The sequence below is a fragment of the Streptomyces huiliensis genome, assembly GCF_020037025.1.
In the GTDB taxonomy this organism is placed as follows: Bacteria; Actinomycetota; Actinomycetes; order Streptomycetales; family Streptomycetaceae; genus Streptomyces; species Streptomyces huiliensis.
The window spans coordinates 56,532-114,202 of record NZ_JAIQLH010000002.1 but is presented as its reverse complement, the minus strand read 5'-3'; the positions used below and the strand labels follow the sequence as shown (position 1 = coordinate 114,202).

Here is a 57,671-nt window from a genome sequence, read left to right as displayed (position 1 = left end):
CGGTGCGGGAGGTGTTGTCCGTGAGAGCCGAGCCGTCCGGAACCGAGACGTCGGACAGCGGGGCGGGGACCTCGTCGTCCTTGCTGATCGAGGTGGGCCCGGCGCCCTCGCCGGAGGCCCAGGACGACGGCTGCGGGCCCATGGCGAACTCCAGCGTGGCGCCCCCGGCCACCACCGAGTGCGGCAGGGCCGTCGAGTTCCAGGGCTTGCCGTCGACGGTCAGCCCCTGCACGTAGACGTTCCGCGCGCTGTTGCGCGGGGCCTTGACCACCAGGTCGCGGCCGTTCTCCAGGTGCACGGTCGCCTTGGTGAACAGCGGCGACCCGATCGCGTACTCGCCCTGCCCCATCACCAGCGGGTAGAAGCCGAGCGCGCTGAAGACGTACCAGGCGGACATCTCGCCGTTGTCCTCGTCCCCCGGGTAGCCCTGCCCGATCTCGCTGCCCAGGTAGAGGCGGGAGAGCACCTCGCGCACCTTCGCCTGCGTCTTCCACGGCTGCCCGGCCGCGTCGTAGAGGTAGGCGATGTGGTGGGAGGGCTGGTTGCTGTGCCCGTACATGCCCATGCGGACGTCCCGGGCCTCGGTCATCTCGTGGATGACCCCGCCGTACGAGCCGGCGAACTCCGGCGCGCCCGTCTCCGGGGTGGCGAAGTAGGCGTCGAGCTTCTTCGCCAGCCCGGACCGGCCGCCGTACAGCGCGGCGAGGCCGCGGGTGTCCTGGGGGGCGGTGAAGGCGAAGTTCCACCCGTTGGTCTCGGTGTAGTCGTGGCCCCAGACCCGCGGGTCGTACGCCTCGGGCGACAGCCGCCAGGAACCGTCCTCGCCCCGGCCCTGGAAGAAGCCGACGCGCCGGTCGAAGAGCTTGACGTAGTTGCGCGCGCGGTTGAGGAAGTACTCCGACTCCTCGCGGTAGCGCTCCTTGTGCGTCTTCGCGTAGAGCGCCTGGCCCATCCTGGCCAGCCCGAAGTCGTTGAGGTAGCCGTCCAGGGCCCACGACATGCCCTCGCGCGTCTTCGTGCTCGTCCAGCCGAGGAAGATGGACGTGTCCATGCCCTTGCGGCCGGTGCCGGGGTCGGTCGGCGCCACCGTCGCGTTCTTCAGCGCCGCCTCGTACGCGGCCTCGGCGTCGAAGCGGACGCCCTTCGCGTGGGCGTCGGCGAAGGCGATGTCCGAGCTGGTGCCCGTCATCAGGTCGGCGTAGCCGGGGGAGGACCAGCGCGAGACCCAGCCGCCGTCCTTGAACTGCTGCACGAAGCCGTCCACCATCCGCCCGGCCTGCCCGGGGGACAGCAGGGAGTACGCGGGCCAGGTGGTGCGGTAGGTGTCCCAGAAGCCGTTGTTGACGTAGACCTCGCCGTCGACGATCCGGGCGCCGGTACGGGTCGGGGTGGACGCGCCGGTGGACGGGGAGAACGGGCTGGCGTAGCGGTGCTTGGGGCGGGCGGCGGAACCGGTGTTCTCGAAGCCGGAGTTGGGGTACAGGAAGAGGCGGTAGAGGCCCGAGTAGAGCGTGGTGAGCTGGTCGGCGGTCGCGCCCTCCACCTCCACCCGGCCCAGCAGGGCGTCCCAGGCGTCCCGGGCCCGGTCGTGGACGCGGGCGTACGGCGTCCCGGCCGGGATCTCCTGCTCCAGGTTGGCCTTCGCCTGGTCGGTGCCGATGAGCGAGGTCGCGATCCGCAGGGTGACCGTGCGGTCGGCGCCCGGCCGGAACCGCAGGTAGCCGGTGACGTCGCTGCCGTCTCCCGCGCCGCCGCGCGCGAGCTTCCCGCCGCCGGTCACCGGGGCGTCGAAGACGCCGTACACGTAGAGGCGTCCGGCCCCCGTCGACAGCCCGCTCCTGACGTCCGACCAGCCGGTGAACGTCCCGTGCGTGGTGTCCAGCGTCAGTCCGCCGGCGTTGGTGACGTTGTCAAGGATGACGTTGGCCTTGTCGGCCGATCCACTCGGAAAGGTGAATCTCATCATCGCGGCGTGGTCCGTGGGCACGATGTCGGCCCGCAGCCCGTTGTCGAACGTGACGCCGTAGTGGTGCGGCGTGGCGGTCTCGCGCGCGTGGTGGAAGGGGAGGGCGCGGGCGGTGCGCGAGGCGTCGGGGGTGCCGGCCGCGACCGAGGGCATCACCTGGAAGGTCTGCCGGTCGCCCATCCAGGGGCTGGGTTCGTGGCTCGCCGAGAACGCCTGGAGGGTGGGCAGGTTGTCGGCGTTGTTGGCCGCCGCGTACCGGTAGAGCCAGCTGGTGGAGCCCGCGTCGGTGACGGGCGTCCAGAAGGTGAAGCCGTGCGGGACGGCGGTGGCGGGGAAGGTGTTGCCGCGGGAGAAGGAGGAGCTGGAGAGGGTGCCGCGGGTGGTGAGGGCGCGGTCCGCGGGGTGGGCAGGGGTCTTCTCCTCGGGCGCGGGCGCGAGGGAGACGTCGTCGATCCAGCCCCGGAAGGGCGCGGGGCCGGCCGGGGCGTCGTAGGCGACCAGGACGCGCGCCACGGTCTTGCCGGCGGCGACGCGGCCGATCGCCGCCTCCTTGTTGTTCCACTGGTTGACGTAGAGCGTCTTGGAGTCCGCCTGGCCGCGCGGCGTCAGCGGCGCGCCGTGCTGGTCCCGGGCGTCCAGTTGGCTGAGGTAGGTGCCGTCGGTGAAGGCGAGGTCGAGGGAGACGTGGGTGGCGGGGTAGCGGGGGTCGCGCTCGGCCAGGGCCGGGAAGATCTTGTACGCCAGCCGGGTGCGCGCGGTGACGCGCACGTTCACGGCGAACACCTTGTTGTACGCGTAGGCGCGGCCCTTGGCGCGGTGGGTGCCGCCGTAGCGCAGGGCGTGCTTCCCGGTGAAGCCGGCGCGGGGCTTGGCCGTCGGGGAGCCGGCCGGGCCGGTGTCGGCGTACGTGCGCATGGCCGGTGGCGGCGGAGTGCCGGGGTCCGCCGTGGCGAACTGCACCTCGGCGAGCTGGGTGAGCTCGTCCCCGGCGTTGCCCGTGACCTCCAGCCGGAAGTGGCGGTAGGCGGTTCCGGTGGTGACGGTGAACTGCCGTGTCTGGAGCCGCTTTTCGAAGTCCTCGCCCCGGCGGCTGTCGAGGGTAGTCCAGCTCTTGCCGTCCGCCGAGCCGCGCAGGGTCCAGTCCCGCGGGTCGCGGCCGGGGGCGTCGTTGGCGGAGGTGAGGGCGTAGCGGGCGAGGGCGACCGGCTCGGAGAGGTCGAACTCCAGCCAGGCGGTCCGCTGCCGGACCAGCCACTTGCTGGTCGGCTCGCCGTCGACCAGGTTCTCCTTGATCTCGCCGCCCTCGGCGTTCTCGCCGCTGGCCCGGACGGCGGTCACCTTGTCGGTGGCGTTGCCGGGGATGCCCTGGCCGTCGCCGCCGTCGACCCCCGACGACCTGGCCCGGCCGTCCGGGCCGGTGTCGGCCGTGTTGCGCCAGTCGGGGCGGGGGTCGCCCGGTTCGAAGGAGGACGCGAAGCTTTCCCCGACGGTGTCGTCGGCCGCGGGAGCCGCGGCCCTCCCGGCGGGCGCCGCGACGGCGCCGGACGGGGCGATCTGAGGGGCCGTCACCAGTATGGCGGCCACGAGGAGGGCCGCGGGACGGGCGAGCGCCCGTCGGCGACGTCTGAGTCTCTGTCTCATCCCTTGCCTCTCCCGAGGGTGGACAACGTTGTCACCCGGATCGCGCTCTGTTAAGTAGGGCGTGAGGCTCTGGTGGTGTCAAGGGTCCCGGAGCTGGTGTCGCCCGGTGTCGGAGAGGTCTCAACTCGGGAAAGACTGACGGCCGAAGACGCTTCCGATCTTGCCCAGTTGGTGAGAAGTGGACTATACCTGTCGGCGTCCGGGGCGACCCCGCGTCGCCGTGGCGGAACCGGGGAACCGGGGAACCGGGGCCCATCGAGGGAGCGAGCCGACGGCTCCGCCCGGGCACCTCCCCGGCGCACACCCAGCACGCTCAGCACGCCAAGCACGTTCAACACACCCAGCACGTTCAGCACACGCAGCACGTTCAGCACACGCAGCACGTTCAGCACACGCAGCACGTTCAGCGCACACAGCACGTTCAGCACACCCGGCATGTCCGGCGCACCCGGCCATGTCCAGCACGCTCAGCACATCCAGCACGCCCAGCTTCGACCGATCCGCGGTGTCGTGCCCTTCGTCGAGCCGACTGCACAGGGGAGACCGCCACACCGCCTGAGTCCTGGAGAAGGCGAGGACTTGAGCATGGGATCCACCTCGGAATTCAGCCGGCGCGACCTCATCAAGCGCGCCGCGGCGCTCGGCCTGGTGGCCGTACCGGCGATGAGCACCCTCAGCGCCTGCGCGGCCGGCGGCGACGACGATGACGCCAAGCCCGACAAGCCGGCCGGCGGCGGCGGTGGCGCGGGCGAGATGAAGCCGCTGAAGGTGAACGCCTCGGCCCCGCTCGACGTCGTCATCTTCGACGGCGGCTTCGGCCAGCAGTACGCCAAGGACGCGGAGGCCGAGTACAAGAAGGCGTACCCGCAGGCCGAGATCAAGCACACCGGCACCCAGGACATCGCGCCGCAGATCCAGCCCCGCTTCAACGGCGGCACCCCGCCCGACCTCATCGACAACTCCGGCGCCAAGCAGATGGACCTGGGCACCCTCGTCGGCCTCAAGCAGCTCACCGACCTCAACGCCCTCCTCGACGCCCCCTCCCTCGACGACCCCAAGAAGAAGGTCCGGGACACCCTCCGCCCGGGCGTCGTCGAGATGGGCCAGTTCGACGGGGACGAGGTGTGGGTCTTCTACTACGCCTACACCGTCTACGGCGTCTGGTACTCGAAGACCAACCTGGAGAAGCTCGACGCCCAGTACCCGGAGACCTGGGACGAGATGCTCAAGCTCTGCGAGAAGGCGAAGAAGAAGGGCATCGCCGGCTGGACATACGCGGGCCAGCACCCGTACTACATCCCGTTCAGCCTCTACCCGTTCATCGCCAAGATCGGCGGCACCGAGGTGCTGGACCGCATCGACAACCTGGAGCCGGACGCCTGGAAGCACCCGGCCGTCAAGGCCGCGTTCGAGGCGTACTACGAGCTCTACAAGAAGGGGTACGTCCTCCAGGGCACCCCCGGCCTCGACCACATCCAGTCGCAGACGGCGTGGAACGAGGGCAAGGCGCTGTTCATCCCGAACGGCTCCTGGGTGGAGAACGAGTCCAAGAAGATGACGCCGAGCGACTTCAAGATGGCCGTCGGCGCCCCGTCCAGCCTGGACAAGAGCGACAAGATGCCGTTCGGCACCCTCTGGGCCTCCGGCGGCGAGCCGTTCATCGTGCCGAAGAACGCCAAGAACGCCCAGGGCGGCATGGAGTTGCTGCGGATCATGCTGGGGAAGAAGTCCACGCAGAACTTCATCAAGGCGGTCTCCTCCCTCACCTCCCTCAACGGCGGCACCGAGGGCCTCACCCTGCCGCCCGGCCTGGCCTCGTCCCAGGAGGCGCTGAGCAAGGCCGGCCGGAACGTCGTCAACCCCCGGCTCCAGGACTGGTACGTCTCGCTCCAGAAGGAGAAGATCGGCAAGGCCGCGCTCGGCGAGATGATGGCCGGCCGGCTCACCCCCGACGAGGCCATTAAGAAGATCCAGAAGTTCACGGACGAGACCCGCAAGGACGACTCCGTCAAGAAGTACAAGCACAAGTAGCCCGTCCCGCACCGTCCCGCGCCAAGGCGGCACCCGTCACGGAAGATCAAAGAAGATCACGGAAGATCGGGGTCCGAGGTCATGCAGCACGGTAAGTACCGTTTCATCGCCGGGTTCCTGCTCGTCCCCCTGGCGATCTACGGGATCTTCGTCGTCTCGCCGTTCGTCCAGGCCATCTACTACTCCTTCACTAACTGGACCGGCCTGAGCTCGAAGTTCAAGATGACGGGGCTGAAGAACTACCAACGCCTCTGGGACGACGAGCTGTTCTGGAAGGCCCTGGGACACAACCTCCTGCTGCTGCTCCTGCTGCCCTTGGTGACGCTGGGACTCGGCCTGTTCTTCGCCTTCATGCTCAACGTCGGCGGCCGCCGCCGGAAGAACGCGGCGGTGGCCGGCGTCCGCGGCTCCGGCTTCTACAAGATCGTGTACTTCTTCCCGCAGGTGCTGTCCATCGCCATCGTCGCCCTGCTGTTCAAGTTCGCCTACAACCCCAACAGCGGGGCGATCAACTCCTTCCTCGACGCGATCGGTCTGGACTCCGTCCGCCCCGACTGGCTCGGCGATCCGGACCTGGCGCTGTGGTGCGTGATGGCGGTGATGGTCTGGAGCAACGTCGGCTTCTACGTGGTGCTGTTCTCCGCCGGGATGAGCGCCATCCCCAAGGACTTCTACGAGGCCGCGCTGCTGGACGGCGCCAACCGGGTCCAGACCTTCTTCCGGATCACCCTGCCGCTGCTCTGGGACACCGTCCAGACCGGCTGGGTCTACATGGGGATCATGGCCCTGGACGGCTTCGCGGTCGTCCAGATCATGATGGACGGACCCGGCCCGGACTACTCCACCGAACTGCTCACCTACTACCTCTACAGCAAGGCGTTCACCGATGGGCAGGCCGGCTACGCGACCGCCCTGGGCGTCGCGCTGCTGATCGTCACCATGGTCTTCGCCGGCATCGTGATGAAGCTCGGCCGGCGCGAACGGCTGGAGTACTGATGCGCGCGTTCGCCTCCTTCCGTTCCTTCCGTTCCTTCCGTCGGCCCGTGGCCCCGACCGTCCGTCCGCACAACCACCCGGGGGTGGCACCGTGACCGTGCAAGCCGAGCCGTCGGACCGCCCGGACGCCCCCGCGCCGGCCGCCCCGCCGGAGGGACGGGCGCGGGGCGCGGGCGGCGAGCGCGAGGGCGGCGTGCTGAACGTCTTCTCGCACGGCGTCCTCGTCATCTGGGGCCTGATGGTCACCCTGCCGCTGCTCTGGGCGGTGATGAGCGCCTTCAAGAGCGACAAGGAGATCTTCTCCTCGCCCTGGGCGCTGCCGAAGAGCCCGGACTTCGGGGCCTGGGGCCGTGCGTGGTCCCAGGCGCACATGAGCCAGTACTTCTTCAACTCGCTCGTCGTGGTGGCCGGTTCGCTGTTCGGCACCATGCTGCTGGGCGCCATGGCGGCCTACGTCCTGGCCCGCTTCGACTTTCCCGGCAACCGCTTCGTCTACTACCTGTTCGTGGGCGGGATGAGCTTCCCGGTGATCCTGGCGCTGGTGCCGCTGTTCTTCGTGATGAAGAACATGCAGCTGCTCAACACGTACCAGGGGCTGATCCTCGTCTACATCGCCTACTCGCTGCCCTTCACCGTCTTCTTCCTGACCGGTTTCTTCCGGACGCTGCCCAGTTCCGTCGCGGAGGCGGCGATGATCGACGGCGCGTCGCACACCCGGACCTTCTTCCAGGTGATGCTGCCGATGGCCAAGCCCGGCCTGATCAGCGTGGGCATCTTCAACTTCCTCGGCCAGTGGAACCAGTACCTGCTGCCGGCGGTGCTCAACGTCGGCGACGACGACAGGAAGCTGCTGCCGCAGGGCCTGGTCGCGCTGGCGGCCAGCCAGCGGTACAAGGGGGACTGGTCGGGCCTCTTCGCGGGCCTGGTGATCGCGATGCTGCCCGTCCTCGCCGCCTACATCGTCTTCCAGCGGCAGGTGCAGTCCGGCCTGACGGCCGGGGCGCTCAAGTAGCCGCCGGGCCCCCGCCCGTCGGCATCCGGACCCGGCCGTTCCACCCGGCGATACGATCACGGGCGTGACCCAGCTCGACAGAACCACGCTCCGCATCGGCGACGACGAGCGCGAGGAAGCCCTCGACGCTCTGACCACGCACAGCCGTCAGGGCCGGCTGACCATCGACGAGTACGGCGAGCGCGCCGAGGCCCTCAACGAGGCCCGTACGCAGGCCGACATCCTGGCCCTCTTCAAGGACCTGCCCGAGCCGCGCCCGACCCTCGTCGACGCGGCCTCGGGCACCTCCCTCTCCCCGGCCCCCGCCCGGTCCGCCGCCCCGGACACCACCGGCCGTCCTGGCCGCCTCGCCGGCCCGTTCCTCGGCATGCCCGTCGCCGCCGTCGCCGCCGCGGGCGTCAGCTACGCCACCGGCAGCTGGTTCTTCATGTTCCTCGCCCCGCCGCTCGCCCTCGCGGCGGACCGGCTCTCCCGCCGGCGGAAGGGGCGCGAGCGGCGTTGAACGCGGGGGGCGCCGTGGACGAGCCCGCCAGACCGGCCGCCCCGGCCGCTCCCGAACGGTGATCCGTACCATGGGAGGGCCCCGCCCGGCGCCGTAGCGGTGTCCGGAGCCTTGACGTGCTCCCGGGTGTGCGGCTGAGCTTAGAGTTCAGATGTTGTACGGATGCCGGGCTCCACTGTCGCAGCCCGGTGGCCGGGGCGGCGGTCGTGCCGTACCGACGAGGCGGGAGTGGATGGTCGTGGAGACTCCGGGGTCGCAGTCGTCGCTGCACCGGGCCAACCTGGAGCGGGTCGTGCGCGCGGTGCGCAGGTCGGGGGCGCTCACCCAGGCGGAGATCGCCCGGTCCACGGGGCTGTCGGCGGCCACCGTCTCCAACATCGTCCGCGAGCTGAAGGACAACGGCACCGTCGAGGTGACCCCCACCTCCTCCGGCGGCCGGCGGGCCCGCAGTGTCTCCCTCTCGGGTGACGCGGGGATCGTCGTCGGCGTCGACTTCGGCCACACCCACCTGCGCGTCGCCGTCGGCAACCTGGCCCACCGGGTGCTCGCCGAAGAGGCCGAGCCGCTGGACGTGGACGCCTCCGCCGCCCAGGGTCTGGAGCGGGCGGAGTACCTGGTCAAGACGCTGATCGCGGCCACTGGCATCGACCCCGGGAAGATCGTCGGGGTGGGCCTGGGCGTCCCCGGGCCGATCGACGAGTCCGGCGTACTGGGCTCGACCGCGATCCTGCCCGGCTGGGCCGGCACCAACCCGCGCGACGAGCTCGCCGCCCGCCTCGACGTCCCGGTCCACGTCGACAACGACGCCAACCTCGGCGCGCTCGGCGAGCTGGTCTGGGGCGCCGGGCGCGGGGCCGCCGACCTCGCGTACATCAAGGTCGCCAGCGGCGTCGGCGCCGGCCTGGTGATCAACGGACAGATCTACCGGGGCCCCGGCGGCACCGCGGGCGAGATCGGCCACATCACCCTGGACGAGTCCGGGCCCGTCTGCCGCTGCGGCAACCGCGGCTGCCTGGAGACCTTCACCGCCCACCGCTACGTCCTGCCGCTGCTGCACTCCGCCCACGGCCCGGACCTCACCGCGCCACGCATGGTCCGGCTCGCCCGCGACGGCGACGCCGGCTGCCGCCGGGTGATCGCGGACGTCGGCCGGCACATCGGCAGCGGCGTGGCCAGCCTGTGCAACCTGCTCAACCCCAGCCGGGTGGTGCTCGGCGGGGACCTCGCGGAGGCCGGGGAGCTCGTCCTCGCGCCCATCCGGGAGTCGGTCGGACGGTACGCGATCCCCAGCGCCGCACGGCAGTTGGAGGTCGTACCGGGCGCCCTGGGCGGCCGTGCGGAGGTGCTCGGCGCGCTCGCCCTCGTCCTCAGTGAGATGGGCGACTCCTCGCTGCTGGACGGCGTGCCGGCGGCGGACGCGCCCGGGCGCGCCTGATCCCTTTCCGCGCCCCGTCTTTTGATGCCGGGGCAACACGCCTCTTGAGTTCACGCACATAACGCATGGCATCGTTGCCATCTCGTTAAGGATTAACTTCTTGACGCCCCTTTGCGGTCCGAGTTGACTTCCGCTCACCTCGGCCGCAACGGCGCGGCCATGTCAGGGAGGTATCCGTACGTGAACACGCATCTGCGCCGCGCCGCGGTGGCCGCCGTCGCTTTGTCGACGGCCGTCACCCTCGCCGCCTGCGGCAAGGCCAAACAGGCCGGCGACAACGGGGACAAGAAGGAGAAGAAGGGGTCGCTCACCATCGGGCTGCTCCTTCCGGAGAACCAGACCGCGCGTTACGAGCGTTTCGACAAGCCGCTGCTCGAAAAGAAGATCAAGGAATTGGCGGGCACCAGCGCCACCGTCCTCTACGAGAACGCCAAGCAGGACGCGTCCGTCCAGCAGCAGCAGGTCGACACCATGATCACCAAGCGGGTCGACGCGCTGATCGTCGACGCCGTGGACGCCAAGTCGATAGCGAGCTCGGTGAAGAAGGCGCATGACAAGGGGATTCCCGTCGTCGCCTACGACCGGCTCGCCGAGGGCCCGGTCGACGCCTACACCTCCGTCGACAACGAGCGGGTCGGAAAGATCCAGGGCGAGTCGCTGCTCAAGGAACTCGGCGACAACGCCGGCAAGGGCCAGATCGTGATGATGAACGGCTCGGTCACCGACCCCAACGCCAAGATGTACAAGGACGGCGCCCATTCCGTGCTCGACGGAAAGGTGAAGGTCGGCAAGGAGTACGACACCAAGGAGTGGAAGCCGGAGAACGCCAACGAGAACATGAAGGGCGCGATCTCCTCGCTCGGCAAGGAGAACATCGTCGGCGTCTACTCGGCGAACGACGGTATGGCGGGCGGCATCATCACCGCGCTCAAGGCCGCCGGCTTCGGCAAACTTCCCCCGGTCACCGGCCAGGACGCCGAGCTCTCCGCCGTCCAGCGGATCCTCGCCGACGAGCAGTTCATGAGCGTCTACAAGCCGTACGTACCCGAGACGGAGGCCGCGGCCACCATGGCCGTCGCGCTCGCGCAGGGCAAGAAGCTGGACGGCGTCGCCAAGACCACCGTCGACAGCGGCAGCGAGCAGAAGATCCCGTCGATCATCGTCGACCCCTTCGCCCTCACCAAGGCCGACCTCCCGAAGTACGTCGGCAAGGAGGGCTTCTTCACCCTCCAGGAGATCTGCACCAGCAAGTACAAGTCCGCCTGCGACGCCGCCGGCCTCAAGTAGGGCGCCCGCCCGAGGAGCTGATCCACATGTCCGCCGCACCCGTACTGGCGTTGCGCGGGATCTCCAAGCGGTTCGGTGCCGTCCAGGCGCTGACCGACGTGGAGCTGGAGATCCGTCCCGGTGAGGTGGTCGCCCTGGTGGGCGACAACGGCGCCGGCAAGTCCACCCTCGTCAAGACCATCGCGGGCGTCGCGCCCGCCGACGACGGCGTCATCGAGTGGGAGGGGCGGCCCGTCACCATCGACCGGCCGCACACCGCCCAGGAGCTCGGCATCGCCACCGTCTACCAGGACCTCGCCCTCTGCGACAACCTCGACGTCGTCGGCAACCTCTTCCTCGGCCGGGAGATCTCCCGCGCCGGAGTGCTGGACGAGGTCGAGATGGAGCGCCGGGCCCGCGAGCTGCTCGCCACCCTGTCCATCCGCATCCCCAGCGTCCGGATCCCCGTCGCCGCCCTCTCCGGCGGCCAGCGGCAGACCGTCGCCATCGCCCGCTCGCTGCTCGGCGAGCCCAAGGTCGTCATCCTCGACGAGCCCACCGCCGCGCTCGGCGTGGAGCAGACCGCGCAGGTCCTCGACCTGGTGGAACGGCTCCGCGAGCGAGGTCTCGGCGTGATCCTCATCAGCCACAACATGGCCGACGTCCAGGCCGTCGCCGACCGCGTGGCGGTGCTGCGCCTCGGCCGGAACAACGGGGTCTTCGCCGTGCGCACCACCTCCCAGGAAGAGATCGTCTCGGCCATCACCGGCGCCACTGACAACGCTGTCACCCGCCGTAAGGCCCGCATCGCGGAGGACCGGGCATGACCACCGACCTCTCCAAGACCCCCGAGGGCCCCCAGCCCGCCGCCCCGGCCGTCGCCACCCCCGTCGACCCGCGGCTGCTGGTCCGCCAGGAGGGCTTCGCCGGCTACTGGGGCGAATTCGTCCGCAAGCTGCGCAGCGGCGAGCTGGGCTCGCTCCCCGTCGTCGTCGGCCTGATCGTCATCTGCCTGGTGTTCCAGCTCCAGGACTCGGCCTTCCTCGGCGCCGAGAACCTCTCCAACCTCTTCATCACCGCGGCGGGCACCGGCCTGATCGCCGTCGGCATCGTCTTCGTCCTCATCCTGGGCGAGATCGACCTCTCCGTCGGCTCGGTCAGCGGCCTGGCGGCGGCGGTCTTCGCGGTGCTCAACGTCAACCACGGCATGCCCGAGTGGCTCGCGCTGATCCTGGCGCTCCTCACCGGCACGGTCGCCGGAGTGATCCACGGCTTCTTCTTCGCCCGGATCGGCGTGCCCGCGTTCGTCGTGACGCTGGCCGGGCTGCTGGGCTGGAACGGCCTGATGCTGGAGGTCCTGGGGTCCAACGGGACGATCAACCTCGACGACTCGGGGCTCGTCGCCAAGCTCACCAACCACTACTTCGAGGACATCTCCGCCGCCTACGGGCTGGCCACGGCCACTGTCCTGGCCTACTTCCTGGTCGCCTGGCGCGACGCCCACCGGCGGACCGCCGCCCAGGTGCCCAGCCGGCCGTTCGCCGAGATCGTGCTGCGCACGGCCGCCCTGGCGGTGCCCGCCTACGCGGTGGCCTGGGTGTTCAACCAGTACAAGGGCCTCCCGCTGGCCGTCGTGATCTTCGTCGGCGTCGTCGTCGCCCTCGACCTCGTGCTGCGCCGCACCCGCTACGGCCGCAAGGTCTTCGCCCTCGGCGGCGGCGTCGAGGCGGCCCGCCGGGCCGGCATCGACGTGGCGACGGTCCGGATCTCGGTCTTCGCGCTCTCCGGGACGATGGCGGCGCTGGGCGGGATGTTCCTGGCCTCCCAGATCAACGCGGCGAACCAGTCCTCGGGGGCGGGCAGCCTGCTGATGAACGCCATCGCGGCGGCGGTGATCGGCGGGACGAGTCTGTTCGGTGGCCGGGGCAAGACCTGGTCCGCGCTGCTCGGTGTGCTGGTCATCCAGTCGATCGCTTCGGGGATGGCGCTTCTGGGGATCGCCTCGGCGGTTCAGTACATGATCACTGGTGCGGTGCTGCTGGCCGCCGTGGTGATCGACTCGGTCTCGCGCCGGACGCAGCGGACGGCTGGGCGGGCGTAGCGCCTGCGGCGGGCGGTGCCCCGGTCCCACCCCTTCGCCGATTCCTGGGGGCGAGCCCCCAGACCCCCGAAGCGCGCTGCGCGCGCTGTCCTCAAGCGCCGGACGGGCTGAATCCAGCCCGTCCGGCGCTTGAGGACGAGCGGCGGAGCCGCGACAAGCGGGGTCTGGGGCGCAGCCCCAGGAAACGGTGAAAGGGCGGGACCGGGGCACCCCCACCCCCAGACCCCACCACCGAGCATCCGGGTGACATACATCCCCTCACCCGTTCACCGCCACGCCAAGCGGAAGATTAGACTCGACCGACCGGCAAAAGCTCGACAGCTTAAGGAGGCACGGGTGGCCCTGCTGACCCGCATCAGGGAACCGCGCGATCTTGACCGGCTGAGCCCCGAGCAGCTCGACCGGCTGGCCGCGGAGATCCGCACCTTCCTCGTCGACGCCGTCTCCAAGACCGGTGGCCACCTCGGCCCCAACCTCGGTGTGGTCGAGCTCACGATCGCCCTGCACCGCGTCTTCGACTCGCCCAAGGACAAGATCCTCTTCGACACCGGGCACCAGGCGTACGTGCACAAGCTGCTCACCGGCCGCCAGGACTTCTCCCGGCTGCGGGCCAAGGGCGGCCTCTCGGGCTACCCCTCGCGCGAGGAGTCCGAGCACGACGTCATCGAGAACAGCCACGCCTCCACAGTCCTCGGCTGGGCCGACGGCCTGGCCAAGGCCAACCAGGTGCTGGGCCGCCACGACCGGCACGTCGCCGCCGTCATCGGCGACGGCGCGCTCACCGGCGGCATGGCCTGGGAGGCGCTGAACAACATCGCCGTGGCCAAGGACCGCCCGCTCGTGATCGTCGTCAACGACAACGAGCGCTCCTACGCGCCCACCATCGGCGGCCTTGCCAACCACCTGGCCACCCTGCGCACCACCGACGGCTACGAGCGCTTCCTGGCCCGCGGCAAGGACCTGCTGGAGCGCACCCCGGTCGTCGGCAAGCCGCTGTACGAGACGCTGCACGGCGCCAAGAAGGGCCTCAAGGACTTCATCGCCCCCCAGGGCATGTTCGAGGACCTGGGCCTGAAGTACGTCGGCCCGATCGACGGCCACGACATCGAGGCCCTGGAGTCCGCCCTGCAGCGCGCCAAGCGCTTCAACGGCCCGGTGATCGTCCACTGCCTCACCGAGAAGGGCCGCGGCTACCAGCCCGCCGAGCAGCACGAGGCGGACCGCTTCCACGGCATCGGCGTCATCCACCCCGACACCGGCCTGCCGGTCGCCGCCTCCGGCGCGAGCTGGACCTCGGTCTTCGGCGACGAGATGGTCGCGCTGGGCCGCGAGCGCGAGGACATCGTCGCGATCACGGCCGCGATGATGCAGCCGGTCGGCCTGGGCAAGTTCGCCCAGGAGTTCCCGGACCGCGTCTACGACGTGGGCATCGCCGAGCAGCACGCCGCCACCTCCGCGGCCGGCCTGGCGACGGGCGGCCTGCACCCGGTCTTCGCGGTCTACGCGACGTTCCTCAACCGCGCCTTCGACCAGGTCCTGATGGACGTGGCCCTGCACAAGTGCGGCGTCACCTTCGTCCTCGACCGCGCCGGCGTCACCGGCGACGACGGCGCCTCGCACAACGGCATGTGGGACATGTCGATCCTCCAGGTCGTGCCCGGCCTGCGGATCGCCGCCCCGCGCGACGCCGACCAGGTCCGCGCCCAGCTCCGCGAGGCCGTCGAGGTCGACGACGCCCCGACCGTCGTGCGCTACTCCAAGGGCACGGTCGGACCGGCCGTCGAGGCCGTCGGCCGGGTCGGCGGCATGGACGTGCTGCGGAAGCCCGCCGAGGGCGCCGTCAGGCCGGACGTCCTGATCGTCTCCGTCGGCGCCCTCGCGCCCATGTGCCTGGAGATCGCCGACCTGCTCGACAAGCAGGGCATCTCCTCCACCGTCGTCGACCCGCGCTGGGTCAAGCCGGTCGACGAGGCGCTGCCGGGCCTGGCCCGGGAGCACCGCGTCGTCGTCACCGTCGAGGACAACGGCCGGGTGGGCGGCGTCGGTTCGGCCGTCGCGCAGGCGCTCCGGGACGCCGGCGTCGACCTGCCGCTGCGCGACTTCGGCATCCCGCCGCGCTTCCTCGACCACGCCTCCCGCAAGGAGGTCATGGCCGAGATCGGGCTGACCGCCCCGGACATCGCCCGCCAGGTCACCGGACTGGTCGCCAAGCTCGACGGGACCTCCGTGGAGACCGCTGACAGCACGCCGCTCCCCGGCGCGGACGGTCCGGGCGAGCCCGCCGAGGCCGTCCGCGACTGACCGCCCGACAGCACCCCAGGGCCGGTCGGACCCTCCTCCCGGAGTGGTCCGGCCGGCCCTCGCGCGTCCCCCCGGCTGCCCTCCATCGGGTGAATCCGGCGACGGAGAGGCTGTGGCCACCCGAGTCCAGACCCGGACATAACGGACACTCGCTCAGTTCAGGGACGACGCGGTACGGCCGCCTACGCGGTACGTCCGCGCGCCGCGACTGGTGGAGGTGGGCCGATGGCCACGGAGCGACCGACCCGGAACGACCGCGGCAGGAGCGGAGTGTTCCGGACGAAGACGGTGGAGCAGTCCATCCGGGACACCGAGGAACCGGAACACGTCCTCAAGAAGTCCCTCTCCGCCCTCGACCTCACCGTCTTCGGCGTGGGCGTCGTCATCGGCACCGGCATCTTCGTCCTCACCGGCAAGGTCGCCAAGGAGAGCGCCGGACCCTCCGTGGCCCTGTCCTTCGTGCTCGCCGGCATCGTCTGCGGCCTGGCCGCGCTGTGCTACGCCGAGTTCGCCTCCACCGTGCCGGTGGCCGGCTCCGCGTACACCTTCTCGTACGCCTCCCTAGGCGAGCTGCCCGCCTGGATCATCGGCTGGGACCTGATCCTGGAGCTGGCGCTGGGCTGCGCCGTGGTCTCCGTCGGCTGGTCCGGCTACATCCGCTCGCTGTTCGACACTGCGGGCTGGCACTTCCCCGCGGCCCTCTCCGGACCGCACCACGGCGACTTCGGGTTCGACCTGCTCGCCTGCGTCCTGGTGCTGGTGCTCACCGCGATCCTGGTCGTCGGGATGAAGCTGTCCTCGCGCGTCACCTCCGTCGTGGTGGGCGTGAAGGTGACGGTCGTCCTCATCGTCATCATCGCCGGCTCGTTCTTCGTCACCGGCGCCAACTACGACCCGTTCATCCCGCCCTCCCAGGGCAGCGCGGGCGGCAGCGGGCTGGCCGCCCCCCTCTCCCAGCTCCTCTTCGGCTTCACGCCGTCCCACTTCGGCGTCATGGGCATCTTCTCGGCCGCCGCCGTGGTCTTCTTCGCCTTCATCGGCTTCGACATCGTCGCCACCGCCGCCGAGGAGACCCACAACCCGCAGCGCGACGTGCCGCGCGGCATCCTCGGCTCGCTCGTCATCTGCACGGTGCTCTACGTGGCCGTCTCCGTCGTCGTCACCGGCATGCAGAAGTACAGCCGACTCTCCGTCGACGCGCCGCTCGCCGACGCCTTCAAGGACGCCGGGCACCCCTTCTGGGCCGGGCTGATCAGCTTCGGGGCGGCCGTCGGCCTCACCTCCGTCTGCATGATCCTGCTGCTCGGGCAGAGCCGGGTGTTCTTCGCGATGAGCCGCGACGGACTGCTGCCGCGCGTCTTCTCCACCGTGCACCCCCGCTACGGCACGCCCTACCGCTCGACGCTCCTCCTCGGGGCCGTCGTCGCGGTCGTCGCCGGGTTCACCTCCATCGACGTGCTGGCCGAGCTCGTCAACATCGGGACCCTCTTCGCCTTCATCGTCGTCGCCCTCGGCGTCGTCCTGCTCCGCCGGTCCCGCCCCGACCTGCCGCGCGCCTTCCGCACCCCGTTCGTGCCCGCCGTGCCGGTGCTGTCCGTGCTGGCCTCGCTCTGGCTGATGCTCAACCTCCCGGCGGAGACCTGGCTGCGGTTCGCCGTGTGGATGGCCGTGGGCGTCCTCGTCTACTTCGCGTACGGCAAGCGGCACAGCAGGGTGGCGGCGGAGGCCGCGGCACCGGCCTCGACGAAGGCGGCGGGGCCGGGCCCGGGCGGACGCTGACGGGGGCCCGCCCGGCCCAGCCGGGGTTTTCCCCGACCCGTCCCCGACCCGCCCCCGACCCGCTCCCCGACGCACCCCCGACTCCGCCCCGCCTCGTCCCTGATTCCTCCCTGACGGCTCCGTATGTCACCCGCCGCCGGAACGTACGGAGCCCTAGGTTGGCCGCATGTCCGCCGCGCAGCACGTCGCCGCCGTCCCGGCCCCCGTCGCCGTCCCCCGCCCCCGGGCGAGCGCCGAGCCGCCGTCCCCGGGTCCCCGGCGCGGGCTGCCCTTCTGGGCCGGGCTGCTGCCCGTCCTGACCGCCCTGGCCCTCGTCACCCGGCTGCCGTCCTTCCTCCGCCCGCTGTGGAACCCGGACGAGGGCTTCCTCGCCACCCAGGCCCGGATGCTCACCCACGGCGCCGTCCTCTACCGCACCGTCGTCGACCGCAAGCCGCCCCTGCTGCCCTGGCTGTACGAGGCGTGCTTCCGGGCCTTCGGCGACGGCTCGCTGCTGCCGCTCAAAGGGCTGGCCGTGGCGGCCCAGCTGGTGACGGCCGTACTGCTGGCCTCGCTCGCCCGCCGCCGCTGGGGCGAGCGCGCCGGGCGCACGGCCGGGGTGCTCTACCTGCTGGTCTCCATCGGCCTGGAGCCCGAGGACGCCCAGGCCGCCACCTTCGAGGTGTTCGCCGTCCCGTGGACGGCCGCCGCCATGTGGTGCGCCGACCGCGGCCGGTGGGGCCGGGCCGGCCTGGCGACGGCGGCGGCCCTGCTGACCAAGCAGACCGGGGGAGCGGTCCTCGCCCCCGTCCTGCTGATGCTCTGGACCACCCGCCCCGCCGCCCGCGGCGGCACGGCCGCCCTCGCGCTCGGCGTCACCCTGCCCGTCGCCGCCGTCGCCTGGGCGTGCGGCCCGGCCCGGCTGCTGTTCTGGTGCGTGACCGGCTCCGGCAGCTACGCGTCCGTCGAGGGCACGGTCGCCGCCTCCGCCGCCCGGGCCGTCGCCAACGCGGGGGTCCTGACCACCAGTTGCGCGGGCCTGCTCGCCCCCGTCTGCCTCCTCCTGCTGGCCCGCCGCCGGGTCGCGCCGCCCGAGCTGTGGCTGTGGCTGATCGCCTCCGCGGTGGCCGTCACCACCGGCTTCCACTTCTTCGGCCACTACTACCTCCAGCTGATCCCGCCCCTCACCCTGCTGGCCACCGCCGCCCTGCGCGCCCTCCCCGACGCGGCCCGGCGCGTCGCCGGCGCCCTCTGCGCCCTGTCCTGCGCCGCCTTCCTGACCGCCGGACTGCTCGCCACCCCGCCCGAGCTGCCGCACTCGCTGCGGGTCGCGGACGCGGTGCGGGCCAGGACCGCCCCCGCCGACCCGGTGCTGATCTGGGGCATGCACCCCGAGCAGTACTGGTTCGCCGGACGCCCGCCCGCCGGCCGCTTCCTGACGGCCGGACTGCTCACCAACTACAGCGGCGGCCGGGACGCCTCGGCCGTCGGGGAGGCGTACGGGGTGCCGGGCGGCTGGCCCGTCCTCCGCCGCGAACTGCGGGCCCGCCCCCCGGCGCTGGTCGTGGACGACTCCCGGGGCCGGCCGTACGCCGTGGCCCGGGTGCCCACGCTGCGGGCCTTCCTGCGGGGCGGGTACGCGCGCGTGGGGAGCGTGGAGGGGGCGGTGCTGTACGCGCGGCGGTGAGGTCGTGCGGTGAGGCCCGCCGCGCTGCCGCGGCGGACCGTCACAAGACGTCAGGGCCGTACCGTCCGCGGCCCCACCGTCTCCGCGCCGAGCTCCGCGACCCGCGCCCGCAGCTCCCGGTCGGCGGTCGCCACCACGCACCGCCGCCCCCGGGCCCGCTCCCCGGCCACCACCTCGACGATCCGGTCGTCCCCACTGCCGCCCGCCGCGTCCACCCGCACCCCCGGCACCGGCTCCGTCCCGCGCGCCGCGCCCTCCACCACCAGGACGACGTCCAGCGGGCCGGGCAGCGGCGGCAGCACGTCCGGCAGGCCGCCGGCCGCGTACGGGGCCAGGGCGTCGCGCAGCCGCTCGGTGGCCCCGCGGCGGTCCCGCCACCAGCCGTCGGGCACGCTGCCCACGACGTTGGCGGCGTCGACGACGAGCAGGGGCCCGGGCTCGGTCGTTCCGGCGTTCTCGCCGGCGTTCACATCGGCCATACCGACCAGGCTCGCACGCCGACCGCGAACCGGAATGCGCTCACCTGCGCAATGTTATTGTCGGGGGTCGGAAAACGCCGGTGAAACGGCTCCGCGCGACGCGGAATTGGGGCAGAGAGAGGCTGGCAGCGAGTCATGGCACGGACGGCCACCCCCACGACCGGCTGGCTGCTGCGGGGACAGGACGGCCGGCTCACGGCCTACGCGCCCGCCGCCAACGGCCTGCTGCGCTGGACCGAGACCCGCCCCGGCGGCCCGGACTGGACGGGCCCCGAGCAGCTCACCGTCCCCGGCCTGGAGCCCCACCTCTCGCTCTGCCGCACCCCGCAGGGGTACGTCTACCTCTTCGGCGTCCGCAGCCGGCGGACGGACGACGGCCACACCGACACGGACGTCGTCTACGCGACCCAGTTCCAGCCCGGCCGGGCCCTGACGCCCTGGCGCTCGCTCGGCACCCCCTACGGCCAGGACCGCGAGCGCGCCGCCCGGATCGGGGCCCCCGTCGTGGTCGTAGACAAGAACGGCCCGCAGGTCTTCCTCCGGAACGCGGGCGGCGGCGTCTGCGGCCGCCGCCAGGACGCCAAGGGCGTCTGGGGCGCCTGGACGGACATGAAGGGCAGCAACGTCCTCGACTCCCTCGCCGCGACCGTGACCGAGGACGGGCGCGCCGAACTCCTCGCCCCCTGCGACGGCAGCGTCCAGAGCTGGCGGCAGGAGCAGCCCGGCGGCCCCCTGAAGCGGGTGCGCAACATCCCGGCCGCGCCGCTGCCCGGCTCCGCCTCCTGCCTCGACGCCGGCGACGGCCGCGTCAGCCACTTCTGGCGCGACACCGCCGACTCCGCCCTGCGCGTCCACACCCGCGCCGTCGGCGACCCCGAGGACGACGTCGTCCCCGCCCTCCTCGGCCCCTCCGACGACGAGGGCACCGGCCCCGTCGCCGCCGTCCGCACCACCATCGACGGCCACGACTGCACGGTCCTCGCGCAGCGGACCGCTTCCGGCTTGCCGGCTGTTGCCGCTTACCCCACGGGGGACGAGGCGGCGGGGGCGTTCTGGTCGAAGACCGGGGAGGCGTGCGTGGGCGCGCCCGCGATGGCGCTCGACGCCCTGGGGCGGGTGGTGCTGGCGGCTTTCGCGCCTGACGGCGGGTTGTGCGTGACGCGGCAGAAGGACGAGGCGGGGCTGGCGTTGGGGCGCTGGGTGCGCGTGTAGCGCCTGCGGCGGGCGGTGCCCCGGTCCCGCCCTTCACCGCTTCCGCGGGGTCATCCCCCGCGCCCCGAAGCGCACCGCGCTTCAGGGGACCCTAACCCAGCGCGGCGACCACATCCGCAGCCGTCACCAGCCGCAAGGAATCCGCCTCCAGACCCCGCGGGTGCAGGGCGAACACCTCCGCACCAGGCGCCACTTCCACATCCCCGTGGTAGAGGAACGCCAGCCCGGGCGCAGGTTCGTCGACGAGCGCGTCCACATCGGCGGACCCGATCCGCCGAGCGAAGTCCGCGGCGTCCTCCCCGGCCCGCCGCCGGTGACTACGCCGCGACCCGTCCTCGCGCCGTACCACGACGACACGGGCCCGAGCCGCCGCGTGCAGACGCGCGAGCTCCCCGAGCCCCACCCGGGCGCCGGAGTCGAAGAGCCCGGTGAGCCCCCGTCCGAGCAGCGCCAGATCGTCGGCGTGCCGGTGCACCGCGTGATGCGTACCGGTGACGCCCTTGGCGATGTCCAGCCAGCGCATCGTGCGGTCCGCCACGTCCACCACCAGCGGTACGCAGGCGCGGGACCGTCCCGTGAGGTCGAAGCGCTGCTCGACCTGGCGCGGGTCGAACACCTGCCCCTTGCCGCCGGGCTCGTCGCGGACCATGAGCCCGGCGAATCCCTCGGCGAGGTCCTCGAAGGGCACGCTGTTGTAGGAGAAGACGACGGCGACGACGTACCGCACGCCGGTCTCGGCCAGCTCGTCCAGGTCCAGGTCGACGAACTCGCTCGCACCGTCCGGGGGCGGCGCGCTGGTGAGGTCGCCGGAGTGGACGGCGGCGGAGCCGCGGAACCGCAGGTTGGTGTAGTCGCAGGTACCGATGTGCCGCCAGGAGGCGTCGTACATCGCGGTGGACAGGTCCAGGTCGGTCCTGCCGGAGGCCGCGCTCTCGGTCCAGTGCAGGAAGAGGCGCAGCGTCCGTCCGTCGGGCACGGGGAGTTCGCTGCCGCGGGGGAGCGTCACCAGGGCGCGGGAGGCCGTGCGTTCGGTGAAGGGGGCGGTCACGCCGTCGAGCGTGGCGTCGACGACCGCGGCCTCGACCGGCGGCAGGGTGCCGGCGCGGCGCAGCACTTCGCCGGTCAGGACGTCCACGGTGCGGGCGACCACGTCGGCGGGCAGCGCGGGACGCTCGTCGGGGACGATGTGCGCCTTCGCGGTGCCGCCCTTGGGGAAGAACACCCGGTCCCGGCCCTCGGCCGCCCGGACACGGAGTGCGCCGAGCGCCGACAGCAGCACGGCGGGGGAGACCCGGGCCGCCGCCGGGCCGAGGGCGGACAGCACGACGTCCGGGTCGGACGCCAGCCGCAGCAGATAGTCGAGCCGGCGTACCAGCTCTCCCGGCCGCCGGGTGAGCAGCGCCAGGGCGGCGGGGGCGTCCCCGGCGGCGAGCGCGCTCTCCACACGGGACGCCCAGAGAGGCAGGGCCACCACGTTCCCGAGCCCGCCTGCCGCCGTGGCGCGGAGCAGCCGGGACAGGCGGTCGTCGGAGAGCCGGAAGCCGCGCAGGGCCGCGAAGGCGAGGGCCGCCCGCGGGTGGCGCGCCGCCTGCTCGAAGGGGTGCAGCCGCTCCGCGGCGTGCTTCCACGCCGTCTTGTGGCGTCGCATGTCCTCGGCCACCAGCACCGGGTCGAGGCCGTCGAGGACGGAGAGCAACGCACGGCGCAGCGGGCGCGGGACGGGACCGAAGCGCGGGACGTCGACCAGGCCCGCGTCGCCCCCGGAGCGGACGACGAGCAGCCGGAGGACATCCGTCGCGGTGGTGAGGAGGGCGGTGGCCGCGGGCAGCACGACTGGGAGGGCGGCGGGGTCGGCGAGGAGCCAGGCCAGGAGGCGGGCCTTGGTCTCCCGGCCCGGGACGTCCCCCGGGAGCCAGTCGAGCGTGGCGCGGTCCCGGGTGGCCAGGAGGACGTCCAGATCGTCGGCGTCCTGGGGGGAGAGGGCGCCGGTGCGGGCGAGCAGACGGTTGAGTTCCTCGCGGGCGGCCGCGTCGCGGGCGTCGGGGTCGCCGCCGTGGGCCAGGACGCGCAGCCGCTCGGGGAGGGCGCGCTCGGCGCCGCCCGCCGGGCGCGGGGTCTTGGGGAGCAGGAAGGGCTCGTCGGCCGCGACGCGGCGGCGGCAGACGGGGCAGGCGGCGAACTCGGCGCCGTCGAAGCACGCCCGGCACACGAGGTGCGCGCACGGGGCGACGGCGTGCACGGTGCCCTCGGTGCCGCACAGCACGCACGGCCGGTGCGGCGACTGGCACAGCAGGGTGAGGACGCGGTCGACCCAGAAGACGAGCCCGTCGTCGGGCGTCGTGTCCGGGAACCCGTGGAACAGCGGGGTGTGGGCGACGTTCGCGCCCAAAGCGTGGTCGACGTCCCGCAGCAGGGCACGGCCCTCGGCGGCCAGGGTCGGGGCGTCCAGCAGCGACAGGGCCTGCCGGAGCCCGGCGGAGAGCAGGTGGCCGCGGTCCAGCAGGTCGGCTTCCAGCAGGGCGACCGCGTCCCCCGGCGCCGGCCGGGTGCCCGACGCGGCGGGCAGGTGGACGACGCCGCGCCGGGACAGCAGCACGGCGGCAAGGCTCCGGCCGTCGCCGGTGGTTCCGGACGTGGTGGACGCCGTCATCGTGCTCCTCCCCCACCGGCGAGCGCGCCGGAAATGACACGGCACCGCCCGGCCGGTGCCGGGGGTGCCGGAAAACAAAGAAGTCGGTGGCGGGGCGGGAAGCGAACGCACTGGCGTCAGAGAAGAGAGAAGGAAGCACGTTCCGGAGCCGCCCCGCGGGAAGAAGGGTAACAAGGGCGGAGATCCACGGCCACGGAATTACCGCCCGTGCGGGAGCCGGGCACGACAAGGGGTACGGCAAGGTACGGCAAGGGGCCGCGCGGACGCTGTCCGCACGGCCCCAGGCGTTGTCGCTCCGGGCCGTTGTTACGCCGGCACGCTCGCGACGCCCGGCTCCAGGAACCGCTTGCCGTTGACGCGCTCGGAGACGCCCTCACGGTCCAGGTACGGCGTGACGCCGCCCAGGTGGAAGGGCCAGCCGGCCCCGGTGATGAGGCACAGGTCGATGTCCTGAGCCTCCGCCACGACCCCCTCGGCCAGCATGAGGCCGATCTCCTGCGCCACACCCTCCAGGACGCGGGCGCGCACCTGCTCCTCCGTCAGGACGGTGTCGCCCTGCTTGAGGAGGGCGACGACCTCGGGGTCCAGCTCCGGCTTGCCGGAGTCGTGGACGTAGAAGCCGCGCTTGCCCGCCTTGACCAGGGCGGCCAGGTTGGGGGAGACCTTGAAGCGGTCGGGGAACGCGCCGGCCAGCGTCTCGGAGACGTGCAGACCGATCGCCGGACCGACCAGCTCCAGCAGCACCAGCGGCGACATCGGCAGCCCGAGCGGCTCGACGGCCTTCTCGGCGACGGCGACCGGGGTGCCCTCGTCGATGGCGTTCTGGATCTCGCCCATGAAGCGGACCAGGATGCGGTTGACGACGAACGCCGGGGCGTCCTTCACCAGCACCGCGGTCTTCTTCAGCTTCTTGGCCACGCCGAACGCGGTGGCCAGCGCCGCGTCGTCGGTCCGCTCGCCGCGCACGATCTCCAGCAGCGGCAGGATCGCGACCGGGTTGAAGAAGTGGAAGCCGACGACCCGCTCGGGGTGCTTCAGCTTCGACGCCATCTCGCTGACGGACAGCGAGGAGGTGTTGGTGGCGAGGATGGTGTGCTCCGGCACGACCGCCTCGACCTCGGCGAACACCTGCTGCTTGACGCCCATCTCCTCGAAGACGGCCTCGATGACGAAGTCCGCGTCGCCGAAGGCGGCGGCCTTGTCGAGGGAGCCCGTCACCGCGGCCTTGAGGCGGTTGGCCTTGTCCTGGTTGACGCGGCCCTTGAGCAGCAGCATGTCGATCTGGTCGTGGACGTACTTCACGCCCTTGTCGACGCGCTCCTGGTCGATGTCGGTCATGACGACCGGCACCTCCAGGCGGCGGGCGAACAGCAGCGCCAGCTGGGAGGCCATCAGGCCGGCGCCGACGACGCCCACCTTGGTGACCGGGCGGGCCAGCGACTTGTCCGGCGCGCCGGCCGGGCGCTTGCCACGCTTCTGCACCAGGTTGAAGGCGTAGATGCCGCTGCGCAGCTCCTCGCCCATGATGAGGTCGGCCAGCGCCTCGCTCTCGGCGTCGAAGCCCTGGCGCAGGTCGCCGTTCTTCGCCGCGGAGATGATCTCCAGCGCGCGGTAGGCGGCGGGGGCGGCGCCGTGCACCTTGGAGTCGGCGAAGGCCCGGCCGCGCTCGACGGCCGCGTCCCACGCCTCGCCGCGGTCCACCTCGGGGCGGGAGACCTGGAGCTCGCCCTTGAGGACGGCGGCGGTCCAGGCCAGCGACTGCTCCAGGAAGTCCGCGCCCTCGAAGATCGCGTCGGCGATGCCGAGCTCGAAGACCTGCTTGCCCTTGAGCTGCCGGTTCTGGTTGAGGGAGTTCTCGACGATCACGGAGACCGCGCGGTCCGCGCCGATGAGGTTCGGCAGCAGCACGCAGCCGCCCCAGCCGGGCAGCAGGCCGAGGAAGACCTCGGGCAGCGAGAAGGCCGGGATCGCCTTGGACACCGTCCGGTACGAGCAGTGCAGCCCGACCTCGACGCCGCCGCCCATCGCCGCGCCGTTGTAGTACGCGAAGGTGGGCACGGCCAGCGACGACAGCCGCTTGAAGACGTCGTGGCCGCCCTTGCCGATGGCCAGCGCGTCCTCGCGGGTCTTCAGCAGCTCGACGCCCTTGAGGTCGGCGCCGACGGCGAAGATGAACGGCTTGCCGGTGACGCCGACGCCGACGATCTTCCCGGCCTTGGCCTCCGCCTCGACCTGGTCGATCGCCGCGTCGAGGTTGGCCAGCGACTGCGGGCCGAAGGTGGTCGGCTTGGTGTGGTCCAGGCCGTTGTCCAGCGTGATCAGCGCGAACGTGCCGGCACCCAGCGGGAGGTCGAAGTGGCGCACGTGCGCCTGCGTGACGACCTCGCCGGGGAACAGCTCGGCCGCACCCTTCAACAGTTCGGTGGTGGTGCTCACTTGTCCCCCTCGAAGTGCGGGTTCTCCCAGATGACCGTGCCGCCCATGCCGAGGCCGACACACATCGAGGTGAGGCCGTAGCGGACGTGCGGCTGCTCCTCGAACTGCCGGGCCAGCTGGGTCATCAGGCGGACGCCGGACGAGGCCAGCGGGTGGCCGAACGCGATGGCGCCGCCGTACTGGTTGACGCGCGGGTCGTCGTCCGCGATGCCGTAGTGGTCCAGGAGCGCGAGCACCTGCACGGCGTACGCCTCGTTGAGCTCGAACAGGCCGATGTCGTCGATCGACAGGCCGGCCTTGGCGAGGGCCTTCTCGGTCGCCGGGATCGGGCCGTAGCCCATGACCTCGGGCTCGACGCCGACGAAGGCGTACGAGACGAGGCGCATCCGGACCGGCAGGCCCAGCTCGCGCGCCACGTCCTCGGCGGCGATCAGCGAGGCCGTGGCGCCGTCGTTGAGGCCCGAGGCGTTGCCCGGGGTGACCCGGCCGTGCGGGCGGAACGGCGTCTTGAGGTTGGCCAGGCCCTCCATCGTGGTGCCCGGGCGCATCGGCTCGTCGGCCGTGACCAGGCCCCAGCCCAGCTCCCCGCCCTCGGGCGTGGTGCGGCGCACGGAGATCGGCACGAGGTCGGCCTGGATCTTGCCGTCGGCGTACGCCTTGGCGGCCTTCTCCTGGCTGCGGACCGCGTAGGCGTCCGCGCGCTCCTTGGTGAGGTGCGGGTAGCGGTCGTGCAGGTTCTCCGCCGTCATCCCCATGACCAGGGCGGACTCGTCGACCAGCTTCTCCGAGAGGAAGCGCGGGTTGGGGTCGACGCCCTCGCCCATCGGGTGGCGGCCCATGTGCTCGACACCGCCGGCGAGGGCGATGTCGTACGCGCCGAAGGACACGCCGCCGGCGACGGTCGTCACGGCGGTCATGGCACCGGCGCACATCCGGTCGATGGACATGCCGGGCACGGTCTGCGGCAGACCCGCGAGCATCCCGGCCGTACGCCCCAGGGTCAGGCCCTGGTCGCCGATCTGCGTGGTCGCGGCGATGGCGACCTCGTCGATCTTGGCGGGGTCCAGGTTCGGGTTCCGGCGCAGCAGCTCACGGATGCACTTGATGACGAGGTCGTCGGCGCGGGTCTCGTGGTAGATGCCCTTCGGGCCCGCCTTGCCGAACGGGGTGCGGACGCCGTCGACGAAAACGACGTCCCTAGCGGTACGAGGCACGTTGGCTCTCCTCCAGGTGCGGATCGCTGCGCGCGGGCATGCCGATACGGCTCCGCCGCGGTGCGGGCTGACAACCTCATGCTACTTACGGGTAACCAAGCTGCACAGCCCCTCCGGCGGGAGCGGCGAAGGTCACATCTGGTGGGTTGTGCCCCGGTCCCGCCCCTTCGCCGATTCCTGGGGGCAAGCCCCCAGACCCCCGTGATCGCGGCTTCGCCGCTCGTCCTCAAACGCCGGACGGGCTGAATCCAGCCCGTCCGGCGTTTGAGGACAACCGCGCGGAGCGCGGTTTCGGGGGTGCGGGGGCTGGCCCCCGCAAGAAACGGTGAAAGTGGGGGTACCCCCTCTGGGGGAGGGGCCGGGGCACCCCCCTCAGGCAGAAGCCTCCCGCAGGGCCCGCACCAGGACCGGCGTCACCTGCTCGACCTGCCAGGGCCGCGCACCGTGCGCAGCCAGGGCAGCGGCGACCGAGTCCGCGTCGATGGAAGACGGCGGCTCCCAGCAAACCCGCCGCACCGTATCCGGCGTCATCAGATTCTCCTGAGGCATCGTCAGCCGTTCCGCCAGCTCCGACACCGCCGCCCGCGCCGCGGACAGCCGCGCCGCCGCCACGGGGTCCTTGTCCGCCCAGGCGCGCGGCGGAGGCGGCCCGGTCAGCGGCTGCCCGGGCTGCGGGAGTTCGGACTCGGGCACGGCCCGTGCCCGGTCCACCGCCGCCTGCCACTGCTCCAGCTGACGCCGACTCATGCGCGGCCCGAAGCCGGGCAGCGCGGCCAGCGCGTTCGCGTTGGGCGGCATGTTCAGCGCGGCCTCGATGATGGCCCCGTCACCGAGCACCTTGCCCGGCGAGACGTCGCGCTTCTGCGCGACCTGGTCGCGCGCGGTCCACAGCTCGCGGACGACGGCCATCTGCCGGCGCCGGCGCACCTTGTGCATGCCGGACGTGCGCCGCCAGGGGTCCTTGCGCGGCGGCGCGGGCGGCGCGGCGGCGATGGCGTCGAACTCCTGGTGGGCCCACTCCAGCTTGCCCTGCCGGTCGAGCTCCTTCTCCAGCGCGTTGCGCAGGTCGACGAGGAGCTCCACGTCGAGCGCGGCGTAGCGCAGCCAGGGCTCGGGCAGCGGGCGGGTGGACCAGTCGACGGCCGAGTGGCCCTTCTCCAGGGCGTAGCCGAGGACGTTCTCGACCATGGCGCCGAGCCCCACCCGCGCGATCCCGGCGAGCCGTCCGGCCAGCTCGGTGTCGAAGAGCCGGGCCGGGGCCATCCCTATCTCGCGGAGACAGGGGAGGTCCTGGGTGGCGGCGTGCAGCACCCACTCGGCGTCCCCGATGGCCTCGCCGAGCGAGGAGAGGTCGGGGCAGCCGACGGGGTCGATCAGGGCCGAGCCGGCCCCTTCGCGGCGGAGCTGGACGAGGTAGGCCCGCTGTCCGTACCGGTAGCCGGACGCGCGCTCGGCGTCGACGGCGACGGGCCCGCGGCCCCCGGCGAAGGCGGCGACGACGGCGGCCAGGGCATCGCGGTCGGCGACGACCGGCGGGATGCCCTCACGTGGTTCCAGCAGGGGGATCGGCGCCGAATCGACGTCGTCCGGGGGGCCGCCCCCGGTGGTTCGCAGTGGTGGGTCTGCTGCGGTCTCTTGGGCGTCGGTCACCGGTCAAGGGTATCCGGGGATGACGGAAGCCCGCCGACGGAACGTTCCGTCGGCGGGCGTGGGCGGCGGGTGCGGTCAGTGGATGATGCCGGTGCGCAGGGCGACGGCGACCATTCCGGCCCGGTCGCCGGTGCCCAGCTTGCGGGCGATGCGGGCGAGGTGGCTCTTGACGGTGAGTGCCGAGAGGCCCATGGAGACGCCGATGGCCTTGTTCGACTGGCCCTCCGCAACCAGCCGCAGGACCTCGACCTCACGGCCGGACAGCTCGCGGTAGCCGCCGGGGTGGCCGGGCGCGCCGGGTGGCCGGCGCTGCATCCGCGCGGCCGCCGCGCCGATCGGGGAGAGCCCGGGACGGCCGGGCACTCCGAGGTTGGTACGGGTTCCGGTGACGACATAGCCTTTGACGCCGCCCGCGAGGGCGTTGCGCACGGCGCCGATGTCGTCGGCGGCGGAGAGGGCGAGCCCGTTGGGCCAGCCCGCGGCGCGGGTCTCGGACAGCAGGGTCAGGCCGGAGCCGTCGGGGAGGTGGACGTCGGCGACGCAGATGTCGCGCGGGTTGCCGATGCGGGGCCGGGCCTCCGCGATGGACGATGCCTCGATCACGTCCCGCACCCCCAGCGCCCACAGGTGGCGGGTGACGGTGGAGCGGACGCGGGGGTCGGCGACGACGACCATGGCGGTCGGTTTCGTCGGGCGGTAGGCGAGGCTCGCAGGTTGCTCAAGGAGAACGGACACCAGGCCTCCAGAGGGAGTGGCGGGGACGGGTGCCGACTTTTGGGTAAGCCGGGGCGATCCGTACGGGAAGGGTCACAAGTCCCTTCGGCAGACAAACCGCCCGGCTTTAGGGAATGATCACGAATTGATGAGTAACAATTCGGGCAATTCCGGCCTGGCGGTGATCATTCCGGTGGTCACCCCGATGGCGGCATCGGCGCACGCCCGGCTCACTCCCGGCGCGGCGCCCACGCCGCGTCGGGACATCCCCTGAACCGCCGTCAGCGGCTCTGCGGCCCCCGCCGCTGCGGCAGCGTCACGATCCCCGCCTCCGGCGCCCCGCCCGGCGGCAGCCCCGCGATCTGGCAGAGCAGGTCGCACCAGGCGGCCAGGTGCGCCGCCGTGTCCGGCACGGCCCCCGGCCCGCCGGACCCGCCCGGCTCGATCGGCGACCACGACGCGCGGATCTCGATCTGCGTGGACGGCGGACGCTCCCGCAGGCCCCCGAAGTAGTGCGAGCCGGCCCGCGTCACCGTGCCGCTCGGCGCCGCGTACGGCACCCGGCGCGCCTCCAGCGCCCCGGTCAGCCAGGACCAGCACACCTCCGGCAGCAGCGGGTCCGCCGCCATCTCCTCCTCCAGATCCGCGTGCACCAGCGTGACCAGGCGGAAGGTGCCGCCCCACGCGTCGTGCCCGGCCGGATCGTGCAGCAGGATCAGCCGCCCGTCCGCCAGTTCCTCGTCGTCCACCACGACCGCCGCCTCCAGTGCGTAGGAGAAGGGGGCCAGCCGCTGGGGCGGCGGGGTGGCGTCGAGTTCGATCTCGGGCCGCAGGAGCACACCCTGCAGCCCGGCGACCGCCTGCCGGAAGACGGACGGGGAGCCCTCCCCACCCACGTCGTCCGGACTGTCCTCGTGGTGTCCGTGCGCCGCAGCCATGCCCGGAAGACTAGGCGGAACGACCCCCGGTTCCGGGTAGGGACACCCACATGCGCGGGTCACTCGTTCGGCCCGTGCGAAGATTTGGGGCATGAGTGAGACGGGCGAGCAGCAGACGGGCCGCGGTGCGGCATACGATTCGGCGTTCCTGAGGGCGTGCCGGCGCGAGCCCGTGCCGCACACGCCGGTGTGGTTCATGCGGCAGGCGGGCCGCTCGCTCCCCGAATACCGCAAGGTCCGCGAGGGCATCCCCATGCTGGAGTCCTGCATGCGGCCCGAGCTCGTCACCGAGATCACCCTCCAGCCGGTGCGCCGGCACAACGTGGACGCCGCGATCTTCTTCAGCGACATCGTGGTGCCGCTGAAGGCCATCGGCATCGACCTCGACATCAAGCCCGGCGTCGGCCCGGTCGTCGAGCGGCCCATCCGCACCCGCGCCGACCTGGAGCGGCTGCGCCCGCTGGAGGCCGGCGACGTCTCCTACGTGACCGAGGCCGTCCGGCTGCTCACCGCCGAGCTGGGCGCCACCCCGCTCATCGGCTTCGCCGGCGCCCCCTTCACCCTGGCCAGCTACCTGGTCGAGGGCGGCCCCTCGCGCAACCACGAGCACACCAAGGCCCTGATGTACGGCGACCCGGAGCTCTGGGCCGACCTGCTGGACCGGCTCGCGGACATCACCGCCGCCTTCCTCAAGGTCCAGATCGAGGCCGGCGCCTCCGCCGTGCAGCTCTTCGACTCCTGGGTCGGCGCCCTGGCCCCGGCCGACTACCGCCGGCACGTCATGCCCGCCTCCGCCAAGGTCTTCGACGCCGTCGCCGGCTACGGCGTGCCGCGCATCCACTTCGGCGTGGGCACCGGCGAGCTGCTCAAGCTGATGGGCGAGGCGGGCGCGGACGTCGTAGGCGCCGACTGGCGGGTGCCGCTGGACGAGGCCGCCCGGCGCGTCGGCCCCGGCAAGGCGATCCAGGGCAACCTGGACCCCGCCGTGCTCTTCGCCCCGCGCGAGGCCGTGGAGGCCAAGGCGGCCGACGTCCTGGAGGCCGCCCGCGGCCTGGAGGGGCACATCTTCAACCTCGGGCACGGTGTCCTGCCCACCACGGACCCGGCCGCACTGACCCGGCTGGTCGAGTTCGTGCACGAGCGGACGGCGCGCTAGCCGGCACCAGGGGCGGCCGCACCGGTCGCCCCCGCGTGTGTCACATCGTCAGGAAGACCGTTTCCCCCGGGCCCCGGAGCCGTACGTCGAAGCGGTACGCGCGGTGTCCGTCCGGCTCCCGGACGGCCAGCAGGGTGGCCCTCCGCTCCTCCGGGACCGCGGCGAGCAGCGGATCGTCCGCCGGGGCGGCGAGGTACGCCCGGGTGAACAGGTGCCGTTGCAGCCCCCGCAGGTGCAGGCACACCGCGAGGTACGGGACCCCGCCCGGCGGCAGGGTGCGCAGCGCGTAGTGCCCGTCGCCGCGCGTCGCGACGCGGGCGAAGCCGGTGAACGTCACCCCGTCCCGGCGCAGGCTCCCCGGCGCGCCCGCGCGGGAGCCGTCCGGGGCCGGCTGCCAGAACTCCAGCAGCGCCTCGGGCACCGGCGCGCCCTCCCCGTCGAGGACGTACCCGTGCAGGACGACCGCCTCCGGGTGCCCGGCGGGCGCGAGGTCGCCGCCGCCGGGGAACGGCAGGGCGGCGCCGAAGAACGGTCCGGCCGTCTGCGACGGCGTGCCGGGTGTCATCGGTGGCTCCCCTCCGTCCAGGTCGCGGCCGGGCCGTCCAGCACGATGTCCCAGCGGTGGCCCAGGGCGTGGCCCGGGACGTTCAGCGCCGGGTCGTACGCGGCGACCAGCCGGGCGAGGGCGGCGGGCTCCGGTACGGCGTGGGCGATGGAGTCGTGGGCGAGCAGCGGGTCGCCCGGGAAGTACATCTGGGTCACCAGCCGCTGGGCGAAGGCCGTGCCGAACAGCGAGAAGTGCAGGTGCGCCGGGCGCCAGACGTCCGAGCGGCCGTCGAGGGGGTACGCGCCGGGCCGGATGGTGACGAAGCGGTAGCGGCCCTCGTCGTCGGTGAGGCAGCGGCCCGCCCCCGTGAAGTTCGGGTCCAGCGGGGCGGGGTGGCGGTCGTCCGGGTGCGCGTACCGGCCCGCCGCGTTGGCCTGCCACAGCTCGACGAGCTGGCCGCGCACCGGCCGGCCGCGCCGGTCCGTGACGCGCCCGGCGACCGTGATCCGTTCGCCGATCGGCTCGCCGGGGTGCTGCCGGGTGAGGTCGGCGTCGGCCGGGTCCACGTCGGCGGGGCCGAAGACCGGGCCGGTCAGCTCGACCGCGTCCGGGTCGCATAACAGGGACAACGGAGGCTGCTGGGGACGGCGTTGCGGTATGCCCAGGTACGGGGGCGGGGGCGGGAGGGTGCCGAGGGGCGTCATGGGCTGTGGTTACCCAGGGGAGGCGGCAGGCTACCCAAGGGGGGGGCGGCTGTTCGGGGACGGGCATGGGTTGCCCTTCGGCAGGGCCGACGGCCCGGGCGGCTCCGGATGCCCGCGGCGGATCCGGCGGTTCGAGGACGGGCGCCGGATCGCCCGCCGGCGGGCCCAGCTCGCCGGGGGCCGCCGGCCATGGGCTGCCGGCCGCCGCCCTCAGATGAGGGGCGCGTCCATCGGCAGCCCCGCGTAGTTCTCCGCGAACTCCGCCGCGGCGGCCGTGGGTCCGAGGAGCCGGTCGAGCCGGGCCGTGCGCAGCCGCCGCTCGTAGGCGTCGGCGTCCGGCGCCGCGTGCAGCAGGACGGTCATGGCGTGTGAGAACTCCTGCACCTGCCACACCCGGCGCAGGCACAGCTCCGAGTAGCGGTCCAGGAGCGCCGTCGAGCCGGTCCGGCGCCGGTGGGAGAGGCCCCGGGCCAGCGTCACGACGTCCGCGACGGCGAGGTTGAGGCCCTTCGCCCCGGTCGGCGGGACGAGGTGCGCGGCGTCCCCGGCCAGCAGCAGCCGGCCGTACCGCATCGGCTCCACGACCTGGCCGCGCAGCGGGATCACCGCCTTGTCCGTCACCGGGCCGCGGTGGAGCGGGTGGCCGGGGACGGCGAGCCGGGTGTCGAGCTCGTCCCACATCCGGTCGTCGGGCCAGTCCTCCGGCGTGGTGCCGGCCGGTACCTGGAGGTAGAGCCGGGACACCTCCGGCGACCGCATGCTGTGCAAGGCGAAGCCGCGCTCGTGCCCGGAGAGGATCAGCTCGTCGGAGGCGGGCGGGGCGTCGGCGAAGACGCCCAGCCAGGCGTAGGGGTAGACGCGCTCGTGCAGGCGGGCGGCGCCGGTGGCGAGCAGCGTCCGGCGGGCGGTGCCGAACGAGCCGTCGCAGCCCGCCACGTAGGAGCACTCCAGCGTCTCCTCCCGGCCGCCGTGCGTGTACCGCAGCACCGGCCGGTCGCCGTCGAGCCCCTCGACGGCGGTCACCGGGGCGTCGAACAGCAGGGGCGTGCCGTCCGCCGTCGCCAACGCGATCAGGTCCTTGACGAGCTCGGTCTGCGGGTAGAGCGTGTTCGCCCGGCCGCCGGTCCGCGCCGCGACCCCGAACCGGTGCCGCCGGTCGCGGTGTCGCAGCTCGAACCCCTCGTGCCGGACGCCCTCGCGGTCCAGCCGGTCGGCCGCGCCGCAGGCCCGCAGGACGTCCACCGCGCCCTGCTCCAGGAGCGCGGCCCGCTGCCGCCGCTCGACGTAGGCGCGGCCGCGCGCCTCCAGCACCACGCAGTCCACGCCCGCCCGGCGCAGCAGCCGGGCGAGCAGCAGCCCGGCCGGGCCGGCTCCGATGATGCCGACGGTGGTGCGCATGCGGGGTTCGCCTCTCGCTGTTCGGTACGCGGGGGCGGCGGGATCAGCGCTCCAGCACCAGCGCCTGCCCCTGCCCCACACCGATGCACAGCGCCGCCACCCCGGTACCGGAACCGGCCGCCGCGAGCTGGTGGGCCACCGTACCGGCGAGCCGGGCGCCGGAGCACCCCAGGGGGTGTCCGATCGCCAGCGCCCCGCCGTGCCGGTTCACCAGGGCGGGGTCGAGCTCCGGCCACTCCGCGAAGCATCCCAGCACCTGGGCGGCGTACGCCTCGTTGAGCTCGAAATGTGTCAGGTCGGCGAAGGAGCGGCCGGCCCGGGCCAGGGCCCGGCGGACCGCCTCGACCGGGCCCAGTCCGTACAGGTCCGGCTCGGTGCCGGTGACGGCCGACGCCCGGACGCGGGCCAGCGGCTCCCGGCCGGTCGCCCGCAGCCCCTCCTCGTCGCAGAGCAGCAGCGCCGCCGCGCCGTCGTTCAGCGGGCAGGAGTTGCCCGCCGTGACCGTACCGCCCGCCGGCCGGAACGCGGGCTTCAGCCGGGCCAGCGCCTCCTCCGACGTGCCGTCGCGGATGCTCTCGTCGCGGGCGAGCTCCACGTCCGGCAGGAACACCACCTCGTCCGCGAAGGCGCCCGCTCCCCATGCCTTGGCCGCCTTCCGGTGGCTGGCGAGGGCGTACGCGTCCTGGTCGGCGCGGGAGATGCCGTGCTTGTCGGCGATCAGCTCGGCGCCCTCGCCGAGGGACACCGTCCACCGCTCCGGCATCGCCGGGTTGGTCATCCGCCAGCCGAGGGTCGTCGAGTACAGCTCCTGGTGGCCGGCCGGGAAGGCACGGTCCGGCTTGGGCAGCACGTAGGGCGCGCGGCTCATCGACTCGACGCCGCCCGCCACGACCACGGACGCGTCGCCGACGGCGATCGCCCGGTACGCCTGGACGACGGCCTCCAGGCCGGACGCGCACAGCCGGTTGACCGTCGACCCGGGGACGGTCACCGGCAGCCCGGCGAGCAGGACGGCCATCCGGCCGACGTTCCGGTTCTCCTCGCCGGCGCCGTTGGCGTTGCCGAGCACGACCTCGTCGATCCGCGCCGGGTCGAGCGCGGGTGCCCGGGCCACCAGGGACCGGACGACGTGGGCGGCCAGGTCGTCCGGGCGGACGGCCGCGAGCGCGCCGCCGTAGCGGCCGAGGGGCGTGCGGACGGCGTCGACGACGTAGACGTCGCGGAGGCGGTCGGTCATGCGTTCTCCCTAGCGGTCTGGCGAGACGGCGGTCAAGGGGGCGGGTGGACGGCGGCGTACGGAGAATGGTCTCCCGATGTCCCGACTGACCGTTCGGTCGAGAGTCTTGGCGGGTATCCCGCCGCATGTCAATGGGGTGCGGGGTGCGGGGCCGGTGCCATCTGAGACAGTGAGCCCATGAGCGAAGCCCACACCCCCCAGGCCCCCCGTGTGGCCGTCGTCGGCGGCGGCGTCTCCGGACTGGCCGCCGCCCTCCGGTTGCTGGAGGGGGGTGTGCGCGTCACGGTCCTGGAAGGCTCGGACCGGCTCGGTGGCAAGCTGCTCGCCGGGGAGATCGCCGGCGTGCCCGTGGACCTGGGTGCCGAGTCGATGCTCGCCCGCCGTCCCGAGGGCGTCGCGCTGGCCCGCGCCGTCGGCCTCGGCGACCGCCTCCGGCCGCCGGCCACCGCGAGCGCCGGCGTCTGGACCCGCGACGGCCTCCGGCCGCTGCCCAAGGGGCAGGTGATGGGCGTCCCTGGCGACCTCGACGCGCTCGCCGCCTCCGGCGTGCTCTCCCCGGACGGCCTGGCCGCCGCCGCCCGCGAGGCGGAACTTCCGCCCACCGAACCGGGCGAGGACGTCGCCGTCGGCACCTACGTCGCCGAGCGGTTCGGTCCCGAGGTCGTCGACCGGCTCGTCGAACCGCTGCTCGGCGGCGTCTACGCGGGCAACGCCTACCGCACCTCGATGCGGGCCGCCGTCCCCACCCTCTACGAGGCCGCCCGCGGCCGCCGCTCGCTCACCGAGGGCGTCCGCGCGCTCATCGCCGCCGCCCCCGCGAACGCCGGACCGGTCTTCGCCGGCATCGAGGGCGGCGTCGGCCTGCTGCCGCTCGCCGCCGCCGACGCCGTCCGCGCGGCCGGCGGCGAGATCCGCACCGGCACCCCGGTGACCGGGCTGCACCGGACCGCCGACGGCTGGCGGCTCGACCTCGGCGACGGGCACCTGGGCGCCGACGGCGTCGTCCTCGCCACCCCCGCGCCCGCCACCGCGCGGCTGCTCGCCGGGACGGCGGACACCGCCGCGGCCGTCCTCGCCGACGTCGAGTACGCCTCCATGGCCCTGGTCACCCTGGCCTTCCGCCGCTCCGACGTGGCCGGGCTCCCCACGGGCAGCGGCTTCCTCGTGCCGCCCGGCGACGGCCGGCGGATCAAGGCGTCCACCTTCGCGAGCAACAAGTGGGGCTGGATCGCCGCCGCCGACCCGGACGTCTTCGTGCTGCGTACCTCCCTCGGCCGCTACGGCGACGAGGACGACCTGCACCGCGACGACGCCGACCTGGTCAAGCTGTCCCTCGCCGACCTCCACGAGGCCGTGGGCCTGGACGCCACGCCGATCGCGTCCCGCGTCACCCGCTGGGACAACGGCCTGCCGCAGTACCCCGTCGGCCACCTCGACCGCGTGGCGCGCGTCCGCGAGCGGGTCGCGGGCCTGCCCCGGCTGCGGGTCTGCGGCGCGGCCTACGACGGCGTCGGCATCCCGGCCTGCGTCGGCGGCGCCCGCCGCGCGGCCGAGGAGCTCCTGGCCACCCTGCCGCAGGGCGCCCGGGGCGCGGGGGGACAATAGGGGGCATGACGACTGACGCCCAGAAGACCCCGAACGCCGGCAAGAAGGCCAAGGACCTCAACGAGGTCATCCGCTACACGCTCTGGTCGGTGTTCAAGCTGCGCGACGTGCTCCCGGACGACCGTTCCGGCTGGGCGGAGGAGGTCGAGGAGCTGTTCGCGGCCCTCGCCAAGGAGGACGTCACCGTGCGCGGCACGTACGACCTCTCCGGGCTCCGGGCCGACGCCGACGTGATGATCTGGTGGCACTCGGAGACCTCGGACGCGCTCCAGGACGCCTACAACCGCTTCCGCCGCACCCGCCTGGGGCGCGCCCTGGAGCCGGTGTGGTCGAACATGGCGCTGCACCGCCCCGCCGAGTTCAACAAGTCGCACATCCCGGCGTTCCTCGCGGACGAGACGCCCCGCGAGTACATCAGCGTCTACCCCTTCGTCCGCTCGTACGACTGGTACCTGCTGCCCGACGAGGACCGCCGCCGCATGCTGGCCGACCACGGCAAGATGGCCCGCGGCTACCCGGACGTCCGGGCCAACACGGTCGCGTCCTTCTCGCTCGGCGACTACGAGTGGATCCTCGCCTTCGAGGCCGATGAGCTGTACCGGATCGTCGACCTGATGCGCCACCTGCGGGCGTCCGAGGCGCGGATGCACGTCCGCGAGGAGGTCCCGTTCTACACGGGCCGCCGCAAGGCGGTCGCGGACCTGGTGGCCGGGCTGGCCTGAGGCCCGTGACGACGAACGGCCGCCGGCCGGGCTTTCCCGCCCGGGCGGCGGCCGTTCGCGTCCTTCCGGCGGGTCAGGTCGCCCGCGGCTCCTGGCGTCCCGCGCACGTCACGTTCCGCGTCGGCACCTCGCCCGTCAGCAGGTACTTCTCGAAGTACCCGTTGACGCAGGCGTTCGGCCCGCCGCCGATCCCGTGCGTCCCCGCGTCCCGTTCGGTGACCAGCGTGGCCGAGCCGCGCAGCCGGCGCAGCAGCTCCAGCGCGCCCGCGTACGGGGTGGCCGCGTCCCGCTCGGCGGCCAGCAACAGGACGGGCGGCAGCGCCCTGCGGGCCGTCCCGACCTCGAACGGCCGTTGCCGCGGCGCCTTCCAGTAGGCGCACGGCAGGTTCATGAACGCGTTGTTCCACGTCTCGAACGGCGCCCGCCGGGCGAGGCGTTCGTTGTCGCGGTTCCACCGTGACCAGTCGCGCGGCCAGTGCGCGTCGTTGCACTCGACGGCCGTGTAGACGGCGTTGCCGTTCTCGGCGGCCGGGCCCCCGGAGGCGCTGGGCGCGGCGAGCGCGATCAGCCGGCTCTCGTCGCCGCGCAGGTACGCGGCGAGCGCCTGCGCCGCCCGGGCCCAGGCGGTGTCCGTGTAACCGGCCTTGAGGAAGAGGCCCTGGAGCTCCCCCGGCCCCACCTTCCCGCCCGCGGGCCGGTGGCGCAGCCGCTCGGCGGCCTTGTGGTACGCGGCCAGCACCTCGCGCTCGGTGCGGCCCAGGCGGTAGACGGGGTGGTGCCGGGCCGCCCAGCGGCGCCAGTCGTACCAGCGGCGTTCGAAGGCGGCGGACTGGTCGAGGTTGTTCCGGTACCAGATCTTCCGGGTGGACGGGTTGACGACGCTGTCGAAGACCATGCGCCGGACGTGCCCGGGGAAGAGGGTCGCGTAGACGGCGCCGAAGTACGTTCCGTACGACGCCCCGAGGAAGTTGAGCTTCCGTTCGCCGAGCGCGGCGCGCAGGACGTCGAGGTCGCGGGCGTTGTTGCGGCTGGTGAAGTGCCGGAGGTCCGCGCCGGCGTGGCGCAGGCAGCCCCGCGCGTACGCCTTGGCCTTGGCGATCCGCTGCCGCTTGTACGCGGCGCTGGGGTGCTCGGGGGCGTCGCTCGGGCCCCGCTCGAAACGGGCCGGGTCGGCGCAGGTCAGCGGTGCGGAGCGGCCGACGCCGCGCGGCGCGTAGCCGATGAAGTCGTACGCCTCGGAGAGCTTCTTCCACGCCGGGAGGCCGGCCAGCAGCGGGAAGACCATGCCCGAGCCGCCGGGGCCGCCCGGGTTGTAGACCAGCGAGCCCTGGCGGTCGGAGCGGTCGCCGGTGGCGCGGCCCCTGCTGACGGTGAGGCTGATGTGCTTGCCGTTGGGGCGGGCGTAGTCCACCGGGACGGAGAACGTGCCGCACTCCACGGGCGCGGGCAGGCCCTCGGCGGCCGGGCAGGCCCCGAACGTGATGCCCTTGGCGGCGGCCCGCTCGGCCGCGAGCACCACGCCGCGGGCTTCGACCGGGCTGTCGGCGACGGAGGGGGTGGAGGGGGCCTGGGGGGCCGGGGGAGCGTACGGGGCGCCGGTGCCGTGGGCGGCCGGAGCGGAGGTCAGGGCGGTGAGGCCGGTGAGGAGGAGGGATCCGACGGTTCCGTAGAGGGCGACTGCGCGCACGGGCGTCCCTTCATATCTAATTGCGACAAAAGGGATATTCGATTGGCGGACCGGCGAAGTAAAGCACCCGGGGGAGATGTCGGCGGGTTGGACCCGATGAGGCCGATGGGCCCGACGAGGCTGACAGAGGCGATGAGGTCAACGGGCCCGATGGGACGGACGGCCGTGCGCGCTCAGTAGCGGTGCGCGGCCAGTGTCTCGGCCAGGGCGGCGCGGAGCTCCGGGTCGCGGACGGCACGGCGGCCGTGGACGGCCAGCGAGGTCAGGAACCCGACGTCGTCCGGTCCCGCGCCGCCGGGCGGCCGGACCACCGGCGCCCGGTTGAGGAGGGCCCGGCCGGCCGGGGAGGCCCAGAGGGTGTCGGGGTTCACCTCGAACCGCGCGATGGCCAGGCAGCCCGCCGTCAGCACCAGCGGCACGGCGAGCCAGCCGACGGTCCGCCCGAACGCCGCGCCGTCCGGCAGCGTCAGCAGCGTCGCCACGCCGGTGAGCAGGGACAGCACACAGGCGGCACGTACCTGCCGGACGGCGCCCGCCACCTCCTGGCGGACCCGCGCGGGCACCGCCAGACCGGCGGCCGTGAGCCGGTCGGCGAGGGCCCGTACCGCGTCGGCCGTGCCGTGCGCGACGCGTATCCGCGGCACGGGGGACTGGCCGTCCGGGCCCATCACGGTGATCACCGACCGCTCGACCTCGTCCCGGCCGACCGGGTCGACGACGGTCGCCCACCCCGTGTGGGCCAGCAGCAGCCGCCGCTGCCGGGCCATCGCGACCAGCGTGAGGTCGGTGACCCGGTGCGGGCCGCCGTTCAGGAACGCCGTCTCGTACAGCGTCAGGGCGTCGATCCCGGCGGTGGCCGGGCTCGGCCCGGGAGTGGCCGCCGCCATCGCGGCCTGGCAGAGGCGGGCGCAGGCGGCGACGGCGACCACGCACGTGACGATCAGCAGAACGACCCACATACGGGTGTTCTACTCGACCGCCCGCCCCACGCGCACCTCCATGTCCGAAATGCGGGCCTTGGCGGGGCGGCGCGAGGGTTCCGCGCCCGACCCGGCGAGCGGCCTACGGGTGCGGCGCCGCCGTCCTGCGGCAAGATGGCGGGTGGGGGTGATGGGCGTGCGTGAGCGGCCGGGAACGGGTGCGGGTCCGGGGTCGAAGGGCGGGGCGGTCGGGCGGCGGTACGACCCGGACCGGCTGTTCCTGCCGCCCGACGACGACCTCGCGCCCAACCGCCCCGGCGAGACCCTCCGCGCCCGGCTCGACGCGTCCCGCGCCGGCCGCGGCACCCTCCTGCTGGCCCGGCTGCTGGGCCGGCGGCCCGTGGAGGACCACTGGCGCCGGGCGCTGGCCGCCGAACAGCACGTCGGCGCGGCCCTGGACGCGCTGGCCGCGGGCGGCTGGGAGGTGGTCCACTCCGTCGTCCTGCCCGGTGACGCCGTCATCCCGCACCTGCTCATCGGCCCCGGCGGCGTCTTCGCCGTCCTCGTCGAACCGACCCGGCGGGCCCCGGCGCGGGCGGATGACGCCGCCGTCCGCGTCGCGGGCGAACGCCACGCCCGACCCGCCGTCCGCCACGCCCGCCAGAGCGCGGCCCGCGCCTCCCTCGTCCTCACCCGAGGCTGCGGCTTCCCCGTCCCGGTCGGCCCGGTCGTCGCCCTGGCCGGCGCCACGGAGGTCCACGACGACTCCGAGCGCGGCGACGTCCGCGTCCTGACCGACCGCCAGGTCCCGGGCCTGGGCATCCTCGGCGGCGTCCTCCACCCGGACCGGGTGGACCGGGTGCACACGGTGGCACGGAACCGGAGGGTGTGGCTGGGGTGTTGAGGTCGCCCGCGGAGATGACCGAGCGCGAGTACTTCGCCTGCGTCGGCCGGCGCCCCGGCATGTACGTCGGACGGCCGACCTTCCACGCACTGGTCGCCTTTCTGACCGGTTACGACGAGCATGCCGTCCGGCACGGCGGCCACGGTCTCGCCGGATGGCGGGACTGGCTCGTCACCCGCCGCGGGCGCGAGTGCGAACACGCCTGGCCCGGCCAGGTCCTGCACATCGCTCTCCCGGACGGGTGGGGCAACCTCTGGGAGCTGCCGCCGGAGGACGAAGAGCGGGCGATCAGGGTCCTGTTCGAGCTGCTCGACGAGTTCGCCGCCGAGCGTGAGGCAGAGGAAGGCGCGCGGGGCTCCCGGTGACCGCGGTGGCTAGACCGCCGCGTACGCGTACGCACGGCCCCGCGGCGTCCGGGTGAGGACGCGCTTGCCGTGGAGGCGGCGGAGGATGATCACGACCGTGCAGTAGGTGAGCGCGCCCGGCAGCCGCTCCTGGACCTCGCGCGGGGTCAGCGGGGTGTCCGCGCGGCGCAGTGTCGCGAGGACCTCGCACTCCAGCGCGCCGCTCGCGCGGCGGCGCCCGCGGCGCACCGCGGTGGCAGGTGTGCCCGCTCCCATGTCCTCGGTTCCTCCGGTGTACGACGGCCACGACGCGATCACGACGTGCGCGGGTCCGGTCACGGACCCGACAGACGAGTGTAAGGGGCTCCTCGGAGACGCGGCGGCAAAGCGGTGGAAATGCGGCGGAAGGGGGGCGGGGCGCGTCACGCGCCCCCGAGCGTGCGGCGGACGGCGTCGCGGAGCCAGCGGTGGGCTCCGTCGGCGGCGTGGCGGGGGTGCCAGGCCATGCCGATGGCCAGGGGCGGCAAGGGCAGGGGGATGTCGAGGAGGTGGAGACCGAGGGCGGTGGCGGCCTGGGTGAGGGGGGAGGAGGTGCCGGAGGGGGCGGCGGGGACGAGGCAGACGAGGTCGCTGCGGGCGACGAGGTGCATCGCGGCCAGATGCCCGGGCAGGACGGCGGTGACCCGGCGGCGCAGCCCCAGCTCGGCCAGGGCCGCGTCGAGGGGCCCGGTGAACCGGCCGCGGCGGCTGACCGTGACGTGCTCGGCGGCGGCGAGCCGGGCGGGCGTCAGGGGTTCCGCGGCGAGCGGGTGGCCGGGCCGGACGGCCGCGGCCATCCGCAGGGTGACCAGCTCCTCGACCCGGGTCTCCGGGTCGACGTGGTCGATCACTCCGACCTCCAGGTCGACCCCGCCGTCGCGGAGCGCGGGACCGGCCTCCAGTTCCTCGGCCCGCAGCCGCAGCGAGACGCCCGGCGCCTCCTCCCGGGCCAGGTCCAGCAGCCCGGCGGCGAGCGCCGTCCCGATCAGGTCGGCGGCCTGCACGGTGAAGGTGCCGCGCAGGGAGGCCGGGTCGACCTCGGAGCCGGGGCTGAGCAGCGCCCCGAGGCGGCGCACCACCTCCGCCGCCTCGTCCCGCAGCTCCTGGGCGCGCGGGGTGGGCACCATGCCCTGTCCGGCCCGGACGAGGAGCGGGTCCTGGAGGATCCGGCGCAGGCGGCCGAGCGTACGGCTCATGGCCGCGGGCGAGGTATGGAGACGGGCGGCGGCGCGGGTGACGCTCTGCTCGGTCAGCAGGGCGTCCAGGGCCACGGCGAGGTGGGCGTCGATCGCCGGAACAGCGCTGTTCACCAGGGTTATTCCATTTCAGGCAAGGATTCGTTGCTGAAGTTCCCATTGTGGCAACAAGGGGGTCGCTCCCAGGATGGGGGCATACCGAATCCGGCGCGAGCCCTGGGACTTCCCATGATCGTCATCACCGCTCCCAAGCCGGCCGGCCTGTCCTGACCACGGCCACTCACCCACCGAAAACCGAGAACGGCGAAGGAGCCACCATGTCTGCAGAGAACACCGCCGCAGAGAAGACCGCCGCAGAGAACACCGTCACTGAGGCCACCGACGTCCCCGTGACCGCCTTCATGCTCGTCAAGACCACGCGCGCCTGGCTCGACAAGACTCCCGAGGAGCGGATGCACGCCCTCACCACCGAGATCGTCCCCGTGGTGGAGGCCAAGACCACCGGCGTCCGGTCGCGCTTCTTCGACACGGAGTTCTACTCGGCGCGCGTCACCGACGTCTGGCTCTGGGAGGCCCGCGACCACCAGGCGTACCAGCTCCTGATCGACGCGCTGCGGGAGACGCCCTTCTGGGACCACTACTTCGAGGTCGTCGACCTCCTCGTCGGCACCGAGAACGGCTACGCCCGCAACTACGGCTTCGACACCGCGGCCACCATCAGCACCTGACACACGACCGGAAGCCGGAGGCCGCGCACCGGCATGTGGCGTCCAGGCCGAGTTCTACTGGTACGGCTGATCACCCGCGCCCCGTATCCCGGAAGTACGTGATGTGCCGGCCCATCCGCAGCCGCGAGGGTAAGGCCCTACGCAGTGGAACCGCTCGCCGCCGAGGGAGAGGGCGGATGGATTGGGCGCAGCACGGGGGGCGCTGGGGCCGCTGGAGGTGGCACACGCCAGAAGGGCCGTACGGAGGAACGGATCGCTGCCGCCGAAGCCGGTTTCGGCCTGGGAGTCGGCATGGGCCGGCGCCATGCGATCTCCGGTGAGTCGAACGGTTGCGCTACCTGCCTTGCCCCACCCTCGGCGAACTGGTGCACCTCCCACGAGCGGGCAGATGCCCTGCATGGCGCAGATGCCCGAAAGGTCGGAGATGGAGCCCGTGTGTGCTCGCGGTACCGCACTTCCGCCACGGAGCAGGAGAAGGAATGGCAACCGAACTGAATACGCCCTTCGGCCGCAGGCTGCGCCTTCGAAGGCTGTACGGGAGTGACTCGCGGCGGCTGCTGATCGTGCCGCTGGACCACTCCGTGACCGACGGGCCTGTCACTGGCGGGCGCGGGCTCGACGAGCTCGTCGGCCGCCTGGCAGCCTGCGAGGTCGACGCGGTGGTGATGCACAAGGGCAGTCTCCGCTCTGTCCGTCCCGGGCTCTTCCGCGACACCTCTCTGATCGTCCATCTGAGCGCCAGCACGGTGCACGCGGTGGATCCCGATGCCAAGTACCTGGTGGCCACGGTCGAGGAGAGCTTGCGCTTGGGTGCCGACGCGGTGAGCGTGCACGTGAACCTCGGCGCCGTGGAGGAGCGGCAGCAGATCTCCGACATGGCCGCGGTCGCCGAGGCGTGCGATCGGTGGAACGTGCCGCTGCTGGCGATGATGTACCCGCGCGGTCCCAGGATCGATAACCCACGGGATCCGGCGCTGGTGGCGCACGCCATCACCCTCGCCGCGGATCTGGGTGCCGACCTGGTCAAAACCGTGTACGTCGGCTCCGTCGCCGAGATGCGGGACATCACCCGTTCCGCGCCGCTGCCCGTGGTCGCCGTCGGAGGCCCGCGTGCCGCCGACGATAGCCGGGTCGTCTCCTACGTGGAGGAGGTCCTGCGTGGTGGGGCGGCGGGCGTCGCCATGGGCCGCAACATCTTCCAGGCTCCCGACCCCGGTGCGCTCGCCGCCCGGCTGGCCTCCGTCATCCATGCCGACCGACCGGCCCTCACCACCGCCGTTCCCACCCGAGAAGGAGTGCTGTCATGAAGCTGAGCTGGCTCGACATCCGCGGCCTCGGCGAGCTCAAGGAAGCCGTTCTCCAAGAAGCCCTGCATCACCGGGTCGAGGGTGTGGTCACCGATGATCCGGCCGACCTCACCGGGCTGCCGCCCACCCTCAGCCGTGTCCTGTTTCCGACGGGCGATGCGCTGCCCGACAAGTTCGGCGAGGCCACCATCGTCGTGGTCGACCCGGCGCGGCACGGTGTCACGCCGGCCGAACTGGCGCTCAAGCACCCGGACCTGGAGTTCGGTCGCTTCGTGGAGATCACCGACGCACCCACGCTGGAGGAGGCGTGCGAGGCGGCCCGGACGGAGCGGTGGAGCCTGCTACTCTTCCGCGACCCGACCAAGATCCCGCTGGAGATCGTCATCGCAGCGGCGGCCCGCTCCACCGGCAGTCTGGTGACGGTTGCCGCGGACGTCGAGGAGGCCGAGATCATCTTCGGCGTCTTGGAGCACGGCTCCGACGGTGTGATGATGGCCCCGCGCAGAGTCGGGGACGCCGCCAAGCTGAAGGCCGCGGCCCAAGAGTCGGTACCGGACCTCGACTTGACCGAATTGGAGGTCGTGGGTACCGAGCACATCGGCATGGGGGAGCGGGCTTGCGTGGACACCTGCAGCCACTTCCGTGAGGACGAAGGCATCCTGGTGGGTTCCCACTCCAAGGGGATGATCCTCTGTGTCAGCGAGACCCATCCGCTGCCGTACATGCCCACCCGGCCGTTCCGCGTCAACGCCGGCGCCATCCACTCCTATACCCTCTCCAAGGACGAGCGCACCCATTACCTGAGCGAGCTCCAGACGGGCAGCAAGGTGATGGCCGTGGACATCAAGGGCAGCACCCGTATGGTGACCGTCGGCCGCGTCAAGATCGAGTCCCGTCCGCTGCTATCCGTGCACGCAGTGGCGCCGAACGGGCGGCGGGTCAACCTGATCCTTCAGGACGACTGGCACGTGCGGGTGCTCGGGCCGGGCGGTGCCGTCCTCAACAGTACCGAACTCAAGCCGGGCGACCGGGTGCTGGGCTATCTGCCCAGTGAGGACCGGCACGTGGGCTATCCCATCGACGAGTTCTGCATCGAGAAGTGATCCATTGAGACGGTACGGAACTCATGCTCATTCCGGTGTCCGACCGCGGTCCGTACCCGGCGGGCGTGGGCGGGACTGCCGGACCTGTGCTCGGCACCATGAGCGGTGGTGACATCCTCCGTGTCGTCGTGGTGCCGGGTGCCTCAACTCCACCGAAGGCGGCGGCGCGGTAACCGCGCCGTCTGCTGCGTGCAGAAGCCGATGCCATCGCGACGGTCCGCGGTCTGCCCCGGCGTCAACCGACAGGCCGCAGATGACCGGGGGCGTCGGCTGCTCCATCGAGTCCTGTGGCGCCTGACCGGACTGCACTGCCGCCAAGTAGTGCTTTGCCGCGACGCGTGACGAAGTGGCCGCCGACGGACAGGGAACGTCGGCGACCGCAGCACACGCATCGCCGTCGACGAGCGGCATTTTTCTGCGCGACCGTGAGCAGGCTCGATGCACTCTCCGAAACCGGGGATCTATTCGTCTCCTTGAACGAGGCCGGACCGGGCCACCTCGATGATCCGCTCCGCCACCGCCCCGACTGCGCTATCGGGTGCCGGCGTGGGTCCACAGCACCGTGCAGGCCCGGGCGCGAGACGGGAGCGGGGGTGAGGGTCGGAGCAAGCTGCGCACCACCGCCGGCCAGTGGCTGGTGGGCCGCTCTCCCGCCTGAGTCCGAGCCGACGGTACCTCGCGGCCCTCCGCCGTAGTCATCGAGCCGGCTGGGGCGCGCGAGGCTGCCGTTGGCGGCCGGAGACGATGAGCCGTCCGGGCACGGACCAGAGTGACCCGCCACGTGGCGCGGCGGTGCCGAAGAGGCGTCGGGATCACTGGTATAGCAAAGCCTTGTCCCAATCCTCGTTCGGGCCGAACAGGCTGCGGGGCTTGACCACATCGGGCATCGCCCGCAGCAGCGCGGCGGGCAGCAACTCACCGGGCTGCAACGCGGACACCTCCACGGGCACATCCAGCTGGGAACGGACGGCGTTGGTCAGCCACGTGGCCGCCGCTGCCGCGCGGCCGGGCGCGGCCTCGATCTGCACGCGCAGCACTTCGGTCTCGGCACGGGCCCGCCAGAAGAGTACCTCGTCCTCCTCGGGCAGGGAGAAGACCAGCTCCTCCAGGCGGTGCTGTGTCACCGTACGCCCAGCCACGGAGTAACCGAAGGCCGAGCGGCCCAGTACCGTGACGGTGGGCAGGTGCCAGCCGCAGGGGCACTCCTCGTAGGACACCTCCACGGTGTCCTCCAGGTTGTAGCGAACCAGCGGCATGGCCTGCCGGTAGAGGGTGGTTACCACGAGCTGCCCGCGGCCCTGGGGGGAGCAGAGGCCGGTGGCCGGATCGTACACCTCGAACCGCGCTCGGTCGGCCCACAGGTGCAGTCGCCCCTCGGGGCATTCCCCGGCCAGGGTCCCGGTCTCGGTCGAGCCGTACTCCTCGACGACGGGCACTCCCCACAGCCGGCTGATCCGCCGCCGGCGTGGCTCACTGAGCGGCTCGCCGCCCACGAACAGGGCGCGTAGAGCGGGGAAATCCCGGCTCGGCTCCCACCCTCTGGCGCGGGCGCCGGCCCCCCACAACAGGCACTCGGTGGGCATCGACCAGGTGAGGGTGACTTCCAGGTCGTGCAGGGCCCGCACGATGCGGGAACAGGGAGTGGCCAGCGACCTGTTGTCGCCTGGAACCACGGTGGCTCCGTGTGACCGTGCGGCTGCATGGGCCAAGTGTCCGGTCAGCAGCAGGGCATAGGGGGTCCGCACCAGCAGGGTGTCGGCGGCCGTGATGCCCACGTGCTTGCGCGCGAAGCGTTCCGCCAGGTCCTGCCAATCCTCTGCCGTGTAGTACGAGGGTGTGGGCTGCCCGGCCGTGCCACTGGATTCGTGGTAGGTCGCCAGACGTTCCCGCTCCACCGCCAGCAGGCCGAAGGGGTAGTTGTCGCGCAGGTCCTGTTTGCCGGTCAGTTCCAGCGCTGCCAGGTCCGTGGCGCTCGCTGGGACGAGACCGGAGCTGAAGCGCCGGGCGTAGAAGGGTGAGCGAGCGGCCCAGGACAGGGTGCGGGCGAGCTGTTCGTCCTGCCCGTCCAGCAGCGCCTCGATGCTGTGCCAATCCCCCAACTGCGGCAGGTGGCCGGTCATGAGAACTCCTTCCCGAGGATGTGATGGGCGTTCTCCCAAGTGGTCCGGGCCACGGTGGCGGCGTCCAGGCCGAGCGCCGCGAACTTGGCCAGCTCGACGCCGGGGTCCTGCAGGGGATGCTCGGAACCGAACACCACGCGCGTGCGGCCGAGCAACTCCAGCGCGGCGCGGAGGGTGACGGTGTAGCCGCCGGAGGTCTCCACCAGCACGTTGCGGCACCGGCGCACAAGCTCGATGCCGTACACGTCGATATTGCCGATGCCCAGGTGGCCGAGGACGAAGGACACTGAGGGAAAGTCGGCGGCGAGACGCACCAGGTCGGCCACGCCACAGCCTGGCAGGGGCAGGCAGACGGTGTAGACGCTGTGCCCCGCGTGTGCCGCTGTCTCCACCAGGGCCGCGGTGCGCGGGTCGGTCAACGGTACCCCGTGCACCGCGGGGGAGATCTCCACCGCGGCGTACCGCCCGGCCTGTCCGGCGTACGCCGCCGGATGGTGCGGGTTGGCGAAGTAACAGGGCACCAAACGGTCGGGGAAGGCCTCGCAGGCAGCCAGCAGTCCCGCGTTGTCGGCATTCTCCCGAACACCGCCGCCCTTGAGGAACTGGCGGGAAATCCGCTCCAACGGAAGCGTGCCACCGGCGGTGGCGACCGCCCACCGGATGCCGTGTGCGTCCATGACGGCCAGCAACGTGTCAGCGGCGTCCGCGCCGGGGCGCAGACGTACCCGGAAGTCGGCCACCGGACCGCCGCCGGGCAGGCGCGCCGCCGTCACGGCCGGTGTCGCGGCCCGGGTCATGAGGCCTGCTCGCCGACTGTATGGCCGCTGACCAAGTCGAAGATCTTGCCCCAGTCGGTCGGCGGTGCGTCGCCGCGCCAGGCGACGTGCTGGTCGGGGCGGACCAGCACCAGGTCGCATTCCCACACTCCACGCGCGTGCCCGTCGTCGATGCTGAGCACGTCCAGAGGCAGGCCGCGCTTGTCCGCGGCCGGAACGGCCTCCCGGCCCAGACCCTTGCCCGAGAAGTCCACGAGCGTGAACTCCCGGCCGAGCCGGTCGAACAGCGGTGTGCCGTCCGGCAGCCGTACGCTTGGCGGACGGCTGCCAGGCCAAGTGGACGGGGTAATGCCGGTCCACCGCCAGTCGGGGGGCGGGTCGCTGCCGACGTCCTCGGTGAGAACAAGGGGCGAGGAGCCGTAGCGGTAGCCGAAGTGGATGCCGGTGTTCTCGATCTGAAACCGCTCCTGGGCCAGGTAGCCCGCCAAATGACTGTCGGGTACGCCGGCCGCGGTCAGTTGCGGGAAGCGCTGCCACACCTCCAGGAGGTTGAAGCACATCTCCCGGTTGAACAGCGCGACGGGTCGCCGCTCGGTCTCGTAGGAGTCCAGCAGCGCCGGGCCGCCCCAGCCGCGCAGCACCGCGGCCAGCTTCCAGCCCAGGTCCACGGCGTCGCCCAGCCCGGTGTTCGCGCCGTGCCCTCCCATGGGGTAGAACTCGTGCGCGGCGTCGCCGGCGAGGAAGACGCGGTCCTCCCGGTAGCGGTCGGCCACGCCCATGCGGCCCCGCCAGCGGGTGACCTTGAGGATTTCCTCGACGGTGATGTGCGTGCCCAGGCGGCGGCTGAGCACCCCGATGGGGTCGCGCTCGATGTCGGTGTCCTCCAGGACCGGAAAGAACGCGGTCCAGGTGTCCCGTTCGTCGCGGGAGACCAGCGTGGCGCCTTTCGCGGAGATGCCCAGGAAAAACCTGCCGTGTGGGCGCAGCCGTGGATCGGTGCTGCGGAAGTAGACGTCGTAGTGGTCGGTCTCCGGCCCGATGGTGGGCACACTGATGGAGGTGCCGCGTCGGACCGTGCTGTTGGCGCCGTCGCAGCCGACCACGTACCGGGCGGCGACCTCGTATTCCTCGCCGGTCGCCATGTCCGTGAGGGTCGCGGCGACGGTGCCGTCCGGCTGCGGGGCGAGCTCCCGGAGGGAGGTGTTGGTGCGCAGCTCCACCAGCGGCTGCGCACCGGCCCGCCGGCGCAGCAGTTCCTCCAGGACGTTGCCGGGCAGCCGCTGGTAGGGCTCCAGCGGTGCCGTCCCGTCGTTGACGGCGGCGATGCGGGCGAACACCTCGCTTACGGAGGGGTGCGTCCACTCCTCGACGGGTGGTTCGGCGAAGGTGCGGAACCACTGGAAGTTAAACGAATGGCAGGCCGGTACCCCGACGTCACGGACGGCGTCGGCCACGCCCAGTCGGCGGAACAGTTCCATACTCCGACCGTTGACGAAATCCATTTTCGGGTGGGGCGAGGGGGCGCCGTGCCGTTCGACGAGGAGGCAGGCGACCCCGTGGTGCGCCAGTTCCAGTGCGAGAGTCGAGCCGACAGGTCCGGCCCCGACGATCAGGACCGGGAAGGGCTGTGCGGCCGAAGCATGCCGGTTTTCCATGTCGGCACTCTGCCGGGGGCGTGCGCGCCGCACATGGCGCGATCGCGTCACGGAATCGCGTGAGCTCGGCGCCGCGCTCCCGCGGGGTGCGACGCCGGGGCGCGGGTCGGATGTGCCGGTGGCTCAGTCCGGGCGCTTGCGCAGCTGCGCGGTGAGTCGAGGCAGGGCCTCACCGAAGGAGCGCAGGTAGCTCAGGACCGTGTCGAGTTCTTCCTCGGAGTGTGCCCTGCACCAGGCGTCCAGCGCGTCGAGGACGGGAGAGTAGAGGGCGCCGGTCCGCTCCCGCTGGGTTTTCTCAGGATGGATGATCACCTTGCGGCGGTCGGTCGGGTCCTTGGCGCGGCGGGCGAACCCGGCCTGCTCCAGGCGGTCCACGATGCCCGTCACCGCCCCCGTGGTCAGCCCGGTCAGTTCCGCCAGGCGGCCCGCGGTGAGGGGGCCTGCGTGGTCGAGCACCCCCAGGCACAGAAGGTCGGTGCCGCCGATGCCAAGCCGTGCGGCGACGGCTTGGTCGGCCAGTGCCTGGCGCGTGGCTACCGTACGCGCCTCCCGGTAGATCGACCGGGTCAGCTCCTGGCGACGCGGCCGGCTCACGGGATGTTCTGTGTGGCCCATAGCCGTTGAACTTCCTCACGTCGTAAGTATCTTAGGAACTAATTTAATACTGCTGCCCTCGGAGGTACACCGCATGAGCAATGAAGCAGTGGCGGCCGACGTGCCGCCGGGCATCCCGGCACGGGGAGGGAATCCGCAGGCTGTCATCGCCGTCGTCCTCATCGCCGTCTTCGTGGACGTGCTGGACGCCAACATCGTCAACGTGGCCATCCCCGCCATTCAGGGCGACCTTGGGGCGTCGAACTCGGCCATCCAGTGGTCCCTGATCGGCTACACCCTGCCCTTCGCCCTCATGCTCATCACCGGAGGCCGGCTCGGCGACATCTTCGGCCGCCGTCGGCTGTTTCTGTTTGGCATGGCGGGCTTCACCCTCGCCTCCGCGTTATGCGGGGTCGCCGTCTCCCCGGGCATGCTGATCACCGGACGCGTCGTCCAGGGCGTCATGGCGGCCATGATGGTGCCGCAAGTCCTCTCGATCATCTCGGCCACCATTCCTCCCGCCAAGCGCGGTGGCGCCTTCGCCCTGTACGGCATGATCGCGGGCACCGCCAATGTCAGCGGCCCCATCCTGGGCGGACTGCTGTTGAAGGCCGATCTGTTCGGGCTCGACTGGCGGCCCATCTTCCTGGTCAATCTGCCCGTGGGTGTCTGTGCCTCCGTCATGGCGTTGCGACTGCTGCCGGAGAGCCGCAGCGAACGGCCCCTTCGGCTCGACCCGTTCGGCGTCGTCCTGATCACCTGCGCTCTACTGGCCGTGCTCTACCCGCTGCTTCAAGGCCGCGAGCTCGGCTGGCCGGGCTGGGGATGGGCCCTGATGGTCGCAGCCGTCCCGGTGCTGGGAATCTTCGCCCTGTGGCAGCGACGCAAACAGGCGGCGGATGGCTCACCGTTGGTTCCGCCCACGCTCTTCAGGCTGCGCGGGTTCAACGCCGGGCTCGTGGTGATGCTCACCTTCCTCACCGCCGTCATCGGCTTCTTCCTGATCCTGACCCTCTACCTCCAGCAAGGTCTGGGGTACTCACCGCTGGCCGCCGGCGCCACCAGCCTCCCCTGGCCGGTCGGTGTCACCCTCGCCGCTGTCGTCGTCAGCAACGCCGGTACGGCACCCAAGCGGGTGCTGGTCACGCTGGGAGCCGTCGGTATGGTCGGCGGCCTGCTGATGCTGATCGGCACCATTCAGCTCGCCGGTACCAGCATGAGCGGTTGGTATCTGATCCCTTCCCTGCTCGTAGGTGGCCTCGGTATGGGACTCGTGATGGCCAAAGCCACCAACGTCAGCCTGCTTCAGGTGCCGGGCTCGGACGCCGGCGCGGCATCCGGCGTTTTCAACGCGGTGATGCAGGCGGGCGGTGTCGTGGGCATCGCCCTCATCGGCGTCCTGTTCTTCGGCGCGGTCGGCTCTCAGGCGAGCTCGGGCTCCGAAGCCGTTCACTCCCGGCTTCGGAGCGATCTGCGGGCGGCCTCCGTCGTCGGTGCGGCTCAGGACCGGGTGGTCGGCCGCTTCGACGCCTGCCACGAGCGGCGGATGGCCGCCCAGGAGGGCGCGGCCGTTCGACGCGACTGCCCTGAGGCGCCGGCGGCTGTCCCGGCGGACGCCCGGCCCGAGGTCGGCCGGGCGCTGGCCCGAGCCGCCGAGGAGGCCAGCGCTCACACCTATACCGATGCCATGCGGCGCACCCTGTGGTGGAGCGTCGGCCTGCTGGTCGTCGTCACAGCCCTGACCGCGCTGCTTCCGCGGGGCGGAGAGCCCTCGGAGGCGGCGTCATCTCTCGGCACCGCGGGGGACGCCGGGAACGCCCCGGGCGCCGAGGAAGGGGTGGCCGACCCGGTGGGAGGGCCGGCCGGTGAAGGGGCCGACCGGCCGGGCAACGATGCGGTGCAGCCCGGACATTGAGCCCACACAGGAAAGTGGGCCCGCGTGATCTTCGCGGGCCCACCGCGGTACCGTGCCGGGAAGAGGGCTTTTCTCAGCCTGGGCACGGCTCGGCACGCGCGTCGAGCCCGAAGGCCGTGTGGAGGGCGCGTACAGCCTCTTCGAGGCGGCTGACCGGGACCAGTGCGGAAACCCGGAGCTGCGAGGTGAGGATCCAGGTGGTGGGAATGTCTGTCTCGGCCAGCGCCCTGAGCATACGTACGGTGCACTCGGGCCTGCTGAGCAGCCCGGCACCGACGATGGTCACCTTGCCGACCTCCTCGTCGATGCGCAACCGTCCGCCGAGCGTGCCGACCAGCCGCGCCAGGGCCGGCCGCGCGGCGCCCAATGCACTGCGCCGGGTGGAGAAACCCATCCGGAACTCCTGCTCTTGGGGGCCGGAACGGGCCACCAAGTCCACGGGCAGCGCGAACTCGGCGAGCAGACCCAGGATCTCGGGTGTCGGGTCCGGCTCCGACACGGGGCACCGCACAAGTACCCGCGCCACGTCCGCGTCATGGGTGACAGCGGTGGTGACCGGAGCCGTTTCCAAGGCCGTCTCGTACGTACCGGTGATCACCGTTCCTGGTCCTTCCGTGCAGGAGCTGAGCACGACGGTGGGGACCGCGTGCAGGGCGGCCAGTTCCACGGCGCGCGAGTGCAGCACCCGCGCGCCGGTGAACGCCATCTCGGCCATCACATCGACCGGTATTCGCGGCAGTAGCCGGGGTGCGGCGACCACCCGCGGGTCGGCGCTGTACACCCCGGCGACATCGGTGTAGATCTCGCAGCGTTCGGCTCCCAGCCCGGCCGCCAGCGCGACGGCGGTCGTGTCGGAGCCGCCGCGGCCGAGCGTCACCGTGTCACCGCTGGAGTTGACGCCCTGGAACCCGGCCACCACGGGGACCACCCCTGCGTCCAGAAGGCTCAGGATGCGTCCCGGCGCCAGCCGGTCGATCAGCCCGGCGCCGTGCCGCCCCAGTGCGCGCAAACCCGCTTGTCCCCCGGTCAGGGACTGCGCGGGGGTGCCGCGCGCGTGCAGGGCTGCGGCCATCAGGGCGGCCGAGGCGATCTCACCCGTGGCCAGCAACTGGTCGATCTCCCGCAGCACCGCGTCACCCGGGGACCGGTGCTCTGTCAAGTGGTTCATCGCGGCCAGGAGCCCATCTGTGGTGCCACCTTGTGCGGAGACTACGACCACCACCCGCACACCTCGCTTCATTGCCGCGGAGATCCGCTGGGCCGCACGCCGCACCTGCGCAGGTGCGGCCAGCGAGCTGCCGCCGTACTTGTGGACGACCAGGCCCCGGCAGCGCCCCGACACGTTCTCGGCGGCGCTGCTCGACGTCCTGGACGGTACCGGCGCCGTCGTCATCGAGGCACCGGCCGTCCCCGGACGACGCGAAAGTCCGTCGCCTCGATGACCGGGGAGATTTCGGCCGCCTCGAAGCCGGCCGTGCCCAAGACGTGCCGCAGTTGTGCCTCCGTTCGCTCGAAGCCGCCCGCTGTCAGCACCAGCATGTTGAGATCGCTGAACGCCGTCTCGACGCACACCGACTCGCTTGCCGCCGACGGCAACACCGGCTCGATGATCAGCAAGCTGTCGGAGGCGTCCATCGAGGCCCGGCAGGTTCGCAACAGGTCGACGGCCCGTGCGTCGTTCCAGTTGTGCAGGACGCTCTTGAGGAGGTAGCCGTCACCGTCCTCGGGCACCTTGTCGAAAAAGTCCCCCGCCACCACCTCGGTCCGCCCGGCGAGCCCCACCTCCGCCAGCCGCTCCCGCGCCCGCTCGGCCATCGCCGGGGTCTCCAGCACGATGCCGCGCACGCCCGGGTGGCGCTCCAGGAGTGCGGCCAGCAGCGTGCCGTCCCCTCCGCCGACGTCCACGAGGGTGCGGTACGGGGAGAAGTCGTAGCCGTCCGCGATGAACGGTGCTTCGAAGGCGGCGTTGGCGGCCATGGCGGAACGGAAGGCATGGGCGAATCGCGGATTGTCCGCGATGTACGAGTAGAAGTCGGTGCCGTGCAAGGTGTCGAAGGCCGCTTCGCCCGTGGTGATGCTGTGGGTCAGCCGGGACCAGGACTGCCAGAACTCCGAGCCGCAGAACAACCCGGCGATGTCGGTGAGCCGGCCGGGTGCGGAGTGGTCCAGCAGCGTCCCCATGGGCGCCGTGGCGAACGTTGCGGGCCGCGGTTCCGTCAGCACACCGAAGGCCACCAGGGCGCGAAGCAGCCGGTGCAGCGAGGGCGGGTGGGTGCCGGACAGCGACGCCAGTTCGACGCTGTCCCGCGGCCCGTCCCGCAACAGCTCGGGAATCCGCAGCTCCACCGCCGTACGGATCATCTGCGAGGTCATGTAGCCGTACGTGAGCCGGACGAGTTGCGCCCGGGCGGCGGCGTCGGCCTGTGTCATCGCGTACTCCTTCGCTGTAGTGCCTGGGTGGGTGGGCGGGAGCCGACACGTCCGGGCGCCGGGGCACGCGGCCCCGGCGCCCGGACGACCTGTCACGCTTTGGTGGGCACACCGGCCAGCACTGCCGCGACGACCGCGTCGAATGAGTCGACCACGGTATCTGCGCCGACCGCGGTAAGTTCGGCCGCTGTGGCGACGCCGTAGCCGACGCCGATGGTGGACATTCCGGCCGCGATGCCCATCTCGATGTCACCGCTCGCGTCACCCACTACGACGCACTCCTCGGGCTGCAACCCGAGCTCTTCGGCGATTTTCAGGGCCATGTCCGGGCAGGGCTTGCCGCGCGGCACGCTGTCATGCCCCGCGATTGCCTCGAACTGGTCGCGGATGCCGGTCAGTTCCACGGTCTTGACGGCCGCCGCATGCACCTTGGAGGTGGCGATGCCCAGCTTCCGGCCGACCTCCCGCAGGCGTGGCAGGCCGGAGGCGACGCCAGGGAAGAGCAGGCGGCTGCCCTGTGCGCGCACGTGCGCACCGAACAGCTCGCGGTACCGGGACATGGCCTGCCCGACGTCCTGATGGCCGGCCTCCACACCGAGCAGCTGAGCGAAATTCTGGTCCAGTGGCCTGCCGACCGTCGCGCGGATCTCCTGTTCGACGGGCGTACGCCCCATGGCGCTCAGGATCTGCGCGGTGACCGCAGTGATGGCCGGGGCGGTGTCGGCCAAGGTGCCGTCCAGGTCGAATATCACGCCCCGCCACACGGGGCCGATCGGGGTGGCCATCTCACTTCCCCTGCCGCTCGGCGGAGAGGGCGACGGCGAACTCACCGGCGAGCCGCGCGTTGCTGACGAGCACCGAGCGGGTCGCGGCGCCGGCCCGGCCGGCGGTCGCCTGCCCGACGGCCCGCATCAGGAAGGGACTGATCGCGTTGCCGGTCACGCCCGCTGCATCGGCCTCCTCCAGCGCCCCCTGGATGGCCCGCTCGATCTCCTCACCGTCCAGCGCGTCCTGCTCGTCGATGGGTGCCGTCAGCAGGACGGAGCCGCCCTTGTTGATCTCCCAGTGCAACAGCACCGCGCGCGCCGCCTCCGTCAGGTCGTCGACCTTGGGCACCGGGACGTCGGACTCGCGGACGTAGAAGGCGGGCAGTCTGTCGGTTCGGTAGCCGAGTACCGGTACGCCGGCCGTCTCCAGCACCTCGGCCGTCAGCCGCAGGTCGAGTATCGACTTGGCGCCGGCGCACACGACGGTCATCCGGCTGCGGGTGAACTGCTGGAGGTCGGCGGAGATGTCGAACGTCTCCTGCGCCCGGCGGTGCACACCGCCGATGCCGGCCGTGGAGAAGACCGGTATCCCGGCGTGTTCGGCGCCCACGATGGTGGAGGCCACGGTGGTGGCTCCAAGGCCGCCGCCCGCCATGACGGGGCCGATGTCGCGTGCGCTGACTTTCGGGATGCCCTTGGACCGGCCGAACCTGTCGATCATCTCCTCGTCCATGCCGACGACGAACTTCCCGTCGGCGATGCCCAGCGTCGCCGGCACGGCGCCCGCGTCCCGCACTGCCTTCTCCAGCGACAGCGCGATCTCTACGCAGTCCGGATAGCCGGGGCCGTGGGCGATGAGCGACGATTCCAACGCGACCACCGGACGCCCCTCGGCGACCGCGGTCCGTACTTGCTCGCTGATGTAGAGCAGTGTGCCCATGTGCGATGTCCTCTCCTGTGTCTGGTGGGGCCGCTGCGGGGGCCCCGAGTCACCGGCGCGGCGGGGCTGAGGGGCCGCGACGCTCCCACGGACGGGGTACGGGGCTCCCGACGCCGGCTCTGCGCCGCCGCGCCGGGTCAGCCAGGGCCTCCGGTGTGTAGTGCGCGTCGGCGGGGTTGAGCACGCTGCCAGGCGGCACACAGGCGTCGATACGGTCGAGAAGATCGGCGTCCAGCACGGTGCCGGCCGCCGCGAGCAGGCCTTTCAACTGCTCCCGGGTACGCGGCCCGATCAGCACCGACGTGACTGCTGGGTGGTTGCGGACGAAGCCGAGCGCCATCTCCATCAGCGTCAGCCCGGCCTCCGATGCCAGCTTTGACAGTTCGGCCACGGTGTGTTGCTTGAGCCGGTTGCCGGTCAGGCCGAGATCGAAGTTGGCCCGGTGCGCCGCCTGACGGCCCCGGCTCAGGTCGATCTCGCCTTGGTACTTGCCGGTCAGCCAACCCTCGCTCAGCGGACTCCAAGTCGTGACGCCCAGCCCGTGCCGCTCACAGGTGGGGAACGTGGCCGCCTCGGCTGCCCGGTTGAGCAACGAGTAGGGCGCCTGTTCTGTGCGGAACCGGACGAGGCCGCGCCGCTCGGCGACCCACTGGGCCTCGACGATCTCCTCGGCGGGGAACGTGGTGGTGCCGACAGCGCACACCTTTCCCTCTGTGACCAGGGAGGTCAGCGCGGAGAGAGTCTCCTCGATGTCCGTCTCGGGATCCGGCCGGTGTACCTGATAGAGGTCGATGCGGTCGGTGCCCAGCCGGCGCAGGCTCTCCTCCACGGCGCGGATGATCCAGCGCCGGGAGTTGCCGGACCGGTGCGGGCCATCTCCCATCGGGA

At 72.4% G+C, this 57,671-nt stretch carries 47 protein-coding genes (2 of these 47 cut by a window edge); 22 read left to right on the top strand and 25 right to left on the bottom strand.

Features of this window, described 5'->3' with window-relative positions:
- Window positions 1–3,607: the 5' portion of a GH92 family glycosyl hydrolase gene (locus JNW98_RS00615; protein ID WP_223766040.1), read on the bottom strand. 296 nt of this gene lie to the left of the window's left edge; only the first 3,607 of its 3,903 coding nucleotides appear in the window; it begins with the start codon at window positions 3,605–3,607; its stop codon lies off the left edge, out of view.
- Window positions 3,608–4,192: 585 nt separating this feature from the next.
- Here JNW98_RS00615 and ngcE point away from each other — a divergent pair.
- From ngcE to JNW98_RS00560, 11 genes are all read left to right on the top strand, one after another.
- A complete protein-coding gene (gene ngcE / locus JNW98_RS00610) occupies window positions 4,193–5,638 on the top strand; it encodes an N-acetylglucosamine/diacetylchitobiose ABC transporter substrate-binding protein (RefSeq protein WP_223766039.1) in 1,446 nt (481 codons plus the stop codon).
- An 81-nt stretch (window positions 5,639–5,719) separates the two neighbouring features.
- Window positions 5,720–6,634 (top strand): carbohydrate ABC transporter permease, encoded by a 915-nt coding sequence (locus JNW98_RS00605; protein WP_223766038.1) that lies wholly within the window; start codon window positions 5,720–5,722, stop codon window positions 6,632–6,634.
- 91 nt (window positions 6,635–6,725) lie between these two features.
- Window positions 6,726–7,646, top strand: a complete 921-nt coding sequence (locus JNW98_RS00600; protein ID WP_223766037.1) for a carbohydrate ABC transporter permease — start codon at window positions 6,726–6,728, stop codon at window positions 7,644–7,646.
- Between the two features lie 64 nt (window positions 7,647–7,710).
- Complete coding sequence (locus tag JNW98_RS00595) at window positions 7,711–8,148, top strand: DUF1707 SHOCT-like domain-containing protein (RefSeq protein ID WP_223766036.1); 438 nt, start codon at window positions 7,711–7,713, stop codon at window positions 8,146–8,148.
- 238 nt (window positions 8,149–8,386) lie between these two features.
- On the top strand, window positions 8,387–9,583 hold the full coding sequence (locus JNW98_RS00590; protein ID WP_308015426.1) for an ROK family transcriptional regulator: 1,197 nt from the start codon (window positions 8,387–8,389) through the stop codon (window positions 9,581–9,583).
- Between the two features lie 180 nt (window positions 9,584–9,763).
- A complete protein-coding gene (locus tag JNW98_RS00585; RefSeq protein ID WP_223766034.1) occupies window positions 9,764–10,870 on the top strand; it encodes a substrate-binding domain-containing protein in 1,107 nt (368 codons plus the stop codon).
- 26 nt (window positions 10,871–10,896) lie between these two features.
- The gene (locus JNW98_RS00580; protein WP_223766033.1) at window positions 10,897–11,676 is read left to right on the top strand and encodes an ATP-binding cassette domain-containing protein; all 780 of its coding nucleotides are present in this window, start codon (window positions 10,897–10,899) and stop codon (window positions 11,674–11,676) included.
- Window positions 11,673–12,950, top strand: coding sequence for a sugar ABC transporter permease (locus tag JNW98_RS00575; RefSeq protein ID WP_223766032.1), 1,278 nt, complete (start codon window positions 11,673–11,675; stop codon window positions 12,948–12,950). Before JNW98_RS00580 ends, JNW98_RS00575 begins: the two co-directional genes overlap by 4 nt.
- Before the next feature lie 336 nt (window positions 12,951–13,286).
- The gene (dxs, locus tag JNW98_RS00570) at window positions 13,287–15,251 is read left to right on the top strand and encodes a 1-deoxy-D-xylulose-5-phosphate synthase (RefSeq protein ID WP_223766031.1); all 1,965 of its coding nucleotides are present in this window, start codon (window positions 13,287–13,289) and stop codon (window positions 15,249–15,251) included.
- Between the two features lie 225 nt (window positions 15,252–15,476).
- Entirely contained in the window at window positions 15,477–17,030 is a 1,554-nt protein-coding gene (locus tag JNW98_RS00565; protein WP_223766030.1) for an amino acid permease, read from the top strand.
- 166 nt (window positions 17,031–17,196) lie between these two features.
- The gene (locus JNW98_RS00560) at window positions 17,197–18,696 is read left to right on the top strand and encodes an ArnT family glycosyltransferase (protein ID WP_223766029.1); all 1,500 of its coding nucleotides are present in this window, start codon (window positions 17,197–17,199) and stop codon (window positions 18,694–18,696) included.
- 50 nt (window positions 18,697–18,746) lie between these two features.
- On the opposite strand, the gene JNW98_RS00555 is transcribed toward JNW98_RS00560, so the two are convergent.
- Window positions 18,747–19,175, bottom strand: a complete 429-nt coding sequence (locus tag JNW98_RS00555) for a PIN domain-containing protein (RefSeq protein WP_223766028.1) — start codon at window positions 19,173–19,175, stop codon at window positions 18,747–18,749.
- 135 nt (window positions 19,176–19,310) lie between these two features.
- Between JNW98_RS00555 and JNW98_RS00550 the strand changes: the two genes are divergently transcribed.
- On the top strand, window positions 19,311–20,387 hold the full coding sequence (locus JNW98_RS00550) for a PLL family lectin (RefSeq protein WP_223766027.1): 1,077 nt from the start codon (window positions 19,311–19,313) through the stop codon (window positions 20,385–20,387).
- Between the two features lie 91 nt (window positions 20,388–20,478).
- Here the strand turns inward: JNW98_RS00550 and JNW98_RS00545 are convergent, their stop codons facing one another.
- From JNW98_RS00545 to JNW98_RS00525, 5 genes are all read right to left on the bottom strand, one after another.
- Complete coding sequence (locus JNW98_RS00545) at window positions 20,479–23,037, bottom strand: MXAN_6230/SCO0854 family RING domain-containing protein (protein WP_223766026.1); 2,559 nt, start codon at window positions 23,035–23,037, stop codon at window positions 20,479–20,481.
- Between the two features lie 306 nt (window positions 23,038–23,343).
- Window positions 23,344–25,473, bottom strand: a complete 2,130-nt coding sequence (locus JNW98_RS00540; protein WP_223766025.1) for a 3-hydroxyacyl-CoA dehydrogenase NAD-binding domain-containing protein — start codon at window positions 25,471–25,473, stop codon at window positions 23,344–23,346.
- Window positions 25,470–26,687: a thiolase family protein gene (locus tag JNW98_RS00535; protein WP_223766024.1), complete on the bottom strand. Its 1,218-nt coding sequence runs from the start codon at window positions 26,685–26,687 to the stop codon at window positions 25,470–25,472. The genes JNW98_RS00540 and JNW98_RS00535 overlap by 4 nt, the downstream gene beginning before the upstream one ends.
- Before the next feature lie 372 nt (window positions 26,688–27,059).
- Entirely contained in the window at window positions 27,060–28,337 is a 1,278-nt protein-coding gene (locus tag JNW98_RS00530) for an HRDC domain-containing protein (RefSeq protein ID WP_223766023.1), read from the bottom strand.
- Between the two features lie 75 nt (window positions 28,338–28,412).
- A complete protein-coding gene (locus JNW98_RS00525; RefSeq protein ID WP_049714042.1) occupies window positions 28,413–29,072 on the bottom strand; it encodes a response regulator transcription factor in 660 nt (219 codons plus the stop codon).
- A 127-nt stretch (window positions 29,073–29,199) separates the two neighbouring features.
- Here JNW98_RS00525 and JNW98_RS36000 point away from each other — a divergent pair, with 127 nt between their 5' ends.
- Entirely contained in the window at window positions 29,200–29,325 is a 126-nt protein-coding gene (locus tag JNW98_RS36000) for a hypothetical protein (RefSeq protein ID WP_263420229.1), read from the top strand.
- A 7-nt stretch (window positions 29,326–29,332) separates the two neighbouring features.
- Here the strand turns inward: JNW98_RS36000 and JNW98_RS00520 are convergent, their stop codons facing one another.
- Window positions 29,333–29,989 carry a DUF3000 domain-containing protein gene (locus JNW98_RS00520; RefSeq protein WP_223766022.1) on the bottom strand — a complete coding sequence of 219 codons (657 nt, stop codon included), beginning with the start codon at window positions 29,987–29,989 and terminating at the stop codon, window positions 29,333–29,335.
- Between the two features lie 91 nt (window positions 29,990–30,080).
- Here JNW98_RS00520 and hemE point away from each other — a divergent pair, with 91 nt between their 5' ends.
- Window positions 30,081–31,145, top strand: a complete 1,065-nt coding sequence (gene hemE, locus JNW98_RS00515) for a uroporphyrinogen decarboxylase (RefSeq protein WP_223766021.1) — start codon at window positions 30,081–30,083, stop codon at window positions 31,143–31,145.
- A 40-nt stretch (window positions 31,146–31,185) separates the two neighbouring features.
- Here hemE and pcaG read toward each other — a convergent pair whose 3' ends face one another.
- From pcaG to JNW98_RS00495, 4 genes are all read right to left on the bottom strand, one after another.
- A complete protein-coding gene (gene pcaG, locus JNW98_RS00510; RefSeq protein ID WP_223766020.1) occupies window positions 31,186–31,710 on the bottom strand; it encodes a protocatechuate 3,4-dioxygenase subunit alpha in 525 nt (174 codons plus the stop codon).
- A complete protein-coding gene (pcaH, locus tag JNW98_RS00505) occupies window positions 31,707–32,321 on the bottom strand; it encodes a protocatechuate 3,4-dioxygenase subunit beta (protein WP_372459135.1) in 615 nt (204 codons plus the stop codon). Before pcaH ends, pcaG begins: the two co-directional genes overlap by 4 nt.
- 285 nt (window positions 32,322–32,606) lie before the next feature.
- Window positions 32,607–33,794, bottom strand: a complete 1,188-nt coding sequence (locus tag JNW98_RS00500) for a 4-hydroxybenzoate 3-monooxygenase (RefSeq protein ID WP_223766018.1) — start codon at window positions 33,792–33,794, stop codon at window positions 32,607–32,609.
- Between the two features lie 43 nt (window positions 33,795–33,837).
- The gene (locus JNW98_RS00495) at window positions 33,838–35,031 is read right to left on the bottom strand and encodes a thiolase family protein (RefSeq protein WP_223766017.1); all 1,194 of its coding nucleotides are present in this window, start codon (window positions 35,029–35,031) and stop codon (window positions 33,838–33,840) included.
- A 177-nt stretch (window positions 35,032–35,208) separates the two neighbouring features.
- Here JNW98_RS00495 and hemG point away from each other — a divergent pair, with 177 nt between their 5' ends.
- Together hemG and hemQ are read left to right on the top strand one after the other, a co-directional pair.
- Window positions 35,209–36,636 carry a protoporphyrinogen oxidase gene (hemG, locus tag JNW98_RS00490; RefSeq protein ID WP_223766016.1) on the top strand — a complete coding sequence of 476 codons (1,428 nt, stop codon included), beginning with the start codon at window positions 35,209–35,211 and terminating at the stop codon, window positions 36,634–36,636.
- 5 nt (window positions 36,637–36,641) lie between these two features.
- Window positions 36,642–37,358, top strand: a complete 717-nt coding sequence (gene hemQ, locus JNW98_RS00485) for a hydrogen peroxide-dependent heme synthase (RefSeq protein WP_223766015.1) — start codon at window positions 36,642–36,644, stop codon at window positions 37,356–37,358.
- Between the two features lie 73 nt (window positions 37,359–37,431).
- Here the strand turns inward: hemQ and JNW98_RS00480 are convergent, their stop codons facing one another.
- Entirely contained in the window at window positions 37,432–39,045 is a 1,614-nt protein-coding gene (locus JNW98_RS00480) for an alpha/beta hydrolase (protein ID WP_223766014.1), read from the bottom strand.
- Between the two features lie 173 nt (window positions 39,046–39,218).
- Window positions 39,219–40,004, bottom strand: a complete 786-nt coding sequence (locus JNW98_RS00475) for a TIGR04222 domain-containing membrane protein (RefSeq protein ID WP_223766013.1) — start codon at window positions 40,002–40,004, stop codon at window positions 39,219–39,221.
- A gap of 157 nt (window positions 40,005–40,161) precedes the next feature.
- Between JNW98_RS00475 and JNW98_RS00470 the strand changes: the two genes are divergently transcribed.
- Together JNW98_RS00470 and JNW98_RS00465 are read left to right on the top strand one after the other, a co-directional pair.
- A complete protein-coding gene (locus JNW98_RS00470) occupies window positions 40,162–40,869 on the top strand; it encodes an NERD domain-containing protein (protein WP_223766012.1) in 708 nt (235 codons plus the stop codon).
- Window positions 40,870–40,883: 14 nt separating this feature from the next.
- Window positions 40,884–41,234, top strand: coding sequence for a hypothetical protein (locus JNW98_RS00465; RefSeq protein WP_223766011.1), 351 nt, complete (start codon window positions 40,884–40,886; stop codon window positions 41,232–41,234).
- Window positions 41,235–41,243: 9 nt separating this feature from the next.
- On the opposite strand, the gene JNW98_RS00460 is transcribed toward JNW98_RS00465, so the two are convergent.
- Together JNW98_RS00460 and JNW98_RS00455 are read right to left on the bottom strand one after the other, a co-directional pair.
- Entirely contained in the window at window positions 41,244–41,552 is a 309-nt protein-coding gene (locus JNW98_RS00460) for a BlaI/MecI/CopY family transcriptional regulator (protein ID WP_223766010.1), read from the bottom strand.
- An 83-nt stretch (window positions 41,553–41,635) separates the two neighbouring features.
- A complete protein-coding gene (locus JNW98_RS00455; RefSeq protein ID WP_223766045.1) occupies window positions 41,636–42,571 on the bottom strand; it encodes a LysR family transcriptional regulator in 936 nt (311 codons plus the stop codon).
- 194 nt (window positions 42,572–42,765) lie between these two features.
- On the opposite strand from JNW98_RS00455, the gene JNW98_RS00450 reads away from it, so the two are divergent.
- The 3 genes from JNW98_RS00450 (at window position 42,766) to JNW98_RS00440 (ending at window position 45,586) form a co-directional block, all read left to right on the top strand.
- On the top strand, window positions 42,766–43,176 hold the full coding sequence (locus tag JNW98_RS00450) for a darcynin family protein (RefSeq protein WP_223766009.1): 411 nt from the start codon (window positions 42,766–42,768) through the stop codon (window positions 43,174–43,176).
- Window positions 43,177–43,655: 479 nt separating this feature from the next.
- Window positions 43,656–44,483, top strand: a complete 828-nt coding sequence (locus tag JNW98_RS00445; protein ID WP_223766008.1) for a 2-amino-3,7-dideoxy-D-threo-hept-6-ulosonate synthase — start codon at window positions 43,656–43,658, stop codon at window positions 44,481–44,483.
- On the top strand, window positions 44,480–45,586 hold the full coding sequence (locus tag JNW98_RS00440) for a 3-dehydroquinate synthase II family protein (protein WP_223766007.1): 1,107 nt from the start codon (window positions 44,480–44,482) through the stop codon (window positions 45,584–45,586). The genes JNW98_RS00445 and JNW98_RS00440 overlap by 4 nt, the downstream gene beginning before the upstream one ends.
- 812 nt (window positions 45,587–46,398) lie before the next feature.
- Here JNW98_RS00440 and JNW98_RS00435 read toward each other — a convergent pair.
- The 4 genes from JNW98_RS00435 to JNW98_RS00420 form a co-directional block, all read right to left on the bottom strand.
- Window positions 46,399–47,706 carry a phenylacetate--CoA ligase family protein gene (locus tag JNW98_RS00435; RefSeq protein ID WP_223766006.1) on the bottom strand — a complete coding sequence of 436 codons (1,308 nt, stop codon included), beginning with the start codon at window positions 47,704–47,706 and terminating at the stop codon, window positions 46,399–46,401.
- Window positions 47,703–48,503 (bottom strand): amidohydrolase family protein, encoded by an 801-nt coding sequence (locus tag JNW98_RS00430; RefSeq protein ID WP_223766005.1) that lies wholly within the window; start codon window positions 48,501–48,503, stop codon window positions 47,703–47,705. Before JNW98_RS00430 ends, JNW98_RS00435 begins: the two co-directional genes overlap by 4 nt.
- Complete coding sequence (locus tag JNW98_RS00425; protein WP_223766004.1) at window positions 48,500–50,137, bottom strand: FAD-dependent monooxygenase; 1,638 nt, start codon at window positions 50,135–50,137, stop codon at window positions 48,500–48,502. The genes JNW98_RS00430 and JNW98_RS00425 overlap by 4 nt, the downstream gene beginning before the upstream one ends.
- A gap of 123 nt (window positions 50,138–50,260) precedes the next feature.
- On the bottom strand, window positions 50,261–50,731 hold the full coding sequence (locus JNW98_RS00420; protein WP_223766003.1) for a MarR family winged helix-turn-helix transcriptional regulator: 471 nt from the start codon (window positions 50,729–50,731) through the stop codon (window positions 50,261–50,263).
- Window positions 50,732–50,825: 94 nt separating this feature from the next.
- Here JNW98_RS00420 and JNW98_RS00415 point away from each other — a divergent pair, with 94 nt between their 5' ends.
- Window positions 50,826–52,646, top strand: a complete 1,821-nt coding sequence (locus JNW98_RS00415) for a DHA2 family efflux MFS transporter permease subunit (protein ID WP_223766002.1) — start codon at window positions 50,826–50,828, stop codon at window positions 52,644–52,646.
- Between the two features lie 73 nt (window positions 52,647–52,719).
- Here JNW98_RS00415 and JNW98_RS00410 read toward each other — a convergent pair whose 3' ends face one another.
- The 5 genes from JNW98_RS00410 to JNW98_RS00390 form a co-directional block, all read right to left on the bottom strand.
- Window positions 52,720–53,988: an aspartate kinase gene (locus JNW98_RS00410; RefSeq protein ID WP_223766044.1), complete on the bottom strand. Its 1,269-nt coding sequence runs from the start codon at window positions 53,986–53,988 to the stop codon at window positions 52,720–52,722.
- Window positions 53,989–54,035: 47 nt separating this feature from the next.
- The gene (locus JNW98_RS00405; protein ID WP_223766001.1) at window positions 54,036–55,076 is read right to left on the bottom strand and encodes a methyltransferase; all 1,041 of its coding nucleotides are present in this window, start codon (window positions 55,074–55,076) and stop codon (window positions 54,036–54,038) included.
- 92 nt (window positions 55,077–55,168) lie between these two features.
- Complete coding sequence (locus tag JNW98_RS00400) at window positions 55,169–55,861, bottom strand: HAD family hydrolase (protein ID WP_223766000.1); 693 nt, start codon at window positions 55,859–55,861, stop codon at window positions 55,169–55,171.
- Window position 55,862: 1 nt separating this feature from the next.
- The gene (locus JNW98_RS00395) at window positions 55,863–56,783 is read right to left on the bottom strand and encodes a pseudouridine-5'-phosphate glycosidase (protein ID WP_223765999.1); all 921 of its coding nucleotides are present in this window, start codon (window positions 56,781–56,783) and stop codon (window positions 55,863–55,865) included.
- 49 nt (window positions 56,784–56,832) lie between these two features.
- A protein-coding gene (locus JNW98_RS00390) for an aldo/keto reductase (RefSeq protein ID WP_223765998.1) crosses the window boundary here: on the bottom strand, window positions 56,833–57,671 show its 3' portion. 247 nt of this gene lie beyond the right edge of the window; 839 of the gene's 1,086 nt are visible here — the last part of the coding sequence; its start codon lies beyond the right edge, outside the window — the gene reads right to left on this strand; it ends in the stop codon at window positions 56,833–56,835.

Coding starts and splice junctions, on each gene's coding strand:
- ngcE (WP_223766039.1), top strand. CDS start 4,193: ATGGGATCCACCTCGGAATTCAGCCGGCGCGACCTCATCAAGCGCGCC.
- JNW98_RS00605 (WP_223766038.1), top strand. CDS start 5,720: ATGCAGCACGGTAAGTACCGTTTCATCGCCGGGTTCCTGCTCGTCCCC.
- JNW98_RS00580 (WP_223766033.1), top strand. CDS start 10,897: ATGTCCGCCGCACCCGTACTGGCGTTGCGCGGGATCTCCAAGCGGTTC.
- JNW98_RS00575 (WP_223766032.1), top strand. CDS start 11,673: ATGACCACCGACCTCTCCAAGACCCCCGAGGGCCCCCAGCCCGCCGCC.
- JNW98_RS00565 (WP_223766030.1), top strand. CDS start 15,477: ATGGCCACGGAGCGACCGACCCGGAACGACCGCGGCAGGAGCGGAGTG.
- JNW98_RS00560 (WP_223766029.1), top strand. CDS start 17,197: ATGTCCGCCGCGCAGCACGTCGCCGCCGTCCCGGCCCCCGTCGCCGTC.
- JNW98_RS00555 (WP_223766028.1), bottom strand. CDS start 19,175: ATGGCCGATGTGAACGCCGGCGAGAACGCCGGAACGACCGAGCCCGGG.
- JNW98_RS00550 (WP_223766027.1), top strand. CDS start 19,311: ATGGCACGGACGGCCACCCCCACGACCGGCTGGCTGCTGCGGGGACAG.
- JNW98_RS00545 (WP_223766026.1), bottom strand. CDS start 23,037: ATGACGGCGTCCACCACGTCCGGAACCACCGGCGACGGCCGGAGCCTT.
- JNW98_RS36000 (WP_263420229.1), top strand. CDS start 29,200: ATGAGTAACAATTCGGGCAATTCCGGCCTGGCGGTGATCATTCCGGTG.
- JNW98_RS00520 (WP_223766022.1), bottom strand. CDS start 29,989: ATGGCTGCGGCGCACGGACACCACGAGGACAGTCCGGACGACGTGGGT.
- hemE (WP_223766021.1), top strand. CDS start 30,081: ATGAGTGAGACGGGCGAGCAGCAGACGGGCCGCGGTGCGGCATACGAT.
- pcaG (WP_223766020.1), bottom strand. CDS start 31,710: ATGACACCCGGCACGCCGTCGCAGACGGCCGGACCGTTCTTCGGCGCC.
- JNW98_RS00500 (WP_223766018.1), bottom strand. CDS start 33,794: ATGCGCACCACCGTCGGCATCATCGGAGCCGGCCCGGCCGGGCTGCTG.
- JNW98_RS00495 (WP_223766017.1), bottom strand. CDS start 35,031: ATGACCGACCGCCTCCGCGACGTCTACGTCGTCGACGCCGTCCGCACG.
- hemG (WP_223766016.1), top strand. CDS start 35,209: ATGAGCGAAGCCCACACCCCCCAGGCCCCCCGTGTGGCCGTCGTCGGC.
- hemQ (WP_223766015.1), top strand. CDS start 36,642: ATGACGACTGACGCCCAGAAGACCCCGAACGCCGGCAAGAAGGCCAAG.
- JNW98_RS00475 (WP_223766013.1), bottom strand. CDS start 40,004: ATGTGGGTCGTTCTGCTGATCGTCACGTGCGTGGTCGCCGTCGCCGCC.
- JNW98_RS00465 (WP_223766011.1), top strand. CDS start 40,884: ATGACCGAGCGCGAGTACTTCGCCTGCGTCGGCCGGCGCCCCGGCATG.
- JNW98_RS00450 (WP_223766009.1), top strand. CDS start 42,766: ATGTCTGCAGAGAACACCGCCGCAGAGAAGACCGCCGCAGAGAACACC.
- JNW98_RS00445 (WP_223766008.1), top strand. CDS start 43,656: ATGGCAACCGAACTGAATACGCCCTTCGGCCGCAGGCTGCGCCTTCGA.
- JNW98_RS00440 (WP_223766007.1), top strand. CDS start 44,480: ATGAAGCTGAGCTGGCTCGACATCCGCGGCCTCGGCGAGCTCAAGGAA.
- JNW98_RS00435 (WP_223766006.1), bottom strand. CDS start 47,706: ATGACCGGCCACCTGCCGCAGTTGGGGGATTGGCACAGCATCGAGGCG.
- JNW98_RS00430 (WP_223766005.1), bottom strand. CDS start 48,503: ATGACCCGGGCCGCGACACCGGCCGTGACGGCGGCGCGCCTGCCCGGC.
- JNW98_RS00425 (WP_223766004.1), bottom strand. CDS start 50,137: ATGGAAAACCGGCATGCTTCGGCCGCACAGCCCTTCCCGGTCCTGATC.
- JNW98_RS00415 (WP_223766002.1), top strand. CDS start 50,826: ATGAGCAATGAAGCAGTGGCGGCCGACGTGCCGCCGGGCATCCCGGCA.
- JNW98_RS00405 (WP_223766001.1), bottom strand. CDS start 55,076: ATGACACAGGCCGACGCCGCCGCCCGGGCGCAACTCGTCCGGCTCACG.
- JNW98_RS00400 (WP_223766000.1), bottom strand. CDS start 55,861: ATGGCCACCCCGATCGGCCCCGTGTGGCGGGGCGTGATATTCGACCTG.
- JNW98_RS00395 (WP_223765999.1), bottom strand. CDS start 56,783: ATGGGCACACTGCTCTACATCAGCGAGCAAGTACGGACCGCGGTCGCC.